The organism is Enterobacter cloacae complex sp. P13B (assembly GCF_014895915.1).
GTDB classification, from domain to species: domain Bacteria; phylum Pseudomonadota; class Gammaproteobacteria; order Enterobacterales; family Enterobacteriaceae; genus Enterobacter; species Enterobacter bugandensis.
This window is the reverse complement of the sequence record NZ_JADBQN010000039.1, coordinates 1-57671: the sequence shown is the minus strand read 5'-3', so window position 1 is coordinate 57671 and position 57671 is coordinate 1. Positions and strand designations below refer to the sequence as shown.

Sequence of the window (57671 nt, the reverse complement as noted above, 5' to 3'; positions counted from 1 at the left end):
TACCGGGATCATCATTAACGGCGCGTCGGTCGATGCCGCCAGCGCCGCGCGCACCGGCATAACCAGCAGTGCCAGCATAATCAAGCGCCAGTAGCCGTAGCGTTCTATTCGGCCTGCAACCCAGATGGCAACGGGGATCATCACCGCCTGCGAGATGATGACGGTGCCTGCCGCGTACAGGCCAGGGTTGATCGAGGCGGGTGCCGCGGCCACCCTCATGCTCAGCATCGGCAGCAGTGCGGCATTCGCCAGGTGGAACAGCAGCAGCGTCAGCCCGGTCACAAACAGCGCCCGGTTTTTAATCAGCACCGCGAAGCCGGGGACAGGAACGCTACCTGAGGATGAAAGCCCTCGCGCCGCATCGTTATCAATGTCCCCGTTGCGGATGGCAAGCAGCGCGCAGAGCGTCAGCAGCGTCGTGCAGGTCATCAGCAGGAAAATCCCCCCGACGCCCCAGTACCAGGCAATACCGCCTGCTATCACTGCGGTGACAAAATTGCCGCCGTGATTAAACGCCTCATTTTTGCCCATCTGCGCGCTGAACCCGCGCTGGCCGGTCAGGCCCAGCGTAATCCCGCCGATGAGCGGCCCGACAAACGCCGCGCAGATGCCGGTGACCATTTGTGAGACGGCAACAACGCTGGTCTGCTGGCTAAACCAGAGCAGCAGCGTGCTGAGAGTGATCAAAGTGCAGAGCAGCGCCAGTACGGCGCGTTTGTTCCGCGAAGTGTCAGTAATTACCCCCGCCGGGAGCGTAGCCAGCAATCCCGCCAGCCCACCGGCAGTCATCAGGATGCCAATATCATCGGGGCTCCAGTGGCGTTCTGTCAGAAAGATACCGAGAAAAGGACCAAGGCCATCACGGACATCCGCAATGAAAAAACTTGTCAGGCATAACGCCCGCAGCGAACGAAGAGACATACTTCCTGCCTGTAAATTATCCGGCTCGCGTTTCGCGATGACCCGCGTCCAGACGATCGTACAATAAAATTAAAAATGTAGCGTAGCGCTGCTTATTGAAAATCAGATGACGGCCCAAAAGACCGGATTAACCGGGGAGGCTACTCGTCACACCAGCCTCCAACGAGCTGTAGCAAAATGTGAATAGCCGCCGGGAACATCAACAGGAAGAGTAAAACTGTCACCACAGCAATCGCCATCAGAAACTCCTTTTAAATTTTCGTTTTACGAAATCGTAGTCAGTATTTTTAAATTGTCACTGACGCTCGGCTATTTTCTTCATTATTCACGGGGACGCCCCTTTTTATTAGCGTCCCCGTTGCTGGTTTGATTAAAATTCGCGTTTAAAACGCCGGAGCTTTACCTTTTGATTATGCTTTTGCTGCTCAAATAGCAAAGTTTTCCGTCATCTGCTTCAGTGCCCTGGACTGCTCGGTCAGCGCCTGCGATGCCGCTGCGGACTGCTCAACGAGCGCCGCATTACCCTGCGTCACGCCATCCATCTGGGTGACAGCAGCGCTGATTTGCATGATGCCCTGCATTTGCTCAACCGAGGCCATTGAAAGACTGTCCATAGTTTCAGCAAGCGTAGCCACGTTGCTCGCAGCCCGCAAAATCGTCTCTGCCGTTCTGGATGCCACCGACACACCGTTATCGACATCCTCAACGGCATGCTCAATCAGCGCCCCAATTTCTTTGGACGCCGTTGCGCTGCGCTGAGCGAGATTTCTGACTTCCGTCGCCACCACGGCGAAGCCACGACCATGCTCACCGGCACGTGCCGCCTCGACCGCCGCATTCAGCGCCAGAATATTAGTCTGGAAAGCAATCCCTTCTATAACGCTGGTGATTTCCTTTATCTTCAGGGCGTTAGCCGAGATATTCTGCATCGTTTCGCTCATTTCGCCCACGGCAGACTCACCTTCACGTGCCAGTGCTTCCGTCTTTCTTGCTGACGTTGCCGTATGCTCCGCGACCTCGGTATTGTTCCGAACGGTCATCGTCAGCTGTTCCATGCTGGCGGCAGTCTGCTGCAACGCCGCCGCCTGCTCCTCGGTACGAGACGATAACTCCATATTGCCCTGCTCGATCTCACCGGCAGCCAGATCCACCGACGTCGCGGCCTCTTTGATTTCGGTGACAAGGGTTTTCAACTGGGTCTGCATGTTGTCCAGAGCCGCAAGCAGCGTGCCGGTTTCATCCATCCGGGTAATACGTATGGTTGAGGTGAGATCGCCGGCGGCAATGGTGTTCGCCGTATTCACGGCCTGCTTTAGCGGTCGGAGAATACTGCGCGACAGCAAAATGCCCGTCAGCAGCGCGGTGACAACCGCCGCAATCATTCCCAGGATTATCATCATGCGCGTACGGAAGCGTTCTTCAGCCAGTCGGGTTTGACGTTCAGCCATAATGCGGTATTCGTCGTTCAGCGCTTGCTGAATAACGCCCCGCATGGCGTCCATTTGCTCTTTTCCGGTATTACGCTCCAGGCTACTGATGAACGCATCCATCTCTTCGCCCCCGCGGGATACACTCTCTCTTCGCTGGATTAACGGCAGCGCAAATGATCTTTTCCATTCTTCTTCAAGCCTGGAGAGGGTGGTTAATTTTTGCTGCTGCGACGGGTTATCACGCGTAAGCCCTGCAATTTCGTCAACTTTGCTTTTAAACCTCTCATCCCCCTGCGTGAAGGGTTGAAGAACGTCCTGATTGCCGGTGAGCGCAAAACCGCGAATGCCGGTTTCCATGTTGATCAGGTTTTCGGTTACGGAGCGAAGGTTATCGACCACTTTATAGCTATGAACGTTGAGCTTGCTGACGGCAGTCACTCTGTCAAAGCTCAAATAGAGCAGCCCGCAGACGACTGACATTAAAACCACAATTGCGCCAAATGCTATGGTAAGCCGGGTGCCGATGTTGAGATTTTTAAACATGACTCTTCCTTAATAATTAGCATAGGTTCATCTTCTGGAGATGAATTTTAATAACGGCTTATTTTTTGTGGTTAATGGAAATGGGTTTCCACCACGACCACACCCATGCTAATCGGCAGAGAAAATTAATACTTTAGGCTGAGGTAAAAATATAATAATCATCTTTTTGCGATGATTCTTATATGCAATAAACGGCCATGTACCAGTCAGCATAAATAATTAAATAAACTTGCGAGCATTATAAAATTGAGATTGGTAAAGGCGCCTAAATTTAAGCACATTTAATATAAATATATTTCAAAATATTAAAAAATGTAAATTTTAGTTCTTTTTTTGACCATTTCCGGGCTTTCAGACCTATAAAAAAACCGGGCGCGGGGCCCGGTTATCTTCTTAGCTAAAAGTGGCTTTATGCGCTCAACCCGCGATTCTCCAGCATCGGTTCAATCTTCGGATCGTGTCCGCGCCAGTTTCGATAAAGTTCGGCTAAGTCAGCGCTGTTGCCGCGAGACAAAATCGCCTCACGGAATTTCTGTCCGTTTTCACGCGTCAATCCACCCTGTTCCACGAACCACTGATAGCCATCGTCCGCCAGCATTTGCGTCCACAGGTAGGCGTAATATCCCGCAGCGTAGCCGCCGCCGAAGATATGGGCAAAGTAGCTGCTGCGATAGCGCGGCGGTACAGCGGGCAGATCCAGCCCCTCTTTTTTCAACGCCGCGGCTTCGAATTCTTCAACGCTCGACACGGCCTCGCTGATGCCGTGCCAGTTCATGTCCAGCAGCGCCGCACTCAGCAGCTCCGTCATGTCATAGCCCTTGTTGAAATGGGTCGCGTTGAGCATGCTTTCCCGCAGCGCGTCCGGCATGGGGTCACCGGTTTCGTAATGACGGGCATAGTGGCTAAACACCTGAGGATGGCTGGCCCAGTGCTCATTAATTTGCGACGGGAATTCAACGAAATCACGCGGCGTATTGGTACCGGACAGCGTGGCGAAGCGCTGGCTGGCAAACAGACCGTGCAGGGTATGGCCAAACTCGTGGAACAGGGTTATCACGTCATCCCAGGAGAGAAGCGCGACGCCGCCGTTACCCGGCTTTTGGTAGTTGCAGACGTTGTAGATCACCGGGCGGGCAGCAAGCTCGTAGGATTGCTCGATGAAATTGCCCATCCAGGCCCCGCCCTGCTTGGAATCGCGGGCAAAGAAGTCGCCGTAAAACAGCGCCATGCCCTCACCGGTATGGTCAAAAATTTCCCATACGCGGACGTCAGGGTGATAAACCGGAATGTCGAAACGCTCCACAAAACGAATGCCAAACAGCTGGCTGGCCGCCCAGAATACACCGTCCTGTAAAACGGTATTGAGCGCAAAATAGGGTCGAATTTGCGATTCATCGAGGGCATATTTCGCCTGACGCACGCGCTCGGCATAAAAGGCCCAGTCCCAGGCCTGCACGGTGAAGCCACCCTGCTCGTCATCAATGACCTTCTGAATATCGGCCTGCTCGCGTTCCGCGCGGGCACGCGCGGCGGGCACAATCCCGCGCATAAATTCCAGCGCGGCGGCCGGGGTTTTCGCCATCTGGTCGGCGATGCTCCAGCTGGCGTAATCCTCAAAGCCGAGCAGACGGGCCTGGCGCGCCCGCAGCGCCGTAAGGCGCAGGATCAGCGTGCGGGTGTCGTTTTCATCCCCTTTCTGGGTGCGCGTCCAGCCGGCGTTGAACAGGTTTTCGCGCGTCTGCCGATTGCGCAGCGCGGCTAGCGCAGGCTGCTGTGTCGTATTCAGGAGCGGGATCAGCCAGCGGTCGTTAAGCCCTTTTTCCGCGGCGGCCTGCGCCGCGGCGGCAATCTCTTCGGCGCTAAGGCCTTCAAGCTGGTGCGCGTAATCAACCACCAGCCCGCCCGCGTTGTTAGCGGCCAGCAGGCGCTGGTTAAACTGGCTGGTCAGGGACGCGGCCTCGGTATTCAGCGCCTTCAGCTCGGCTTTTTCCGCTTCATTCAGGCGCGCGCCGGCCAGAATAAAGCGCTGGTACGTCTCCTCGACCAGCCGACGGGATTCGGCATCCAGCGCGGCGCGGTCCTGCCAGACGCTCTCGACGCGGGCGAAAAGAGTGTCGTTCAGCCAGATGTCGTTCGCCAGCGCGGCAAGTTCGGTGGAGAGCTGCTCCTCCAGTTCCTGCAGGTACGCATTGGTGTGCGCGGAGGTCATGGCGAAGAAAATGCTGCTGACGCGCGCGAGCATGACGCCGCTTTTCTCCAGCGCCAGCACGGTGTTAGTGAAGTCTGGCGCAGCGGTGTGAGAGACTATCGCCTCTATGTCCGCCCGCTTCTGACGAAGCGCTTCATCGAAGGCCGGACGATAATGCTCGTCTTTGATGGTATCAAAATGGGGAGCCTGGTAAGGCAGCAGGCTAATGTCAAAAAAGGGGTTGGTGGCCGTCATCTTTCACTCCTCCGAACGAATATCTTCCCAGAGTAGGCCAGGCCGCCATCGCCTGCAACGCCGTCATACAAATGTTGCCTTAACGCACCCTCTGCGGGCGTGCTATGTTAGTACCACACAAAAAGCGTTGAGGAACAGTGAGATGATTATTTTAGTTACCGGGGCAACGGCAGGTTTTGGTGAAAGCATCACGCGTCGCTTCGTCGCCAACGGGCATAAGGTGATTGCAACGGGCCGTCGTCAGGAGCGCCTGCAGGAGCTGAAGGACGATTTAGGTGACAGCATCCTGACCGCGCAGCTGGACGTGCGTAACCGTGCGGCCATTGAAGAGATGATTGCCAGCCTGCCGGCAGAGTGGCGTGCCATCGACGTGCTGGTCAACAACGCCGGTCTGGCGCTGGGCATGGAGCCTGCCCACAAAGCCAGCGTTGAAGACTGGGAAAACATGATCGACACAAACAACAAAGGGCTGGTGTACATGACACGCGCGGTGCTGCCGGGCATGGTCGAGCGCAACCGCGGCCACATTATCAACATCGGTTCTACCGCCGGGAGCTGGCCTTACGCGGGCGGTAATGTCTATGGCGCGACCAAAGCGTTTGTGCGCCAGTTCAGCCTGAACCTGCGCACCGACCTGCACGGCACCGCCATTCGCGTCACCGATATCGAGCCGGGGCTGGTAGGCGGCACCGAATTCTCCAACGTGCGCTTCAAAGGTGATGACGCGAAAGCGGATAAAACCTACGAAAACGCCAACGCCCTGACGCCGGAAGACGTCACCGAAACGGTCTGGTGGGTCGCAACGCTGCCAAAACACGTCAACATCAATACCGTGGAAATGATGCCGGTCAGCCAGAGTTTTGCCGGACTTAGCGTCCATCGTGGCTAAATAAGCCCTTCCCGGCCCGCGGGCCGGGTCTGTTTCGGGTCATAAAAGAATGGTAGTATGTTCGGGCTAACTCTCTGAGAAATGACAACTCATGGCCGCTGAATCGCAACTCAATCCCACCCAGCCCGTAAACCAGCAAATCTATCGCATTCTGCGACGTGATATTGTCCATTGCCTGATCCCACCGGGAACGCCGCTTTCTGAAAAAGAGGTCTCCGTGCGTTTTGACGTGTCTCGTCAGCCGGTGCGTGAAGCATTTATTAAGCTTGCGGAGAACGGCCTGATTCAGATCCGCCCGCAGCGCGGCAGCTACGTGAACAAAATTTCACTCTCACAGGTGCGCAACGGCTGTTTCGTACGCCAGGCGATCGAATGTGCGGTGGTGCGCCGTGCCGCGACGCTCATTAATGACAACCAGTGTTACCTGCTGGAGCAAAACCTGCATCAGCAGCGCATTGCGATTGACCGTAAACAGCTCAACGATTTCTTCCAGCTTGATGATGAGTTTCACCAGAAGCTGGCGCAAATTGCAGACTGCCAGCTGGCCTGGGATACCATCGAGAACATCAAGGCCACCATTGACCGGGTGCGCTACATGAGCCTCGATCACGTCTCCCCGCCGGAAATGCTGCTCCGCCAGCATCACGATATTTTCAGCGCGCTGGAAAAACGCGACCCGGACGGCGTGGAAAAAGCGATGACCCTGCATCTGCAGGAGATTGGTGAATCCGTGCAGCTTATTCGTCAGGAAAATAGCGAGTGGTTTAGCGAAGAGTGATATTTGCCGCCCTTTTGTGGGCGGCGCCGTAATTAACGAACGACTAACACCGGAATTGTGGCGTAGCGCAGAATAGATTCCGCATTTGACCCCAACAGATGGGTGGTGATGCCCGGATTTTTTGACCCGATGACAATCACGTCATATTCCCCTTCTTTGCTCAGCTTGATAATTTCATCGCGGACGCTGCCAAAACGAACCAGAGTGTGAATATTCTCCGGGGAGATATCGAACAGTCGTTTTAACTCGTTCATTTTCTTCCCGGATTCTGCGCTCATATACTCTTCAAACTTTTTAATATCGGCGTTGAATCCGCGCAGCAGAGACCGGCTGCTGGCAGGCAGAATATTGACCAGGGTAATCGACGCGCCCTCGGCCTTCGCGAGGTTAGCCGCGTGGCGAACCGCTTTGTCGCTTAAATCCATTTCAAACACGTCAACAGGCATCAAAATCTTCTTATACATAAGCCTGACTCCTTATTCCAATGAAGGGTTATTTCCTGCAACCAGAATGGCATCGGGAATATAAACTAATCCTCAACGCTTCCCCGTAGAAACTATCAATAAGTGAAAATAACGGTCTGCTTTGTAAATTGCCGTCGTGAAGCGTCAACGCCCCATGTAATAAAGAAAAAAGTGTGAGTTTGATCAAAAACAAAAACATGACTGGCAGACAGGCGTATTTATAGTGCCCCGTGAACGGCAAAACCTGAAATAGCGCCGTAACGGATAGTTTAGAGAGGAGAAAATACCATGATGACATACGACCGTAACCGCAATGCAATCACCACCGGCAGCCGCGTCATGATTAGCGGCACCGGCAAAACCGGCGTGATTAAGGCGATCCACAGCGACGGGCTGGATGCCGCGCAGGTGCGCCGTGGCAAAACGGTGGAAGTGGAAGGATGCGAAGGTAAGTTCGAACCAATTGAACTGATTCGTCTGGGTATGCACTAAATTGTGCGCCGACATGCCGCCGCGAACGGCGGCATGTGTTGAATTACAGGTGCGACACGTACTCCGCCACCGTGGTCTTAGCCCCCTTCTGCAGCAGCGTCTGATACGCGCTCATCACGGCATCTGTGAAGGCTTTTTCTCGCGGCAACTCTTTCCCAAAAATGGCCTCAATGCCGAGCAGCGCGTTAACCCGGTTTTCCCCTTCGGCACTTCCCTTCACCGCCGCCTGAATCACCGCCAGCTGCGGATCGCTCACGTCAATAGCGTTACCCTGCTCGTCCACGCCGCCGACATAGCGCATCCACCCAGCCACGCCCAGCGCCAGCAGTGGGAAAGGCGTCTGGTGCACCAGGTGCCAGCGCGCGGGATCCAGCATCCGCTGCGGAAGCTTCTGGCTGCCGTCCATCGCAATTTGCCAGGTACGGTGGCGCAGGGCCGGGTTACTGTAACGGGCGATCAGCAGGTCAGCGTAGCGTTCTAAATCGACGCCCTTCACTTTCAGGGTCGGCGCCTGCTCGTTGAGCATCAGCGCGTGCGCGGCGACGCGATAGTGTTCGTCTTCCATACACTCATTGATGTGCTGATAACCGGCCAGATAGCCCAGGTACGCCAGGAAAGAGTGGCTGCCGTTGAGCATGCGTAGCTTCATCTCTTCAAACGGGATCACGTCTGAAACCAGTTCGGCTCCGGCTTTTTCCCATTCCGGACGCCCGGCCACAAAGTTATCCTCGATAACCCACTGGCGGAACGGCTCGCAGGCCACCGCCGCCGGATCGCGTACGCCGGTCAGCTGCGCGATTTTATCCAGCGTATCGGGTGTGACCGCCGGTACGATGCGGTCCACCATGGTTGACGGGAAGGTAACGTTAGCCTCGATCCAGTCCGCCAGCTCGCCGTCTAACGCCCGGGCGTACGCGCAGGTTACGTTGCGCATCACGTGACCGTTCTCCGGCATGTTGTCGCAGGACATCACGCTAAACGCGGGCAGCCCCGCCGCTTTACGACGCGCCAGCGCTTCCACCACCACGCCCGGCGCAGATTTCGGCTGATGCGGGTTTTGCAGGTCGGCAACGATGAAAGGATGATCGAGCATCAGTTGCCCGGTTGCCGGAGAGTGGCAGTAGCCTTTTTCGGTGATGGTCAGCGAGACAATCGCCACCTGCGGTTCACACATTGCCGCCAGCACGCTTTCCAGCCCGTCGACCTGCGCGTGCAGGGCCTTTTTGACTACGCCAACCACGCGGGACGTCCAGCCATCGGCAGACATTTCCGCTACGGTGTAGAGGTTATCCTGCGTCTTCAGGTCGGCAATCTGCTGCTCGCCGCCAATCAGGTTAACCTCACAGTACCCCCAGTCGCTGCCGTGTTCAGCCGCGAGGATGTCCGCATACACCGCCTGATGCGCGCGGTGAAATGCGCCGAAGCCTAAATGTACAATGCGTGCTTTAAGGCTGTCGCGATCGTACTGAGGCAGCGTCGCGTTGGCCTGTAATAAGGTGTTTTCCATGATTAAGACTCGCTAATTAGAAAGCTGTGGATCGCTGCCGCCCCCAGTCCAGAGCGGCAGCGCCTGCTGACTACACCAACTAGAATGGCAGTTGGGGTAAAACAATACTGCCATCAACCATACTGATACTGCCGTTTGAGTTTTTGATTTATATTAACTTTTGCTCAGGTGGTGTGACATAAACAAAAAGTTGTGTGATAAGTCACGAAAGATATAAACCACTAGCGTCGCGTGGAGACCGCGCCGTAACCCACGCGCTCTTTCGGCGCGGCCTCGGCGGCATCTTCAGCCGCGCTGAGGTCGCGGTCGCGGACTTCCGGCATCAGGAACGCCGAAACCAGCCCAATCACGGAATAGGCCACCAGCATGGCTACAATCGGCCACCAGGAACCCGTCATATTGCAGAAAATCCCCGCCAGTACCGGGCCAAAGCCCACCGCCACCAGACCGCCCGCCTCCTTGGAGATAGCCATTCGGGTAAAGCGATTTCGCGAGCCAAACATCTCCGCCATGGTGATATTTTCCAGCGCAAACAGCCCCAGCACGGCGAAGTTATGGATAACGATGATCGAGAGCATGATTGTCCCCGGCGCATAGCTCTTATCGACGATAATCGACAGCATCGGGTACGCCAGAATAATGGCGGAGATATTGAGGATAATGTACGGCAGCCTGCGCCCCACTTTGTCGGAAAGCCAGCCCAGCAGTGGGATGGAGATAAACCCGAGAATAGAACTTATCATCAGCGCGTCGGTGGGAATCGCTTTATCGAACAGCAGCGTCTGGACCAGATAACCCGCGAGGAAGGTCTGGATCAGCCCCGAGTTGCCCGCCTGACCGAAACGCAGGCCGGTCGCCAGCCAGAAGGATTTACTTTTCACCATTGAACCCAGCGAGGTGTCCGGCTGCACGGTTTCTGCATCGTTTACTTTCTCAAAGACCGGGCTCTCCTTGAGGTTCATTCGCAGCCAGATGGCAAAGATCATCACCACGACGCTGGCAAGGAACGGCACGCGCCAGCCCCAGGCGAGCAGCTGTTCACGATCGAGGGCGAAGAACATAATGGCCCAGATCGCCGTGGCGCTCAGCGTCCCGCAGTTAGTCCCCATCGCCACCAGCGAGGAGATGATGCCGCGTTTCCCTTTCGGGGCGTACTCCGCCAGCATGGTCCCCGCCCCGGAGATCTCCGCCCCGGCGCCCAGCCCCTGAATGATACGCAGCGTTACCAGCAGTACGGGCGCAAAAATGCCGATCTGCGCGTAGGTCGGCAGCACGCCAATCAGCGTGGTGCAGATCCCCATCATGGTGATGGTGATAAACAGCACCTTTTTACGGCCAATGCTGTCGCCCATTCTGCCGAAGATAAAGGCCCCGACGATACGCGCGATGTAGCCCGCGCCGTAGGTTCCCATCGCCAGAATCAGCGCCATCGCGGCCGATTGTTCCGGGAAGAAGATTTCATGAAATACCAGCGCCGCCCCCAGCGAGTAGAGCTGGAAATCCATAAACTCCAGCGCGGTGCCCAGCCAGCCGGAGACGGCGGCTTTCACCAGATCTGAGGTGGTTCTTTGAGGTTGTGCTTGCGTCATAATGGCTATCTCTAAAAGGTAAGATGCGTACCACTGAGAGCCCGTCTTCGCGGGCTCTTAACCGCGTGTAGGGTTATTGCCCGAACGTCAGTAAAACCTTGCAGCACTGCCGCTGGTCTTTTTCAAACAGTTCGATGGCGTCTGTTACATGGTGATAGTCAAAGGTATGGGTGATCAGTTTTTCCGGATCGATCAGCCCTTTTTCAAGCCAGTCGATGACGACCGGGAATTTGTTGGCATTGAGGCGCGAGGAGAAGATCGCCAGCTCTTTACCGGTAATCCCCTGCTGGACTATCTGGCTCGGCTCGCTGGAGAAGCCCATCAGCACGATGCGCGCCGCCGGGGAAGCCAGGGTGACCGCCTCCTGCAAAATCGACGGATGACAGGCGGCATCAATAATCAGCGTCGGCTTGATGCCTTTTTCGTCCAGCGCGGCCTGCAGCGACGTTTCGCCGTTATTAAAGACCCAGTCCGCGCCGCTGCGCTGGGCCATGGCCAGACGCTCATTGATTCTGTCGACGACGATAACCTGCTTCACGTTGTAGACGCCCTTCAGCGCCTGTACGGTGACCAGTCCCATCGGCCCTGCACCGTAGATCAGCGCAACGTCCTGTTCGGTAGGGCTAGCCTGCCCCGTCACGTTGGCGGCAATGGTGAAAGGTTCAACCATCACGGCGTGTTTATCCGGGATCGCATCCGGGATGCGCCAGGCATTTTTAGCGGGCACGGCGGCATATTCGCTGAATCCGCCGTCGCGGTGGACGCCCAGCACCACCAGCGAGGTGCAGACGTTATGCTTGCCGACGGAGCACGGGTAGCAGTGTCCGCAGCTGATCACCGGATCCACCGAAACGCGCTCCCCTAACCGGGACGGTTCTACGCCCTCGCCCACGGCGTCGATCGTGCCAAAAAACTCGTGGCCAATCACGCGCGGATATTTTGCAAACGGATTATGCCCGCGGTAGATGTGGCTGTCTGACCCGCAGATCCCGGCCAGCTTGATTTTGACGCGGACCTCGCCTGCGCCTGGCTCCGGGCGCGGACGCTCTTCAATCACCAGCTGGTTCGGCTGTTGAATCACTACGCTTTTCATCGTTCGCTCCTCGGTTACCAGTTCCACAGCGTGCCGTCTTCGAGACGGGCCACCGGCAGATAGGCCGGATCGTACGGGTATTTCGCCGCCAGCTTTTCATCAAACTCAATGCCCAGCCCCGGCTTCTCGCCCGGATGCATATAGCCGTTATCAAAGAGCCAGCTGTGCGGGAAGACTTCCAGCATCTGTTCGGAGTATCCCATATATTCCTGCACGCCGAAGTTCGGCACCCACAGGTCGAAATGCAGCGCGGCCGCGTGGCAGATCGGCGACAGATCGGACGGGCCGTGCGATCCGGTACGCACCTGATAGAGCGACGCGAAGTCCGCGATGCGGCGCATCCCGGTGATCCCCCCCGCATGGGTGATAGTGGTGCGGATATAGTCGATAAGCTGCTCTTCTATAAGCTGCTTGCAGTCCCAGATGCTGTTAAACACCTCGCCCACCGCAATTGGCGTGACGGTATGCTGGCGGATCAGGCGGAAGCACTCCTGGTTTTCCGCAGGCGTTGGGTCTTCCATCCAGAACATGCGGAACGCTTCGATACTCTTGCCGAAGCGCGCCGCTTCGATGGGCGTCAGGCGGTGGTGCATGTCGTGCAGGAGATGCTCATTGAAGCCAAATTTACTGCGCACCGCGTCAAACAGTTTTGGCGTGAAATCGAGGTATTTCTCAGTGGACCAGAGCTGCTCTTCCGGCCAGTCGCCTTTGGTGGCGGGCTCGTAGGCCAACCCCTTCCCTTTAGCCATGCCGTAGGTGGTTTTCATACCCGGCACGCCGCACTGGACGCGGATCGCCTTAAAGCCCATCTCCTTATGGCGGGCGTAATCTTCCAGCACGTCGTCAATGGTGTGCCCGGTGGTGTGGCAGTAGACCATTACGCCCTCACGGGATGCGCCGCCCAGCAGCTGGTAGAGCGGCATATTGGCCGCTTTGGCTTTGATGTCCCAGAGCGCCATATCCACGGCGGAAATTGCCGACATGGTGACCGGCCCGCGGCGCCAGTAGGCGCCCTTATAGAAGAATTGCCAGATATCTTCGATACGGTGCGCGTCGCGGCCAATCAGCTGCGGGCAGAGGTGATCTTTCAGGTAGGAAGCAACGGAGAGCTCACGCCCGTTCAGCGTGGCGTCACCGAGGCCAACGATCCCTTCATCGGTAGTGATTTTAAGGGTGACAAAGTTCCGCCCCGGGCAGGTAACAAACACGTCAGCCGCGACAATCTTCATAATTCCTTTCCTTACATCGTTCGTTGTGATGTTGGAAATTTACCCATCAACCCTACTACCATACAAGTATAATGATCATAAAATCAGCTAACGATCACAAAACTCGGGGGGCTCAAGCACGGCCCCATCCCGCCACAATAATCAGCATACCGCACAGGGCAATCAGCGCCCCGGCCCAGTCATATGCGCTGAGTTTGACGCCGTTCACCACGCGCAGCCACAGCAGCGCCGTGCAGACATAGACGCCGCCGTAAGCCGCGTAAACGCGCCCACTGGCCGCCGGATGCAGCGTTAACAGCCAGACAAACAGAGCCAGCGCGACGCCCGCCGGGATCAGCAGCAGTGCGCTTCCCCCCTTCTTCAGCCAGAGCCAGGGCAGGAAGCAACCGATGATTTCGCATAGCGCGGTGGCAAAAAAAAGCAGCGTCGTTTTGAGCATATTTCACGTCAGGTGAGGATTTATTTAACCATCATACCTGATGATGCCCTTTACTTTTCCATACTTGCTCCGCGGGTATGCCGTTATTGCTCTTTGGTGTAGAATCTGAACGGGGAAACTTGCTCATCTGCACCCATTTAAAAGGAAACGCTATGACTACATTAAGCAAACGCCTTTGTCTGACAGCCCTGCTGGCGCTGTCATCGTTCGCCTTTGCCGCCTCTGCGACAGCGGAAACCAGCAAGCTCATTATTGAGTCTGGTGACAGCGCGCAAAGCCGCCAGAACGCCGCGATGGACAAAGAACAATGGAATGACACCCGCAGCCTTCGTCAGAAGGTCAACAAACGTGCTGAAAAAGAGTGGGACAAAGAAGATGTCGCCTTTGACGCACGCGATAAGTGTCAGCAAAGTGCGAACGTCAATGCCTACTGGGAGCCGAACACCCTGCGCTGCCTGGATCGCCGCACTGGTCGTACGGTAGCCCCATAATGTCGGCGCCCTGTGACGTAAAACTCCGGCCGCTGGAGCGTGAAGACCTGCGCTTTGTCCACCAGCTCGACAATAACGCCAGCGTGATGCGCTACTGGTTCGAAGAGCCGTACGAAGCCTTTGTCGAGCTGTCGGATCTTTACGACAAGCACATTCACGATCAGAGCGAGCGTCGTTTTGTGGTGGAGTGTGAAGGCGACAAAGCCGGGCTGGTGGAGCTGGTTGAGATCAACCACGTTCACCGCCGGGCGGAGTTCCAGATCATTATTTCGCCGGAACACCAGGGAAAAGGCCTGGCCTCCCGGGCGGCGAAGCTGGCGATGGATTACGGATTCAACGTACTGAATCTCTACAAGCTTTATCTGATCGTGGATAAAGAGAACGAAAAAGCGATCCATATCTACCGCAAGCTGGGCTTTATGGTAGAAGGCGAGCTGATTCATGAGTTCTTTATCAACGGTGAATACCGCAATACCATCCGCATGTGCATTTTCCAGCATCAGCATCTGGCCGGTCACAAGCCGTCAGGCGCCAGCCTGCTGAAACCAACCGCGCAGTAGCCTGCGCGGTTTCATTCTCAGTAATACTCAATCGTGTTTTTGATGGTGTACTTGCGCTCAACGGCGGGTTTGACGCTGTCGTCCGTGATCGTCAGATCGCAGCTCACCGGGTTATTGTGGCGATCGTAGTCGCAGCTCTGCGTCACGTTGCCCAGCGGCTTATCGTTTAACAGGCTCACGGCCGAGTAATCCATTCTTTTGCGCAGATCCTTAGACGGCGTCGACTGTACCGATAAATGCTGATCCCCGGAGACGGTGGTTTTGCCCAGCGGGTAGCCATCCGCATCGTAGCGGTACTTCACCTCCATCTCTTTACCATGTGCGGCCACCACGAAGCCGTTGTCGTCGGTATCCCACGTCACCCCGGCTGACGGCAGTTCGGCCAGCTGGCATTTGCCCTGCAGCTTCACCTTACGCTGCTGGGTTTCTGCATCGATGTAGTAGTTTGCATCCAGCACCAGCGCTACGCCCGTGTTAGCCTCCAGGTCGTGCAGCTCCAGCGTATCGAAACACCCTTCCGCCGACACGGTGCCGGTGACCCGTTTGGACACTTCACCCTTCTCGTTGAACAGCGTCTGGGTAAAATCCTTGACCGGGCCGCGAAGAGGGTCGAAATCAAATTCGTTCGAAAAACTCGCCATCTCGGGCGTAAACGACAGCGGCGCGGAGTTGTTATCACACCCTGCGAGAGTAGCTGCCAGGAGCGTTATCGCTGCATATTTCTTCACATTCTTTACCAATACAGAGAGATTATTCCCAATCATATTAGCAAATACAGTTGTTTACACGAAGCCTGCTAAAATTAATCTCTACACAGAGAAAAGGAGCTACAGATGAAACGGTTACCCTGGATTACCGCCCTGCTGTTAATGAGTGCCTCAACGGCCGCGCTGGCGGCACCGGACTCCTGCGAGCGCGTGAAAAGCGACATTCAGCAGAAGATCATCAACAACGGCGTGCCGGAGTCAGGTTTTACGCTGAACATTGTGCCGAACGATCAGGCTGACCAGCCGGACGCTCAGGTGGTGGGCCACTGTGCCAACGACACCTTTAAAATTTTGTACACCCGTACGGGCAGCGGGGCGGCGTCCGGCAATCAGGATAATGCGCCGGCTGAACCTCAGTAAATCACCGTCAATCCCCTTTGATTTGACAAGGATTAATATTTAATACCTCCAAATAAGTAACACTCACCCCATCATTAGCCCGGTTATCATTTCGGGAAAAATAATACGTAATCACAATGGTGGGGTGAGCCATGTCCGATATCGAACATCACGGCGGGATTAGCCGTCGAACACTCGTGAAATCTACGGCGATAGGTTCTCTGGCGCTTGCCGCTGGCGGAATTTCGTTGCCTTTTGGACTGAAAAGCGCCGCAGCCGCGGTACAAAATGCAATGAAACCGGCAGAAGATAAAGTGGTCTGGGGCGCCTGTTCGGTCAACTGCGGCAGCCGCTGTGCGCTGCGTCTGCACGTCCGCGATGACGAAGTGTACTGGGTCGAAACGGATAACACCGGTGAGGATATCTACGGCAATCACCAGGTCCGGGCCTGCCTGCGCGGGCGCTCCATTCGCCGCCGCATCAACCACCCTGACCGTCTGAACTACCCGATGAAACGCGTGGGTAAGCGGGGTGAAGGCAAGTTCGAGCGCATCAGCTGGGACGAAGCGCTGAACGTCATCACCGCCAGCCTGAAAGACGTGGTCAGCAAGTACGGCAACGAAGCGGTGTATATTAATTACTCCTCCGGGATTGTCGGCGGCAATATCACCCGCTCCTCCCCTTACGCTTCGCTGGTGGCGCGCCTGATGAACTGCTACGGCGGTTTCCTGAGCCACTACGGCACCTACAGCACGGCGCAAATCGCCTGCGCGATGCCTTATACCTACGGCAGCAACGACGGCAACAGCACCTCGGATATCGAAAATACCAAACTGGTGGTGATGTTCGGCAATAACCCGGCGGAAACGCGCATGAGCGGCGGCGGGATTACTTACTATCTGGAGCAGGCCCGCGAGCGTTCTAACGCACGCATGATTGTCATTGATCCGCGCTACACCGATACGGCAGCCGGACGCGAAGACGAGTGGATCCCGATCCGTCCGGGTACCGATGCCGCCCTGGTGGCGGGGATTGCCTGGGTATTGATCGACGAAAACCTGGTTGACCAGCCGTTCCTGGACAAATACTGCGTTGGCTACGACGAGAAAACGCTGCCGGAAGGTGCCCCCGCGAATGGTCACTATAAAGCGTATATTCTCGGCCAGGGTGAGGACAACACGGCGAAAACGCCGGAGTGGGCCTCGCGCATCACCGGCATTCCTGCAGACCGCATCATTAAACTGGCCCGCGAGATTGGATCCGCGAAGCCGGCCTATATCTGCCAGGGCTGGGGACCACAGCGTCAGGCGAACGGTGAACTGACCTCCCGCGCCATCGCGATGCTGCCGATTCTGACCGGCAACGTGGGGATCAACGGCGGCAACAGCGGCGCCCGTGAGTCGACCTACACCATCACTATCGAACGTATGCCGCTGCCGGAAAACCCGGTCAAAACGCAAATTTCCTGCTTCAGCTGGACGGACGCCATCGCCCGTGGCCCGGAAATGACCGCTCTGCGCGACGGGGTACGCGGTAAAGATAAGCTGGACGTACCGATTAAGTTCATCTGGAACTACGCGGGCAACACCATTATTAACCAGCACTCCGATATCAATAAAACCCACGATATTCTGCAGGACGAAAGCAAGTGCGAAACCATCGTGGTGATCGACAACTTTATGACCTCATCGGCGAAATACGCCGATATCCTGCTGCCAGATTTAATGACCGTCGAGCAGGAAGACATTATCCCTAACGATTACGCCGGGAACATGGGTTACCTGATTTTTCTCCAGCCCGTGACCGCGCCGAAGTTTGAGCGCAAGCCTATCTACTGGATCATGAGCGAAGTGGCGAAACGCCTCGGACCGGATATCCATCAGAAATTTACCGAAGGGCGAACGCAGGAAGAGTGGCTGCAGTATCTTTATGCCAAAATGCTCGCTAAAGATCCCACGCTGCCGTCCTATGACGAGCTGAAAAAAATGGGCATCTATAAGCGCAAAGATCCGAACGGACATTTTGTGGCCTATAAAAAATTCCGCGAGAACCCGGAAGCCAACCCGCTGAAAACGCCCTCAGGCAAGATTGAAATTTATTCCAGCAAGCTGGCGGATATTGCGGCGACCTGGGAGCTGGCAAAAGATGAGACCATCAGCCCGCTGCCCGTCTACGCATCCACCTTTGACGGCTGGGATGCGCCCGAGCGCGCGCAGTTCCCGCTGCAGCTGTTTGGCTTCCATTTTAAAGCCCGCACTCACTCGAGCTACGGTAACGTCGACGTGCTGCAAGCGGCCTGCCGCCAGGAGGTCTGGCTGAATCCCGTTGATGCCGCGAAACGTGGCATTAAAAACGGCGATACGGTGCGCGTCTTTAACGATCGCGGTGAGGTGAGAATAGAAGCGAAAGTCACGCCGCGCATCATGCCAGGCGTAAGCGCCATGGGCCAGGGAGCCTGGCACGATGCCAATATGAATGGCGATCGTATCGACCACGGCTCGTGTATCAACACCCTGACCACGCACCGCCCGTCACCGCTGGCAAAAGGCAACCCGCAGCACACCAATCTGGTGCAGATTGAGAAGGTGTAAGGGGTGAATTCTATGACCCTGGTTTATGCTTTGGTCTGTATTAATGGTTAATTACGTCGCGCGGACATAACCGCGCGAGCAAGGAAGGTTTAATGAAAGACGTCTCACACCGTGACTCGTTCGCGTTAAGCGCCCGCGTACTGGGCGCGCTATTTTACTTCGCCCCAGACAGCGAGCAGACAGCCCCGCTGGTGCAGGCACTTACCGCTGGCGAATGGATAGAGGACTGGCCCCTGCCGCCGGAAACGCTGCTGCCCGTTGCCGAAACCTTTGCCTCATCTTCCGATGAGCCGCTGACGGATGCCTGGCAACGGCTGTTTATTGGTCCTTATGCCCTGCCCGCACCGCCGTGGGGTTCCGTCTGGCTGGACCGTGAATCCGTGCTGTTTGGCGATTCGACCCTCGCGCTGCGCCAGTGGATGCGGGAAAACAATATCGCGTTTCAGATGCAGCAAAATGAACCGGAAGATCATTTCGGCACCCTGCTGCTGCTGGCGGCATGGCTGGCCGAGAATGGCCGCAAATCGGAGTGCGATCGGCTTCTGGCGTGGCATCTGCTGCCGTGGAGCACTCGCTTTCTGTCGGTGTTTGTCGACAACGCCGGGCATCCGTTCTATATCGCGCTCGGCAGGCTTGCGCAGCTGACGCTGGCGGACTGGCGATCGGCGTTGGTTGTTCCGGTTGCGGAAAAGACGTTGTACCGCTAAGGGATATGGCTTGCTCGCGGGTGGCGAGCAAGCCTTTAACCAGGGTTTGGTTGTGCATCACCACCTGATTCACTCACACTCTCTTTGCTTTGAATGAACCGGAGTGCCAAATAGAGGTCTGGCGCCAGAATCATGTCATCATCATTCATCGTTGGCCGACTTTCTTTAAACCAACGTGTTAATTCCGTTTTTCTGCCCGCAAGGATTAACATAATCTGTCGGGCTTTCAGGTCACGCTTTAACTCATTAATGGTTGCCAGGACACTGATATCTGAATAGGTGAAGCAAGCCACGGCATCAATAACCACCCATTTAGGTTGTAATGCTGCACCATCAACCAGGTTCAATACCCGACGTTTAAAATAAGCCACATTAAAATAGGTCAACGGTGAGTTAAATCGATACATCAGCACGCCCGGGACCATTTTAATATCGGTTGTATTCCCTAATGAGTGGATCATTCCATTTTCGTCAGTCCCCAGTAAGTGCTCAGAGGGACGAAATACCGTACGCAGGAACTGTAACAGGCCAAGCAACACCGCAAGGCCGATCCCCTGAATTACACCGATGATTAAAACACAGCCAAACGTGAAAAAGGCCAGGCGAAATGCCTGTTTATTTCTTCGCCTCAGGTTCCATAACCCACGTAAATCAATTAATGACCACGATGCATACATTAGAACAATACCTAATGCAGATACCGGAATAAATTGTAATGGCTGCGTGAAAAATACCACCACTAAACCTATCAGTAAGGCTGCGACTATGGAAACCAGCTGACTTTTCCCCCCAACGGAATCATTAACCGCGGTCCGGGAATCGGCTCCACTGATGGCAAATCCCTGAGATAGCCCAGACATAATGTTCGCAATACCCAGTGCCCGGAACTCTGCATCAGCATTAATTTCATAGCCATTTTTTGCGGCGAAACTGCGAGCGGTCAGCATCAGACTGACAAAACTCACTAAAGCCAGGTTCAGCGCCGGGATCACTAATTCTCGCATCGGACCGGGCTGGAACGCACCCCAGTTAACGACGGGTAAACCAGGCTGGAAGCCATCCCCCCCAATCGTGGCAATACCATACTGTTGCGCAGATGTTCCCCATACCAGTATCGTTGTTATCACAATGGCAATCAGAGGTGCTGGCCAGTTGCTGCGATACGTTTTGATAACCATTAAAATAATTAACGTTAAAAGTGATATCCCTATTGTTAATACATGGCTGTCTAAAAGTCGGCCTGGCAAGGCCAGTATTTTCTCAATAACCTGCGCTTCATCGAGCTTGATCCCCAAAACCTTGCCTAATTGCCCGACAATAATCGTCACGGCTACGCCATTAAGCAACCCTGTAAGAATGGGATGAGAAAGGAGATCGGCAAGTGCACCCAGATGGAATTTACTGGCAAGCAGGCACCACCCGCCCATCATCAACGTCATGACGATCGTCAGTTGCCAGTGCAGTTCAGGATTGCCTGCAGAAAGAGGAAACACGACGGCTGCAATCACGGCGCAGGTCGTTGCATCAGGGCCAACAATAAGCTGACGTGAAGAACCAAACAGTGCATAAGCTATCATCGGTAAAACGCAGGAATAGAGCCCCACTATTGCCCCAACACCCGCCAATTCAGCATAAGCAATAGCAACGGGTAGCGCTACAGCCGCAACGGATAATCCAGCTTTAACATCATGTTTTAGCCAGCTTTTATCGTAGGCTAACAAATTTTGTAACCCTGGCATGTACTTTAACAATAATTTTCCGAGCACTTTATTCTCCGGACAGGGATTATAGCCACGTAATATTGGCACACTTCTCAGTGAGGTTCTGGTTTCCAAATGCTCCGGAGTCAGGTCGATGCCTCTCAGTTTTTGATAAAGCGTCAGTCAACTCATTATTCTGACTGCTGTTAAACATCATTTAAAAACTACCGCCCCATCATCTTTCCGGGGCGGTTCAAATTCGTCGCTATTGTGCGCTCATATTTATAAGCAACCTGCAATCAGAAACTGTACGTCACCTTCAGGCTTCCCGTTGGCGACGTTTTACGTTGCACGATCGGGCTATCACCCGCATCCCCCGTCAGCTGCGTTACGCCCGCGGAGGTGAGAACGCTCCAGCGCGAGGTGAGCCTGTAGGTCCAGTCAAGGTTCATCGACCAGGCGTAAATCCCCGCTCCGGCGTCATATCGGGCAAATCCCGAAGCGGCGGACTGGGCAGCATTAACCCCATAGTACGTTTGCATGTACTTGCCGGAACCCCAGCTGCCCGTCAGCCCCAGCGTCACCGCATTTTTCGACGATGTGTAGAGCGGGCTGGAAATGCCGAAATGCACTGCCTCACCGTTGTCTCTCTCAGAAACCGGGATCTCAGCCTGCAGCTGCAGATTGAGCCAGTCGGTCACCTTATACCCCAGCCCCGGCACCACGATAGCGGAACCTTTGATATCGCCCATCCCCCGCAGGTAGTCGCTGCCGGAGCTGATCGAATCACTGCTCACGTCTTTATCTTTACGGCCTGTTCGGTAGCTCACTGCGGCGTTGTAATCCAGGTTGCCAATGTTGTTTCCGTAACCGATACCCCGCGTGGTGCTGATAAAGAAACCATTTGCCATGGAATAATCTACTACCTGAGCTGCCGAGACCCGGCTTTTATCCGAACCCGAGTAGCGTGGCGCGACGTCCACGCCTCCCCCCAGGGTTAAGACATTGCCCTGTTTCTGCTCTGCCGCCAGTACCGGGGTAGCCAGTAACGCCAGAATAACGCCCGGCACGATGTTTTTCAGTCTGCGGCTCGGAAGTAAATAGGGGAAAGAATGACGCAGTTCGATGTTACTCATTGAAGAAGTCCTTTGGATTCAAATGATTGCAATGCAAGCGGTTTACACGCCAGAGCACTCATTCTGAATACTCACCCTGAGGTTCTTATGAGCCGAAAATGAAGAAACGCTGAAGCGCGTGCGGGCGCTGTCAACCGGACGGATTTCCTGCTACCGTTTTTTTCTTAAGTTGTTCTTCATTCACTGTTGATACAGTTACCAATGTGAAAATCTTACTAATCGAAGACGACCTGGATCTCGGCAATGGCGTACGTATCGCCCTTTCAGATCAAGGATTTGATGTCATATGGGTTCGCCGTAAAGAGGATGCGCTGCATCAGCTTGAGGTCGGCGTGCCGGAACTTATTCTGCTCGACCTGGGGCTGCCCGACGGCGACGGCATGAGCCTGATGACGCGTTTGCGCCAGCAGCTTAAGGGGATCCCCGTCATTATCCTGACGGCGCGAGGCACCCTGCAGGATCGCCTGTGCGGGCTGGATGCTGGCGCAGACGACTATCTTGTCAAACCCTTCGTTCTCGCCGAACTGCTGGCGCGAGTCAGAGCCCTTGCGCGACGCAGCTACGGTTTTGAAAATGAAGCGATAGAAATCAGGAGCTTATCGCTTCATATCCCGACGCGTCGCGTAACGGTGAACGCGCGTCACGTTGAGTTGACGGCCAGTGAATATGCGCTGCTTGAAACGTTGATGCTGCGCGCTGACCGGGTGATCACGCGGCGGTTCCTGGAAGAGAGGATATTTGGCGCGAAGGAAAATCTCAGCAATGCCCTCGACGTGCATATGGGGAATTTGCGGCGAAAAATTGGTGACGGCTATGTACGAACGGTGCGAGGCGTCGGGTATGTCATTGATACCGTCGCAATCCAGAAGGTGACAGATTAATGCGAAATGTCTGGCACCAACTGAGGCGCCCAACGCTGGTACGGCGAATTATCATCGCCCAGATGCTGCTGCTTACCCTGCTGTGGTGTCTTTTTTTAACCTTTATTTTATTGGAAGACCTGCGTAGCCCTCCGATACTCACGGGAAGTAAGACTTACGAAACCATTTTTACTCTGGTTGATCTCAGTGACGAGCGCCCGCAGGATCGTAATGATGTCCTGGAAGCATTCAGCAAAGCGTTGCGGGAAGGCTATGGCGGCGGTGAAGATCCGGAGCTGTCGATTAACCTGCTCGTTCGCGAAAACAACGAGGTTATTTTTTCTTCTGATGGTGCACCTACGGGGGTAAAAAACACCAGACTGGGCGAAATGCAGCGCGTTCAGAGTGAAGGTCACGCCTGGACGAGCCGCACGCTTAAATCCCCCCACTCCGACGTGGAGGTTACCCTTTTCACCCCTGCCGGAAGCTGGAACTTCTTTATCTACCTGAACTCGCGGGGCTACTACATTATGCCGCTGCTGGTATGCATTCCTTTTCTTCTGTTTCCTGCGTGGCTGTCAATCCGCATTGCGATGCGCCCCTGGAGCAAGGTGGTTAATGAGATCTCATTACGTTCGCCTGACGATCTCTCCCCTTTAAAGGCTGTTCCCGGGCATAAGGAACTCCGCCAGATGGTGGACGCGATAAATGATTTTCTTGCCAGAGTGCGGGAAAGCGCTGAACGCGAACGGGTTTTCATTGCGGACGCCGCGCACGAGCTGCGTACGCCGCTGGCCGCGATGCGCATCAACGTGGAGGCGCTGCAGTCCTGGGTGAGCAGCGAGAGCCAGCGGCAGCTGCTTGCAGGGATTGTGCGCAGCAATAGCCGGGCGGCCCGTCTTGTCAACCAGCTGCTGCTGATGATGCATAGTGAAGCGCGCATTGACACCGCGATGGAGCCCGTGCCGCTAACCTCGCTCATACAAGAGCGGATGGCTGCGCTGGAGCCGCTAGCGTCCGGGCGCAAGATTGATCTGGAATTCTTCGCTGAGGATGAGATTTGGATCGCTGGCGTCAGGGAGCGTCTGATGTCGCTTATAGACAATCTCATTGAAAACGCCGTGAAGTACAGTCCTGAGGGCGGGCGGATTCAGGTAGAGGTACGCTCAGCAGATAAATCAGCCCAGCTACGCGTCTCCGATCGGGGGCCGGGTATCCCGGTTGAATTGCGCGAGCGCGTATTCGACCGGTTTTTCCGCGACCCCAATCAGCTGCAAAGCGGGAGCGGACTGGGGCTTGCCATTGTCAAAGCCGTTGCACAGCAGCACGGCAGCAGCGTAAACCTGAGTACTTCCGCAGAAGGTGGCCTGCTGGTGACGGTTGACTTCCCGAACCGCACGTATAGCTAAACCGGAACAGGGTGTTTGATCGCAAATGCCGCAGATTGCTTCAAAAAAATTACCGTATTTGTTATATTGTTGTTTATTGCTTATTCACCTCTGCGGTGCCAAAAAGAACAAGATTCACCGCAACCCAGGAAAGAGAAATGTTAGATTACCGCTTCCCGACAGCTTTGCAGATGGTTCTCAGCGTAGCGATGGCGGAGCAACTAGGTGAACGTTCGACGAGTGCGATTCTGGCCTACGGCCTGGAAGCCAACCCGAGCTTTATCCGCAAATTGATGGTTCCACTCACGCGTGACGGCATTATCGTCTCAACGCTTGGCCGCAACGGCTCAATTCATCTTGGACGTCCGCCGGAAGAGATTACCCTGCGCGATATCTACCTTTCAGTCACCGAAGATAAAAAACTCTGGGCGTCGCGCCCGGACGTGCCGGCCCGCTGCGTGGTCAGCGCGAACGCCTGCTGGTACTTCAAATCTATTTCCGAAGAAGCAGAGCAGGCCTCGCTCGCGGTATTAGCGCGCCACACCGTGGCAAGCGCGCTGGACGAGGTCAAAAAAGCCGATACCAGCGGGTGCGATCCTTTACCTGAACTGATTGCCCAGTACAAAAAAGCCTAGTAATTTACGCAAAAAAAAACCGCCCTCATAGTGAGTGCGGTTTTTTGTTATCTGCGATATCCCTACGCAGGCAGAACCTCTCTTTCCTTTTTGCCGCGCGTCACGAACTTACGCAGCGTCACGTAAAAGACCGGCGTCAGGAACAGACCAAACAGCGTCACGCCCAGCATCCCGGAGAAGACCGTAATCCCGGTGACGCCGCGCACTTCTGCGCCCGCGCCGTGGCCGAGGATCAGCGGAATGGTCCCGGCGATAAAGGCGATGGATGTCATCACAATCGGACGTAAACGCAGGCGGCACGCTTCCAGCGCTGCTTCCATGATGCCTTTACCCTGAATTTCCAGCTCGCGGGCAAACTCCACGATAAGAATCGCGTTTTTACAGGCCAGCCCCATCAGCACCACCAGCCCCACCTGCACGAAGACGTTGTTATCGCCCCCGGTCAGCCAGACGCCAAACAGCGCGGAAAGCATGGTCATCGGAACGATGAGGATCACCGCCAGCGGCAGCGTCCAGCTTTCATACAGCGCCGCCAGCACCAGGAACGCCAGCAGTACCGCGACCGGGAAGACGATCAGCGCCGTATTGCCCTGCGTGGCCTGCTGGAAGCTCAGATCCGTCCATTCAATGTTCATTCCGTTCGGCAGGATCTGCTTAGACATCGCGTCCAGCTGCGTCATCGCCTGCGCGGACGAGAGTACGCGCGGGTCGGCATCGCCAATCAGATCCGCCGCCGGGTAGCCATTGTAGCGGATTACCGGATCCGGTCCGTAGGTGGTCGTGATTTTCACCATACTGCCAATCGGCACCATTTCGCCCTGGCTATTCCGTGTGCGTAAATTCGCAATATCTTCCACGCTGTCGCGGAACTGCCCGTCTGCCTGCGCCATCACGCGCCAGGTGCGCCCGAACTGGTTGAAGTCGTTCACGTACGACGAGCCCAGATAGGTTTGCAGCGTACCGAACAGATCGGTCAGCGACACGCCCTGCGCTTTCGCCTTATCGCGGTCAACCTGCACGTCGAGCTGCGGAACGTTAGCCTGATAGGTTGAGATCGGGAAGTGCATTCCCGGCGTCTGCATAATCGCACCGGACATGGTGTTCACCGCGTTTTGCAGCGCGCCATAGCTCAGACCCGCGCGATCCTGAATATACAGCGAGTAGCCAGACCCCTGACCCAGCCCCAGAATCGGCGGCGGCAGAATGGAGAAACCAAAGCCCTGCTGGATTTGCGCGATTTTCGCGTTAATTTCCGCGTTAATTTCCGCCGCGGAATGTTTACGCTGGTCGAACGGCTTCAGGCCAAAAAACACCGTCCCGGTATTCGGCGTGTTGGTAAACTGCAGCGCGTTCAGCCCCGGGAAAGCCACCGCGTAGTCCACGCCTTCGGTATTCATGCCGATTTCGCTCATTTTGCGGATCACCGCGTCGGTGCGCGCCAGCGACGAGCCTTCCGGCATCTTCACGCCGCCAATCAGGTAGAGCTTATCCTGTGTCGGAATAAACCCGCCGGGTACCGCTTTAAACATGACGCCCGCGGCACACAGCAGCAGCAGATACACCACAAACACCGCGCCGCGTCGGCCAAGCGTTTTGCCCACCAGCCCCTGATAGCCGTTAGAGCTACGATGGAAAAAGCGGTTAAACGGACGGAAAATCCAGCCGAACAGGCGATCGATAAGCCGGGTCGGGAAGTCTTTCGGCGCGCCGTGCGGTTTTAACAACAGCGCGGCCAACGCCGGAGAGAGCGTTAGCGAGTTGATGGCGGAGATCACCGTGGAAATCGCTATCGTCACCGCAAACTGCTTGTAGAACTGACCGGTTACGCCGGAGAGGAACGCCATCGGCACGAACACCGCGCACAGCACCAGCGCAATCGCGATAATGGGCCCGGAGACTTCACGCATCGCCTGATGCGCCGCCGCAAGCGGCGCAAGCCCCTCTTCAATGTTTCGCTCGACGTTTTCCACCACCACGATGGCATCGTCCACCACGATACCAATCGCCAGCACCAGCCCGAATAAACTCAGGGTGTTAAGCGAAAAGCCCAGCAGATAGAGAATGCTGAACGTCCCCACCACCGACACCGGCACCGCGATCAGCGGAATGATCGACGCGCGCCAGGTTTGCAGGAACAGGATCACCACCAGTACAACCAGCACCACCGCTTCCAGCAGGGTTTGCACCACCGCACGGATGGAGTCGCGCACGAAAACCGTCGGATCGTAAGGTGCCGCCCACTTCATATCTTCCGGGAAACGGGTGGACAGCTCGTCCATTTTGGCGCGCACCGCGTTAGACAAATCGATGGCGTTCGCCCCCGGTGACTGGAAGATACCAATCCCGACCGCGTCTTTATTGTTAAGCTGGGAACGCAGCGCATAGCTGCCGGAACCCATCTCGATACGCGCCACGTCGCGCAGTCGGACGACCGAACCGTCCTCCGACGTTTTCAGGACAATGTTGCCAAACTCTTCTTCGGTATGCAGACGACCCTGGGCGTTAATGGAGATCAGGAAATCGCTCTCTTTCGGCAGCGGCTCGGCGCCAAGCTGCCCGGCGGAGACCTGCACATTCTGCTCCTGCATTGCCGTGACCACGTCCGAGGCGGTCAGCCCGCGGGCCGCGACCTTGTTCGGATCCAGCCAGATGCGCATCGCGTATTCACCGGAGCCGAAAATCTGAATCTGGCCGACGCCGGGCAGACGCGCCAGCTCGTCCTTCACCTTCAGCGTGGCGTAGTTGCGCATATACAGTGAATCGTACTTACCGTTGGGCGAGAACAGATGCACCACCAGCGTCAGCGTTGGCGACTGCTTCTGCGTCGTGATGCCCAGGCGCCGCACGTCTTCCGGCAGACGCGCCTCGGCCTGTGCTACGCGGTTTTGCACCTGCACCTGCGCCTGATCCGGATCGGTACCCGGACGGAACGTGACGGTAGTAACCAGCACGCCGTCCGAGCCGGCAACGGATTTCATGTACATCATGTTCTCGACGCCGTTGATCGCCTCTTCCAGCGGCGTCGCCACGGTCTCGGCAATCACTTTCGGGTTGGCGCCCGGATACTCCGCGCGCACCTGCACGCTTGGCGGTACGACGTCAGGATATTCACTCACCGGCAGAAGCGGGATGGCGATTAATCCTGTGATAAAAATCAGAATCGACAGTACGGCAGCGAAAATCGGCCTGTCGATGAAAAAGCGGGAAAAGTCCATGGGAAGGATTCTCAGGTCAAGTGATCAGTTGAGGGCGGTGCTGGCGGTCATGGCGACGGTTTTCGCGTTCACCGGCATACCCGGCATGAACACTTTCTGTAGACCGTCAACGATGACCTTATCGCCAGGTTTCAGCCCCTGCTGCACGATGCGTAAACCGTCGGCCAGACGCCCCGGCGTAATATCGCGACGCTGCGCTTTACCCTCTTTATCCACGATATAGACATACTTGCGATCCTGGTCAGTCAGTACCGCTTTGTCGTCAATAAGCATGGCCTGGAATTCCGCGCTGCCCGGCAGGCGCACGCGGGCAAAGAGTCCCGGCGTGAACTGACGCTGCGCGTTATCCAGCAGCGCGCGCATGCGGATCGTACCGGTACTCGGCGTGAGCTGATTATCAAGGAAATCCACTTTACCCTGATGGGGGTAGCCCTCCTCGCCGGCAAGGCCGATCTCAACCGGTAGCGCCGTATGGTGGCTGGACGCCCCCTGCCCGTTGCGGGCGAGATTTTGATAGTGAAGATAGGTTGCCTCATCCACGTCAAAGTAGACGTAAACCGTCTTCTGCGAGACCAGGGTAGTGAGCACGCTGGCGCTGTCGCCCGCGGAGACCAGATTGCCGCTGGTGATTAACGCCCGGCTGGCGCGGCCATCAATAGGAGCCGTCACTTTGGTGAAGTCGAGATTCAGCTGCGCGGCGTCTACCGCAGCCTGGGCCGCGCGAATATCGGCCTGTGCCTGAATGGCGGCCGAACGGCGCTGCTCCCACTCTTCACGGGATACCAGGTTGGTATTGATGAGTTTATCGGTACGGTTAGCCTCGCTTCGCGCCAGGCTGGCCTGCGTTTTGGCTCTCTCCAGCGTCGCCTGCGCCTGCTCCAGCGCGGCGCGATAGGTTCGGTCATCAATCGTGAACAGCACCTCGCCCTTTTTCACCTCCTGGCCGTCGGTGAAATTCACTTTGTCGATGTAGCCAGAGACACGGGGACGAAGCTGCACGCTTTCCACGGCTTCAATCCGTCCGTTAAAGCTATCCCACTGGCTAATGGATTTCACAACCACGTCTGCAGCATTAACGGCGGGCGCGGGCGGCGCGGCGTTTTGCGCGACGCTGTCATCACATCCGACGAGCAGCACGGAGAGCAGCATCGCTCCCAGCGCATTCAGATGATAGTTTCCCCAGGTTTTTTGCAGGCTCATTATTTTTATTCCGGTAATTGTAGCCGCCGGGCAAGACGCAGCGGGAGGTGCCGCGCCACTTCCTTTGTCCGGGCTGGCTTAAGGCCATTTGTGTCGTTCATCGCCACAAAACTGTAACAGTTTCGAATACACTATCGCGGCGATTGTAGGAATGCGCCTAACTAAGTGCAAGAATAATTGTTGCACTTTATGTGCTATTTGAGGCGGCAATAAAAGGCCCGTTTCGGGCAAGGATTTAAATGCAACAATAAAACTTGCAATTATCGTGAAACCAGGCCACCTTAAAATGCAACAGACAAAGATACCTTTCTATCGCTGCGTGGGGGAAACCTGATGAACACTGGCGCATTTATGCATGATTTACTCGACTGGATTGATAACAACCTCGACAGTCGCCTGGACATTGAGACCGTCTCCAGGCGCTCCGGCTACTCGAAATGGCACCTCCAGCGCCTGTTTAAAGAGCATACGGGCTATCCCCTCGCCGGCTATATTCGCGCGCAAAAGCTGCAAAAATCGGTTGAGCGCTTAGCCCACAGCGATGAGCCCATCCTGAACGTGGCAATCGCGCTCGGGTTTGACTCTCAGCAATCGTTCAACCGCAGCTTTAAGCGCCAATTCGGTCAGGCACCTGGCGCATGGCGACGCAGTATCGGCGGCCGTGAAACGCAGCCGATGCACCAGTAGCTCACTTTTTACTGCAACATCATCCCGAAGCTGTTATACTGTATATAAATACAGTATGAGAGGTGCGTGATGGCTGTTGAAATAAAATATGTTGTCGTAAGAAAAGGTGAAGAGAAAATGACATTTGCCAGTAAGAAAGAGGCTGACGCTCACGACAAGCTGCTCGATATGGCAGACGCGTTCACCGACTGGCTGTTGCAAAGCGGAATGCAGATGGATGAAACGCAGGCTGAAAATCTTGGTCTGTATCTCGCCGAGCAGAAAGAGACCGTGCAGCATATTCTGCGCACCAGCAAGCTCCCTGCTCTCGATGCCCCTGCGGCTGACAGTAAAAAAATCAGAGCGGTAAAAGCTGCCTGATTGCCACATCGTCACCGAGCCTGACGCCGCAAGCAGCATGCTGCTTGCGGCTTTTTTATTAACGTCACGCGCCGGATTGCGGCAAGGCATCAATCATCTCTTGTAGTTCATTGTACAGTCTTGCCACATGGAAACCATCGCACACGGAATGATGAACCTGAACGGCAAGGGGCAATAATACTTTGCCATCTTGTTCATAGTATTTCCCAAGCGTAAACATAGGGGCAAAAAAGTTCTTCATGTGCGCAACGTTGACGTTAAAGCTGGTAAAGCTCACCCAGGGAATACCCGATATGAAAAAGATATTTTCCCGGGATTCGTCCTTAGGCCAATAAGAAAAATTATTACCGTAGCGCGCAATGTCTTCAGCATAGATCTTCTGGAAGTGCTGAATATTGCCATCATAATGGCTCCATAATGATGAAAAGGTCTCTGTTTCATTATGGAAAATGGTATAATTTGGATGAACTTCATTCCATATAATAAGCTCATTGTCTCTCATGGCCATACGGAACTCCGGATGACTGTTGACGATTTTCGAAATGAGAAAAATAATAGTCGGGTAAAATTTCCAGCCGACCGCTTTGATATGTTTTAACAGCGCAGTAATATCGATTAAAACCGTCTGGTTAAACGTCGACTGAGCGAACCCCTGAAAAATCTCAAAATGTTCCTTCCTTGCCCAACGAGATAAGTCAACGGACGTATATTCAGGGGTTATTTTTTCCATTTCTAAGCCTTTAATGAGCAAGCATATCTCTGAGGTTAGCCTAAAATTTTTCCAGGCATTAAGCAAGCAGGCGCCTCTGGAGAAAACGGCGCGGAATCACCGCCATTACGCACCCAGAAGACGTAACGTTTCCGCTTAAAACGCGCTGACCTGCCCGTACAGAGCACTCCTCACTCAATATTATCCCTCCCTCTTCGCGCAAAGGGTGTATTGTTTTTAAATGATTAATCCCCCTGAAGAGAAGCGGCGTCATGATTAACATCCTCGGTAAAACCACCTCCATCAACGTTCGTAAAGTGCTCTGGACCTGTGAAGAAGCGGGCATCCCTTACCTGCAGGAAGACTACGGCAGCGGTTTTGCCTCAACAGAAACGGATGACTTCCGCGCGCTGAACCCCAACGCCATGGTGCCGGTGCTGATGGATGACGATTTCGTGCTGTGGGAGTCCAACGCCATCTGCCGCTATCTGGTGCGCAAGGCCGGACGTCACGATCTGCTGCCTGCAGAGCCGCAGGCTTGCGCCAACGTTGAGCGCTGGATGGACTGGCAGGCAACTGAATTCAATAACGCCTGGCGCTATGTCTTCCCGGCACTGGGCCGAAAAAATCCGGACTTTAACGACCCTGCGCGCATTGCGGCGGGAATAAAAGAGTGGAACCACTGCATCACCATTCTGGAAAACCAGCTGCAGCGCACCGGGGCCTTTGCGGCGGGCGAGACGTTTACCCTTGCGGACGTGGTGCTTGGGCTGTCGGTGAATCGCTGGAAGATGACGCCGTTTGACAAGCCCGACGTGCCGGCGATTGAGGCCTGGTATGAGCGCCTCAACCAGCGCCCGGCGTTTTTGCGTCACGGCAATAACGGCATAATATAAATTATTTACCCCCACACCTTGAGTAAGGATATTTTATTTAATTACTAAACCCTGATTGGCGTCAGAGGGAATAATAATTAAGCCATATCCTGGACAGCCCGTTGCACCGCTTTGCTAGCCTGACTATTCAGGCAAAGCTCAACCCGGAGGTATTCTTGCTGATTAGACTCAAGAAAGAACGAACGCATAAGGAGGATCGTCGGCTTGCCCTCTGGCTGGCGACCTCGGCAGGTTTGCTTAACGCCATCGCCCTTGGGGCATTTGGCTTTTTCCCCTCTCACATGACCGGCAATACCTCACAATTATCCAGCGAAGTCTCCTCCACCGATCTGAGCGATATGATTTTCTTTGGCTCGATTATTCTCTCTTTTGTCACCGGCGCCATCCTTGCTCGTCTTATTGTACTCTGGGGCATTATCCACAATATCAGGCTGGTTTTTTGCCAAATCCTTTTCGTCGAGGGGGTACTATTGACCGGCATCTCTCTCTACGAGATGTATTTCCACGCCCTCACGAGCAACCGCGAGATTATTATTTTTCTGTGCGGCCTGATGGGCATTCATAATTCAACCTCCACGCAGCTCTCCGGAGGGCGGGTGAGATCGACGCACATTACTGGCACGCTAACGGATGCAGGCATATCTCTGGCCTCCGTGCTGGTGGCGATGCTTCGCAGGGATTACTCGAAGGATACCGCGGCACAAAAAAGTCAGCTGAAAACTCACTTAACCACCATTTTCTCGTTTATGAGCGGAGGGATTGCTGGTCTGCTGCTGTTCAGATGGATTGGGTTTAACGCCATGCTGGCGCTTGGGCTGCTGCTCGCGATTGTTGCCATTTTTTCTATCATTAGCATCTCGGTTCGCGTTCGCCGGGTTCGTGCCTCTATCTAAATAACGAACGACTCTCGGCGTAAGGGCGCCCTTTGATATGTGACACTGTCACTATCTAAAATTCGCTTTAGGACTATTCTGCCCGGCACGCAACCAGCCCTTACGCCATAAGGCTTTAATTAAGGTTGTCACTAATTTCATAGGGTTACTGATTTCCCCCCTTCGCTGGAACCCTTCCCAAACGCTTGCTATAGGTCAATTACCCCTGCCGAAACATGGCATAACAACAGGCAACCGGTGGTTGCTATAACGCATGCGCACAGGGAGACACACCGCAATGCACCCATTACTCAAACGCTCGCTGCTATTTGTCGGCGCCATTCTCGTGGTCCTCGCCCTCCTCGTCTGGGGAATCGGGCTTGAGACAATCAAGGCGCGTCAGGTTGACCTGGTCTACCTCGGGCAACAGCACATGATTCTGGTTTTCTCGTCGATGTTTTTTGCCCTGCTGGTGGGCATTCCGGCCGGTATTCTGCTGAGCCGTCCGGCCGCGCGGGGCGTCGCCGAATGCGTGATGCAAATCTTTAATGTCGGCAACACCCTGCCGCCGCTGGCCGTGCTGGCGCTGGCGATGGTGGTGATTGGTATCGGCGATACGCCCGCCATCATCGCCCTGTTCCTCGCCTCGCTGCTGCCGATTGTGCGCAATACCTACGCCGGGCTGTGCTCCGTCCCGTCGTCGCTGCTGGAAGCGGCAAACGGGATTGGGATGACCAAATGGCAGCGCCTGCGCCAGGTTGAGCTGCCCAACGCCTGGCCGGTTATGCTCTCGGGGATCCGCATCGCTACCGCCATTAACGTCGGTACCGCGCCGCTGGCGTTCCTGATTGGCGCCAGCAGCTACGGCGAGCTGATTTTCCCGGGCATTTACCTGAACGATTTCCCGACCCTGATCCTCGGCGCGGCGGCCACCGCCCTGTTCGCCCTGATCCTCGACACCCTGCTGGCGGCGCTGGGTCGCGTGATGAGTCCCCATCTCGCTCGATAACAATAACAAGGAGCTTTTATGAGACTGATATCCAGCCTGGCGGCGCTGTGTGCCGCGGCGCTGTTCACCGGCCAGGCGATGGCAGCCCCGCTGATTCTGGCGACCAAGAGCTTTACCGAGCAGCACATTCTCTCGGCGATGACCGTACAGTACCTGCAAAAGAAAGGTTTTCAGGTTCAGCCAAAAACCAATATCGCCACGGTGATCTCCCGCAACGCGATGATCAACAAGCAGATTGATATGACCTGGGAGTACACCGGCACGTCGCTGATCATCTTCAACCACATCAACAAGCGCATGTCGCCGCAGGAGTCCTGGGAGACGGTGAAGCGCCTGGATGCGAAGCACGGTCTGGTGTGGCTCAAACCCGCCGACATGAACAACACCTATGCCTTCGCCATGCAGCGCAAGCGCGCCGAGGCGGAGCATATCAACACCATGTCGGAGATGGTGGCGAAAATTGAACAGGTTCGCAAAACCAACCCGGACAAAAACTGGCTGCTGGGCTTAGACCTTGAATTTGCCGGGCGCAGCGACGGCATGAAGCCACTGCAGGAGGCCTATAAGATGGATCTGGACCGTCCGCAAATCCGCCAGATGGACCCGGGTCTGGTCTATAACGCTGTGCGCGACGGCTTCGTCGACGCCGGGCTGGTTTATACCACCGACGGGCGCGTGAAGGGCTTTGATCTCAAAGTGCTGGAAGATGATAAAGGCTTCTTCCCGAGCTACGCGGTCACCCCGGTGGTGCGCAAGGACACCCTCGAGGCCAATCCCGGTCTGGAAGAGGCGCTCAATACCCTCTCGGCCCAGCTCAACAACGACGTTATCACCGAGCTGAACAAGAAGGTGGATATTGACCATCAGTCACCGCAGCAGGTCGCCCGCGATTTCCTGCGTAGCAAACAGCTGCTGTAGGAGGCGCTATGGATACCGTTCACTACATTCTGGACAACTGGGACTATCTGTTAACCCTGACGCTTCAGCATCTGTGGCTGGTGGCGCTGGCCGTGGGCTTAGCGATTATCATCGGCGTCCCGCTGGGCATTTTGATTGTGCGCCACAAGTGGCTGGCGACGCCGGTGCTGGGGATTGCCACCATCGTGTTGACCATCCCGTCCATTGCCCTGTTTGGCCTGATGATCCCGCTGTTTTCGCTGATCGGTCAGGGGATTGGCGCCCTGCCCGCAATCACGGCGGTGTTTCTCTACTCGCTGCTGCCGATCGTGCGTAACACCCACACGGCGCTCGACAGCCTGCCCCCGGGCCTGCGCGAAGCCGGACGCGGCATCGGCATGACGTTCTGGCAGCGTCTGCGCTGGGTGGAAATTCCGATGGCGCTGCCGGTGATTTTCGGCGGGATCCGCACCGCCGTGGTGATGAACATCGGCGTGATGGCGATTGCCGCCGTGATTGGCGCGGGCGGACTTGGCCTGCTGCTGCTTAACGGCATCGGCGGAAGCGATATTCGTATGTTGATTGCGGGCGCGCTGATGATCTGTCTTTTAGCGATTGTGCTCGATTGGCTGCTGCACCGTCTGCAGGTGGTTCTGACTCCAAAGGGGATTCGATAATGATAAAACTGGAAAACCTCACCAAACAATTTTCACAGAAGCACGGCCAGACCTTTAAGGCCGTCGATAACGTCAACCTGAACGTGCCAGAAGGGGAAATGTGCGTCCTGCTCGGCCCGTCTGGCTGCGGAAAGACCACCACCCTGAAGATGATTAACCGCCTCATCACCCCAAGCAGCGGAAACATCCTGATTAACGGCGAGGACACCAACGGGATGGACACCGTCACCCTGCGCCGCAACATCGGCTACGTGATCCAGCAGATTGGCCTGTTCCCGAACATGACCATTGAAGAGAACATCACCGTCGTGCCGCGCATGCTGGGCTGGGATAAAGCGCGCTGCAAAGCCCGCGCCGAAGAGCTGATGGATATGGTGGCAATGGATCCGCACAAGTTCCTCCACCGTTATCCGCGCGAGATGTCCGGCGGCCAGCAGCAGCGTATTGGCGTTATTCGCGCCCTGGCGGCGGATCCTCCGGTACTGCTGATGGATGAACCCTTCGGTGCGGTGGACCCGATCAACCGTGAGGTGATCCAGAACCAGTTCCTCGAGATGCAGCGCAAGCTGAAAAAAACCGTCATGCTGGTGAGCCACGATATCGACGAAGCCCTGAAGCTCGGCGACCGCATTGCGGTCTTCCGTCAGGGGAAAATCGTCCAGTGCGCCAGCCCGGACGAGCTGCTGGCGAAACCGGCGAACGAATTTGTCGGCTCGTTTGTTGGTCAGGACCGCACGCTGAAGCGCCTGCTGCTGGTCTCCGCCGGCGACGTCACCGACCAGCAGCCTACTATTACGGTGCGAGGCTCTACCCCGCTTACTGACGCGTTTGCCACCATGGACGATAATGATATTCGCGCGATTACCGTGGTTGACGAGCACGGCAAGCCGCTGGGCTTTGTGAAGCGTCGCGAAGCGCGTAACGCCAGCGGGACCTGCGCCGACATCCTGCATCCGTTCCGCATGACCGGCAAAGCCGAAGACAACCTGCGCGTGGTGCTATCACGCCTGTATGAGAGCAACACCAGTTGGATGCCGATCGTGGATGAGGACGGGCGCTACAACGGCGAGATTTCGCAGGATTATATTGCCGAATACCTGAGCTCAGGGCGTACGCGCCGGGCGCTGAATATTCATAGTGAGAGCTGAGAATTATATTTACTTAGTTTTTGGATACAGCGTAGAAAAGCCCCTTCACGGGGCTTGTGTTTGGCTTATGTTGGGTTTACCAGCGAATTTCAGAAGTGAGAATAAATGCTACTGCTTTCACCATTTCGTCAAGATCGTAATTAATCTGCATTGTGATTGGCGTATGAAAATCTTCAACGGTGTATTTTTCAACCCACCCGAAAGAACGATTCATTATCATTCTTGGGGTAACCAAGCCTTCGGGCTCACCAAATGACTGATGAATCCATGCGCGAGACATGTTCTGCTGCAACGGTATAGGGAGTTCATTCGGGAAGACCCATTCCTTTACGTCATCACGCTGAATAGACAACGTAATTTCTTTCAGTATTCTCCCTTCTCGAATAAAGGCTAAAAAAACGCCTTCGTTCACCATTGGTAAAAGTAACACGGGGTCGCCTGCAGCCCCTTTAGGGTCAGTTTTGTACGTGATTACTTCATTATCAACTAACTCTTTATAGCTCCTGCCAAGATTACGGATCAGTACTTCTACATTTACAGTCATTCGTATAACCCCGCATTACGATTCAATTCGTGAATTTTAGCCCTTGCAGCTTCAATCTGACTTTCCGTTGCACCATGCTTTTTTAATGCTGGCTTTATTGCACGTGAGCACAAAAAAGCCCCTCCCGGGGCTTGATGCTCAAGATTCTTTAAAGCCAGGTTTACCATTGGCTTTACGCCACTGCTTGACCTCTTGCACAATTCCTTCCGGACTATCATCTCGGTCTTCTCGGGGGTAGAAGATAAGATCGGAGCCGTCAGGATGTTCTGTAAGCCTTTTAAATTCCAAGATATTTTTTATATCTTCAGATTCAGAAGTAGTAGATACATCAAATATCTTTCTGACGAAATCTAAAAACTCACTTTCCGTGTAGTCGCTAATAGTTTTCAAATCACATACCTCTATGAATATCTATATGACGTTTTGGAGTAACAATCCCCATATTGTCCACATTGTAAACTTCACCACCTTCATCGATCGGCTTAATGTGATGAATCTCATATTTTATTTTTCCGCCAACCTGTTCACTTTCTCGCGGTGAAGGGGCTTTTCCTGCTCTTATATTACCTGCGTTTCCCCGTTTAAATTGTCCTGATAATTCAGGATCCCGTGCCACCTCCTGCCAGAAAGCCCCTCTGAAGCGGTCAAAATTGGTAAATGACCTTCCACGCAGTCTGTCAGCTATCTGCTCTGGAATTGGAGAACCATCCCCCTTATCAGCATCTGACAGCCATACGCCACTTACTTTTTTCCCTTTGCCCGTGACTTGTCCGGGATTGTGCCTCAGATAAATATAAATCGGCGGCAGGTCAGGGAACGGCAGGATCAGAATGTAATCCGCGAAATGCTTTTCCTCCGATGCCGGGCTGGTGGTCGCCGTTATGCCGGTGTTATCCGGCAGCGGGTCAACTATCACCGGTTTCGGCAACACCGGACGCGCCTGGTTGCCGGTATTCCACGGCTTTTCCTCGACCGTTCGGTCAGGCGTCCAGATAATGGTGATGTGCGGATCTTCTTCCGTGGTGAAGGTGTACGCCTGCGCGCTGGTGTCGTACTCCATTTTTCTGACACGCACACTGTCCCGGCCAGGTGGTGTGTGCCAGCCATGCGGAACCGGGTTCCCTCTGCTGTCCTTCTCCCACGTATAGCGCACCCGGCTCGGGGCTTCATGCATCTGCTCCAGGCGCATACGGTCGATAAAATCCTGTTCGCCGTCGTTCAGCCTGCCGGGCATCATCCCCACCAGCAGTCCGGCCACGGGTGCACCGGGTCCGGCAACAGCACCACGCACCGCCCAGGTGCCGTAAGTCAGTGCCCTGCCGCTTATCAGCTCCAGCAGGCTTGCGCCTGCCGTGGCCGTCTGCGCCCGTGCAGCAGCAGACGCGGCAGCCACCGCAGCCTGATAATCCATCTCCTCATGGTTACCGTTCCACCAACGATACAAGGCGCTGCGCTTCTTCGGTTTGGGGATATCTTCTGGCTTTTTCTTTCTGGCGGTCTGTGCGTGCTGCGGGGTGTCTGAATCGGTCACGGGGTCGCTGGCGGGCATGGCCTGAAAAAATGCCATATCAGCAAAATTGGTGTGAGGTTCACGCTGGTCGCCTGCATCATTGCAGCCCTCGCCACGGAGGCAGGATTTTGCAAATACCCGGTTTCGCTCCCTTTCCTCCTCCCTGTGTTTCTCTTCCCTCTCCTGCTCTGCCCTGCGTTCGGCCAGCATCACAGCGTGCCTTTCCCTGACGATTTGTTCTGGTGATGGACCACTACCCAGCCAGTCGCCAATGGGAGCGATGATAAAATTTGTTCCCGGCGGGCATCCACACCTGACGTTAGAGCGATCGACAGCAGCGGCAACACCATGGAAGCTTACGCGGGGTTCACCATCAAGAATGGTACCGGGCTTTCCGCAGTTTTTACACGGCGTGGTTTTATCACCAACCCTGACTACCCCTCGCCCGTGTTCGGTGCAGTTCGGCAGGGATCCAATACAGGTTGCCCCGGTAGAGGTTTTATCTCCTGTCAGCGCCTGCCCCCGGCCATAATTATCGGTACGGTAACCCATGCATTACGCTCCGGTAATTAGTGAGTTCGTTACTCATAAAGAATTTCCTTTTCCTTCCTGTAAATAAAAAAGCAATTTTACTATGAATACGAGTTCACCAAATTTATTCAGCACTTTTGGTTAATATTTAATAATCAAATAAATGACAAAGAAAAATAAATAATATATATAGAACACCTTATAAAAGCTCATTTGCATACTGGTTGAGTTGCAACCACAATAGGACATCGTCCCCGTTTATTCGCGACCCATGCAACGTCTTCATACGTACCCCGACATCCGCGCGATGTTTCGCCGACTGCTGATTGCCACCGTCACCGGCGTGCTGGCCGCGCTGGCCGTTGCGGTGTTCCGCCACAGCATGTACCTGCTGGAGTGGCTGCTTCTGAGCAACGACAGCGGCAGCCTGGTGAATGCCGCCGCGTCGCTCTCCCCCTGGAGGCGCGCGCTGACGCCCGCGCTGGGCGGGCTGGCTGCCGGGCTGTTGCTCTGGGGATGGCAGCGCCTGACCGCCCAGCGGCCTCATGCCCCCACCGATTATATGGAAGCGCTGGAGACCGGCGACGGTCAGTTTGATTACGGCGCGAGCCTCGTTAAATCTCTTGCTTCGCTGCTGGTCGTTGCCAGCGGAAGCGCCATCGGCCGCGAAGGGGCCATGATCCTGCTTGCCGCCCTCGCCGCCTCCTTTTTTGCCCGGCGCTTTACGCCCAAATCGGAATGGAAGCTTTGGATCGCCTGTGGCGCCGCCGCCGGGATGGCCAGCGCCTACCATGCTCCGTTAGCGGGAAGCCTGTTTATTGCAGAGATTCTGTTTGGCACGCTGATGCTGGCCTCGCTCGGCCCCGTGGTGATTGCGGCGGTGGTGGCGCTTCTTACGACGCAACTCCTGGCACCGGGTGCCGGTACGCTCTACGAGGTCCATCTGAGCGGCATTCTCACCGCGGCAGATTATGCCCTGCTGGTCGCGATGGGGCTGGTGGCTGGTCTCTGCGGACCGCTGCTGATGTGGCTAATGGCGTTCAGCCACGGGCTGTTCCTGCGCCTCAAACTTTCGCCGCCGTGGCAGCTGGCGCTCGGCGGCTTGATTGTTGGGCTGCTTTCTCTTTTGACGCCGAAAGTTTGGGGAAACGGCTACAGCGTGGTTCAGGCTTTTCTGCTCGCCCCGCCGCTGCTGTCGGTGATTGCCGGCGTGTTCATCTGTAAATTGCTGGCGGTGCTGGCAAGCAGCGGTTCGGGTGCGCCGGGCGGGGTATTTACGCCTACGCTGTTTGTCGGTATGGCTACGGGGATGCTGTTCGCGCAGCTTTTCGCGCTGTGGCTGCCGGGTTCTGAGACGGCCATGTTGCTGGGGCTGGCCGGGATGGCAACGCTGCTCGCTGCGACCACGCATGCACCCATTATGTCGGCGCTGATGGTCTGTGAAATGACCGGGCAGTATTTTTTACTGCCCGGTTTACTGGTCGCCTGCGTGATAGCGTCCGTACTGTCGCGGACGTTACGCCACGACTCGATCTACGGTCAACACGCCACCGAGGGCAGAGAGATCGATGTACTGCGCTAGCTCGCGCTGCTCGGCGCGAGGCAGATAAGGCAGCTCGCCCACCAGCGGGCCAGGCAGTTTGGTGCTCAGTACGTCGATGATCTCCGCGTAGTGCGCGAGGCCTGGATTAATACGGTTTGCCACCCAGCCAGCCAGCGGCAGGCCGTCATTGGCAATCGCCTGCGCCGTCAGCAGCGCGTGGTTGATACACCCTTCCTGGATCCCCACTACCATCACTACCGGCAGCTGTTCCTGCACGACCCATTCAGACAGCGGGCGTAAATCATTCATCAGGCTGCGCCAGCCGCCCGTTCCTTCGACGACTACGTGATCGACCTGCTCACTCAGGTTCGCCAGCCCGTCGGATAACAGGGAATAATTGATCGGGCCGCTGTGCGCCACGCTGCTTTCATCTTCGCTTAACGCAATGGGATTGACCGCGTGGTAAGGCAGTTCCAGTGACGAGACGCTTTGCAGCACCAGGGCGTCTTTATTTCGCAATCCCTCTGGCGTCTCTTTACTCCCTTTTGCGACCGGTTTGTACCCAGCGACGCGTTTACCGCTTGCTGTCAGAGCCTGCAGCAATGCGCGGGATACAACGGTCTTGCCGACAGAGGTATCTGTACCAGTAACAAAGAAACGCTTAAGCATGACTCACTCCACCTCTTGGGTATGCTTCGAAAATATCAACCAGGTAAATAATTCAGTGGAGGAAGTCTACGGGATGCGTGCGCTACCCGGCTTGAGATAGCGCAATTTTTCTTACATCTGCGGAAAAGAGTTAACCCTGTAACAGGCGGATAAGCAGCGAGCCATTGTACATGGCATCTTTGACCAGCGCCGCGCCGGCCATCGTGCCCTGGTTGGAAAACTGGGTACTTTCTACCGCAATATTTCTGCTGTAGGCGGGAAGCGACTGCTGCTGAATACAGGCCGTAATCGCCGGAAAAAGGATCTCCGCCGCCTGGCTGAGCGGTGAGCCGATCAGGATTTTTTGCGGATTGAAGAGGTTCACCATAATCGCCAGAATGCGGCCTACGTTATTACCCACCCCGGTAATAATGTCCTTCGCCAGCAGATCCCCCTGACGCGCGGCGGAGCAAAGGGAATCCACCGTTAAGGGTTGGCCGTGAAGCGAGGAGCTCATGGACTGACTGAGCCTCACCTGCGCCAGTTCTAGCACGCTTTCCACGCTGGCGATCGTCTCCAGACAGCCATGGTTCCCGCAGTAGCAGCGTTTACCGTACGGGTCGACCTGGGTATGGCCAATTTCCACCAGGCTGCTGCTCCCGGCGTGGAGAAGCCGTCCGTCGGTGATCACCCCCGCCCCGACGTTATGGTCGATGACCACCTGAATGACATCCCGCGCACCGCGCGACGCGCCAAACAGCGCTTCCGCCATCGTCCAGGCGCTAATGTCGTGCTGAATATAGACCGGCACGCCGGTATGGTTTTCCAGCACTTCGCCCAGCGGCATCTCTTTAACATCGTCGTAAAACGGCATGCGGTGAACAATACCATTTTCGGTATCAATAATGCCGGGCATGGTGATGGCAATCGCCGTTAAGCGTTCAAGCCGCTGCTGATGGCGAATAAAGAAGCGATCGATATGGGAGACAATCGCATCGAGAAGCGGTTCCTCGGCGTTGAGCGGCAGCTCAAGCCGGTCTTCCACCACCAGCTTGCTGCTGAGATCGCGTAGTGCAAGGAAGATCTCTCCGCGGCTGATGCGCAGCGAGAGGTAGTGCCAGGCTTCCGTCTCGACCACCAGGCCGACCGCCGGACGACCACGGCTGCCCGGCTCCTGAATTTCCGTCTCCTGGACCAGGTGCGCTTCCAGCATTTCGCGGACAATTTTGGTGATACTGGCAGGTGCCAGCTGTGCCAGGCGCGACAGATCGATACGCGAAACCGGACCAAGCTGATCAATCAGGCGATACACCGCGCCAGCATTGGTCTGCTTAATCTGATCAATATGCCCTGGCTGACTATCAGCAACCACCTCGTACTCCCTTATTTTCGAGCTTCGAAATAAACTGTTGGCTATGGTGAAGCACTTCCATGGGTGTCGTCAAATATTTACTTAGCCTTGTGATTTACCGCACATTTTTACCCGTTTTCCAGGGAAATATCAGACCGCGGAAGCCTGGATTAACCGCTGTTTGAAGCGCTGGGCAGCATGACTCTGTTCGCGATGTTTTGACCACACCAGCCACATCTCCGAAACGGCATCCTCCTCGGCGATAGTAACCCAGCGCATCTCACGCAGCTGTACCCGCTTAAAGGAGGCCGGGAGTATCGACACACCCAGCCCGGCGGCGACCAGGCCGATAATGGTCATCGCCTCTCCCACTTCCTGGGTAATGACCGGTGCCAGATCGTAGCGGCGCATCAGCCCCAGAATATCGTCATACAGGCCCGTCCCGACCTGCGGGTCAAAAAAGACAAACGGCTCTTTTGCCAGCTCCGCCAGCGAAACCGCCGGACGCGACGCCAGCGGGTGATCGTTCGGGATCATGGCCATCAGCGGTTCGCGCAGGATAACCTCCCATGCCAGCGTGTCCGGCAGCTGGGTATTACGCATCAGCCCCAGATCGAGCGCACCTTCGTTAAGCGGCGCAATCTGCTCGCGGGTATTAATTTCGCGCGTCTGAATATGCACGTCCGGAAAATGACGGCGGAATGACGAAAGCGTCTGCGAGACGGCGCTGATAAACGGCGCGGACGAGGTAAACCCGATCCGCAGCTCCCCGGCTTCCCCAAGATAGAGCCGTTCCGCCCGGGCAGCGGCGTCGTCGACCATGCTCAGAATTTGTCGGCTGTCGATCAGAAACTGCTTCCCCGCTGCCGTCAGGCTCACGCTGCGGTTGGTGCGGGCCAGAAGACGCGCCCCGACCTGCTGTTCGAGGATTTGAATCTGCTGGCTTAAGGGCGGCTGAGAAATGTTCAGCCGTGCCGCCGCGCGGCCAAAATGCAGCTCTTCGGCGACGGCGACAAAGTAGCGAAGATGACGCAGCTCGATATTCATATTTTTAAAGTATCATTTGAGATTATTAATATATTAGACAGAATATTTACATTTTCCTACCCTGAACGTGTGGTCATACCCGTCACCAGAAATCACGGGGATGTTTAAGCAAGGAAACTGTGTGAGTCGTACATCTACCATTGATATCGAGCCGGCCAGAGATATTAATGATTTGCCTGTAGCATCGCAGCCGGTTCAGTTCATCAAACGTGGTACCCCCCAGTTTATGCGCGTCACGCTGGCGCTCTTTTCCGCCGGTCTGGCAACGTTTGCCCTGCTCTACTGCGTTCAGCCGATCCTGCCCGTTCTCTCCCACGAGTTTGGCGTATCTCCTGCCAGCAGCAGCGTTTCGCTTTCCATTTCAACCGGGATGCTGGCAATTGGCCTGCTTTTTACCGGCCCGCTCTCCGACGCCGTTGGCCGTAAACAGGTGATGGTAACCGCCCTGATGCTGGCCTCGGTCTGTACGTTACTCTCGACGATGATGACCAGCTGGCACGGCATTTTGATGATGCGCGCGCTAATCGGGCTATCGCTCAGCGGCGTGGCGGCAGTCGGGATGACCTATCTCAGCGAGGAGATCCACCCGAGCTTCGTTGCCTTTTCGATGGGGCTGTACATCAGCGGGAACTCGATTGGCGGCATGAGCGGGCGTCTGCTGAGCGGGGTATTCACGGACTTCTTTAGCTGGCGCATTGCGCTGGCGGTGATCGGGTGTTTTGCGCTGGCATCGGCCCTGATGTTCTGGAAAATCCTGCCAGAATCGCGCCATTTTCGCCCGACGTCTCTGCGCCCGAAAACGCTGTTTATCAACTTCCGCCTGCACTGGCGTGACAAAGGTTTACCGCGACTGTTTCTGATGGGATTCCTGCTGATGGGTTCCTTCGTGACGTTGTTTAACTATATTGGCTACCGGCTGATGCTCTCGCCGTGGCATCTGAATCAGGCCGTTGTGGGTTTGCTTTCCGTGGCCTATCTCACCGGTACGTGGAGTTCGCCGAAAGCCGGGGCGATGACGGCACGCTTTGGCCGCGGGCCGGTGATGCTGGTGTTTACCGCAGTGATGCTGCTCGGCCTGCTGCTGACGCTCTTCTCTTCCCTGTGGCTTATCTTTGCCGGGATGCTGCTCTTCTCCGCAGGGTTCTTCGCCGCTCACTCCGTCGCCAGCAGCTGGATTGGCCCGCGCGCGCGTCGCGCCAAAGGCCAGGCATCGTCGCTGTATCTGTTTAGCTATTATCTGGGCTCAAGCATCGCCGGGACGCTGGGCGGCGTGTTCTGGCATCACTACGGCTGGAACGGCGTGGGCGGGTTTATCGCGCTGATGCTCTGTGCCGCACTGCTGGTGGGCGCAAGCCTTCATAAACGCCTGAGATAATCATCCTGCGGGCTGATGCCCGATCCAGATAAACGGCACCAGCTTACTGGTGCCGTTTCACGTTCAGGAATCCCAGGCCTGCTCTATCTTACCGGCTTCAAACTGTGGAGGCGGTTTTCGGAAGCGGCGCGTGAGCCAGGTCAGGTAAAGGACACCCAGTACCGCCCAGATGAGGCCAAGCGTCAGGGACGTCGCTTCGAGGTTGATCCAGAGCACGCCGACCGTTGCGGCACCAATGAGTGGCAGCAGGAAATAGTGGAGCCGATCTTTCCACGTTTTGTTCAGCCCCTTACGCCGCCAGAAATGGTTGTACACCGAGAGATTAACAAACGTAAACGCCACCAGCGCGCCAAAGTTGATCAGCGCCGTCGCGGTCACCAGATCAAAGTACAGGGCCGACAGCGCCACTATCCCTACCATAATCACGTTCAGGGCCGGAGTGCGCCACTTCGGATGCACGTAGCCAAACACCCGCTCAGGAAAGACGTTGTCACGCCCCATCACGTACAATAAGCGTGAGACGCTGGCGTGCGAGGCCAGGCCTGAAGCGAGCGTATTCACAAACGTGGTGCACAGAAACACCGACTGGAAGAGCTTGCCGCCCACGTACAGCGCAATTTCCGGCAGCGCGGCGTCCGGGTTCTTGAAGCGCGCGATCGTCGGGAAAAAGAGCTGCATGAAAAACGAGGCAACAATAAATATCAGCCCGCCATACAGTGCGGTCAGGAAAATCGCTTTGGGGATCACCCGCGCCGCGTTTGGCGTCTCTTCCGACAGCGTGGTGACCGCGTCAAAGCCGAGGAAAGAGAAGCAGACGATAGTCGCGCCGGTAATAATCGGAATCAGGTGCGCGTTCTCGCTGATAAACGGCTGGAGCGACCAGACGGTGCCGATCCCCTCACCCTTGTGCAGTCCATGCACTACGAGTATGACAAAGACCACCATGATGGCGACCTGCACCAGCACAAACAGGGTGTTAAAGTTGGCGACCAGGTTAACGCTTTTCAGGTTCGCCAGCGTCAGGATCGTCACAAACCCCACCACCCAGACCCAGGGCGGGACTTCAGGGAACAACGCGGAAAGGTAGATCTTCGCCAGCAGCACGTTGATCATCGGCAGGAAGAGATAGTCCAGCAGCGATGACCAGCCGACCATAAAGCCTAAGTGGGGGCCGATCGATTTCTGCGTGTAGGTATACGCGGAGCCCGCTTCCGGGAACTGTCGTACCAGTTTGCCGTAGCTGATGGCGGTAAACATGACGCCCGCCAGCGCCAGGAGATACGAGGCGGGCACGTGGCCATTGCTGATACCGGACACAATGCCGAAGGTATCAAACACGGTCATGGGAGTGAGGTAAGCCAGCCCCATCATGACCACCTGCCAGAGCTTGAGGGAACTGCGCAGCCGGGTTCTTCCGGCCATGCGCGGCGAGTCAAGAGAGGTGTTAGTCGCCATAAACCATCCCCCCCATGCTTACCGTGGTTTGCAATCGCGTTGACCGTAACGCAAACCTGCTTAGCAAAGGGGGAAGTTGTAAAGAACATACGCGATCGTACCAGCGCAGCGTCTCTCGCTCGCACTCACAGCAGGCGCCTGACTGGCCCCCTTCGCCCTGCGGATAGTTGAACATCTGCATCATTTCCTACCTCGTCACACAGTGTCGTTAAGAAAGTCCCTGTGCCGCCTGCGCTCCATAACGCGACTCCCGGGAGATAGCTGGCGTGCCAGCGAACGTTTCGGCCAGGCTCCGCGCAGGCCGTTTGGTGATACGTATGCGATGAAACAAAGCGGCCCCTTACCGGGGCACGTCATCAGGCGTTTTTCAGCATCCACTCAATTTCTGTTTCGGTAATCAGGCGTTCAAACTGCAGTAATTCATCATTTTTGCAGGCGTGATAGACGTGGCAGAAACGTTCGCCCAGCCGCTCGCGGAGGTGATCGTTTTGCATGAATTCCCACAGCGCATCGCTCTGACGAATCGGGAACGGCAGTCCGTCCTGCTCCAGACCATTGCCTTCCACTTCTTCCTGCAGGGGTAAATCGTTATCCAGCCCGTGCAGAATGCCGGCAAAAATCGCCGCCATCACCAGATACGGGTTCGCGTCTGCTCCCGCCACCCGGTACTCGACCCGATGGTTATGGCGATCGCCGCAGGGGATACGCAGGGCAACGGTGCGATTATTGTGTCCCCATGACGCCTGCGTCGGTACGTACATTCCCGGCTGGAAGCGGCGGTAGGAGTTGACGTTCGGCGCCAGCAGCGCCATGGACGCAGGCATCAGATCGATCATTCCGGCCAGCGCGCGTTTCAGCAGCGCGGAATCCTCGCCGCTGGCGTCTGCGAGCACGTTTTCGCCTCGGTTGTTTTGCATGCTGATGTGAATATGCATCCCGCTGCCCGCATGCTCTTCATACGGCTTTGCCATAAACGTGGCGTGCATCTTATGTTTTTCCGCCATCTGTCTGACGAGACGTTTAAGCGCCAGCGCATCATCGCAGGCATCAAGCACGTTTTCCGTATGGTGAAGGTTTATCTCAAACTGGCCCGGGGAGGCCTCAGCCACGGCCCCGTCGGCGGGGATCAGCTGCAGCTGCGCCAGTTCGTCAATGTCGTTCAGCACGTCAGCAAAGTGGTTCAGGTTATCAACCGAGTAGACCTGGCTCTGCGTGTTGCGTACGTCGGTGCCCGGCGCGCAGGGTGGCTGCAGATAGCCGTCGGCATCGCGCTTACGGTCAAGTAAATAGAACTCCAGCTCTACCGCTACCACGGGGAACAGACCGCGCTGGCGCAGCTGCTGCCAGAGTCGGTTGAGTACATTCCGCGGCTCAACGTCAAAGGGAGCGCCATCTTCATCAACCATGGTGAGCTGCACCTGACCAATGTATTCCGGGTCAGCGGCGGACGGTGTCAGGGTGCCCGGTACCGGCACGCAGATACAGTCCGGCTCGCCGAGCTCCTGCCCCAGGCCCGCCTCTTCCACGACGTTACCCAGAATGTCCATGGCGAAAACCGATGCCGGGAAATAGCAGCCTTTTTCAAGCTTGCTCAGTCCGGCAACCGGGATGCGCTTGCCGCGAAAACAGCCGTTCAGGTCGGTCAGAAGGACATCAATAAACTGGGTGTCAGGATACTTTTCTAAATAGCGCTTCACTTCCTGCGTAAAGGCGCTGCCCCGCCTCTCATCCGTGTGCTGCACAAAGTTCTCAACTTCTACGATATTGGTTTCCATGATTTACCACCGTTTTTGGGATTTGCGTTCGCTGCTCTGGACTGTCAAATATAATGTCCACCCTATCGAATCTGTATGCAAACAAATTGTTTGTCAAATGTTAAATTAAGTTTGCAAAAGGCAGATCCCGTTGCTAGATTGAGAAAATATTGAACGAAAAGGCCGTTTCACAGGCGAGAATGGCCTAAATTTAGTCCACTTTGTGAGGGCGATCATGGAAAATATAATGAACAAGCCAGTTATTGGCGTAGTGATGTGCAGAAACAGGCTTAAGGGTCATGAGACCCAGACCCTGCAAGAAAAGTACCTGAATGCCATTATTAACGCGGGGGGCTTACCGATTGCCTTACCCCATGCGCTGGCAGAGCCAGAGCTACTTACCGCTCTGCTGCCAACCCTGGACGGGATTTACCTGCCGGGCAGCCCAAGTAACGTGCAGCCGCACCTTTATGGTGAAAACGGCGATGAGCCTGACGCCGATCCCGGGCGAGATCTTCTGAGTATGGCGCTGATTGCCGCCGCGCTCGAAAGGCGCATCCCCATTTTCGCCATCTGCCGGGGGCTGCAGGAACTGGTTGTTGCGACGGGAGGAACGCTGTATCGCCGCCTGTTCGAGCAGAACGACCTGCTTGAACACCGGGAAGATCCTGAACTGCCGGTTGAGCTACAATACGCCCCTTCTCATGAGGTTCAGGTTCAGGAGGGAGGACTGCTGTCTCAATTAATACCAGGCTGTAACACATTTTGGGTAAACTCGTTACACGGGCAAGGTGCACGAACGTTAGGACCACGGCTTCGCGTGGAGGCCCGTTCGACGGACGGGCTGGTGGAAGCTGTCAGCGTTCATGACCACCCTTTTGCCCTCGGCGTGCAATGGCACCCCGAATGGAACAGCAGCGAGTACGCCCTGTCACGTATGTTGTTTGATGGTTTTATCACCGCCTGTCAAAGCCACATTGCCGAGAAGCAAAGGCTTTGACCACTACCGTAAAGGAAATGCAACTATGAGCGATGACGGACTGGCGCCAGGGAAACGTCTGTCTGAGATCCGCCAGCAATTGGGTCTCTCGCAGCGGCGTGCCGCCGAACTGTCTGGGTTAACACACAGTGCCATCAGCACCATTGAGCAGGACAAAGTCAGTCCTGCCATCAGTACGCTGCAAAAGCTGCTGAAAGTCTATGGGCTGTCGCTCTCGGAATTCTTTTCGGAACCGGAAAAACCTGATGAACCGCAGGTGGTTATTAATCAGGAAGACCTTATCGAAATAGGCAGTCAGGGGGTTTCGATGAAGCTGGTTCATAACGGAAATCCGAACCGTACGCTGGCGATGATTTTTGAAACTTACCAGCCTGGAACCACGACCGGAGAGAGGATCAAACATCAGGGTGAGGAGATCGGTACGATACTGGAAGGTGAAATAGTGCTGACCATTAATGGCCAGCCTTATCACCTGGTTGCGGGGCAGAGCTATGCCATCAATACCGGCATACCGCACAGCTTCAGCAATACCTCGGCAGGCATCTGCCGCATTATCAGTGCCCACACCCCCACCACGTTCTAATTACCACTCAGTCCCGGCGTAAGCGCGCTTACGCCGGGACAAATAAAAACCATCAATGTCGGCATTCAACGGGTTAATTCCCGGGATGCCCCACGGCTTCGTATTGCCTGAAACGGCCATGCCTTTATTTATCTGATTGCGAAAGAAAGGAGTGAATATGCATTTTCAGCACCTGACTTACTGGCAGGATAAAGCTAAAAACAGCGCCATTGAGACCCGGTTATTTATTAACGGTGCCTATTGTGACGCCGCCGATAATGCCACGTTTGAAACCGTTAATCCCGCTACCCTACAGACGCTGGCGAACGTGGCCCGGGGCAAGCAGGCGGACGTGGACCGCGCGGTTCAGACCGCGCGTGAGGTATTTGAGCGCGGCGACTGGTCACAGGCGTCTCCGGCGCAGCGCAAGGCCGTGCTGAATAAGCTCGCCGATTTAATGGAACGCCACGGCGAAGAGCTGGCCTTACTGGAAACGCTGGACACCGGTAAACCCATCCGCCACAGCCTGCGCGACGATATTCCCGGCGCGGCTCGCGCCATTCGCTGGTACGCCGAAGCGGCGGATAAAGTCTACGGCGAAGTGGCGCCTACGGGTCCGGGCGAGCTGGCGATGATCGTGCGCGAGCCGATCGGGGTTGTTGCGGCCATCGTCCCCTGGAACTTCCCGCTGCTGCTGGCCTGCTGGAAGCTGGGCCCGGCGCTGATCGCAGGCAATAGCGTGGTATTAAAACCGTCGGAGAAATCACCGCTTACCGCCCTGCGCCTGGCCGGGCTGGCGAAAGAGGCGGGCCTGCCGGACGGCGTGCTGAATGTGATAAGCGGTTACGGCCACGAAGCGGGCCAGGCGCTGGCACTGCATCCGGAGGTCGAAGTGCTGACGTTTACCGGCTCTACCCGTACCGGCAAGCAGCTGTTGAAGGACGCGGGAGAAAGCAACATGAAGCGCGTCTGGCTGGAGGCAGGCGGCAAGAGCGCCAACATTATCTTTGCCGACTGTCCGGACATGGACAAGGCCGTGAGCGCGACCGCCGCCGGGATTTTTTACAACCAGGGGCAAGTCTGTATCGCCGGTACCCGCCTGCTGCTCGAAGACAGCATCGCCGATGATTTTCTGGCAAGGCTGAAAGCGCAGGCCCACCGCTGGCAGCCTGGCGATCCGCTCGACCCGGACAGCACGATGGGTATGCTCATCGACGCTGCGCACGCCGATACCGTCCACACGTTTATTCGCGAGGGAACCCGGAAAGGTACGCTGCTGCTGGACGGGCGGGAACAATCATGGCCTTCCGCAGTCGGTCCCACCATTTTTGTCGACATCGACCCTGCCTCCCCGCTGTGCCGGGAAGAGATTTTCGGGCCGGTGCTGGTCGTCACCCGTTTTAAAACCGAAGAGGAAGCCTTAACGCTGGCCAACGACAGTGAATATGGGCTTGGCGCGGCGGTATGGACCCGCGATCTCTCCCGGGTGCACCGCATGAGCCGCCGCCTGAAAGCCGGCTCGGTCTTCGTCAATAACTACAACGACGGTGATATGACCGTCCCCTTTGGCGGCTATAAGCAGAGCGGCAACGGTCGCGATAAGTCCCTGCACGCGCTGGAAAAATTTACCGAACTGAAAACCATCTGGATTGCCCTGGAGCCTCAATCATGACCGAACATACCACCAGCTACTACGCGGCCAGCGCGAATGCTTATGAACCTTTCCCGACGCTTAACGAGTCGATCAGCTGTGACGTGTGCGTGGTGGGCGGCGGCTATACCGGCCTCTCCTCCGCGCTGCATCTCGCCGAAATGGGCTACGACGTGGTGCTCCTTGAAGGTGCGCGCATCGGCTTCGGCGCCAGCGGACGCAACGGCGGCCAGCTGGTTAACTCCTACAGCCGCGATATCGACGTGATCGAGAAAAACTACGGGACCGATGCCGCCAAAGTGCTCGGGAGCATGATGTTTGAAGGCGGGGAAATTATTCGGGAGCGTATCCAGCGCTATCAGATCCAGTGCGACTATCGTCCCGGCGGGCTGTTTGTGGCGCTAAACCATAAGCAGCTGGAGACGCTGGAGGAGCAAAAGGCCAACTGGGAACGCTACGGCAACACCCAGCTGGAGTTGCTGGACGCCAGCGCCATCCGCCGGGAAGTCGACAGCGACCGCTATACCGGTGCGCTGTTGGACCGCAGCGGGGGGCACATTCATCCGCTGAACCTGGCGATCGGCGAAGCGGACGCCATTCGCCTGAACGGTGGGCGTGTATATGAACAGTCTCCGGTGACCGCCATTCAGCACACCAGCCCGGCAGTAGTAAGCACGCAGCATGGCCAGGTCACGGCCCGCTACGTGATCGTCGCCGGGAATGCCTATCTGGGCGATAAGATAGAACCGGAGCTGGCAAAACGCAGCATGCCCTGCGGCACCCAGGTGGTGACCACCGCCCCGCTGTCGGAAGAGGTCGCCCGCACGCTGATCCCCAATAACTACTGCGTGGAAGATTGCAATTATCTGCTGGATTACTACCGCCTCACCGCCGACAACCGCCTGCTGTACGGCGGTGGCGTCGTCTATGGCGCGCGCGATCCGGACGATGTCGAGCGCCTGGTGATGCCAAAGCTGCTCAAAACCTTCCCTCAGCTGGCAGGCGTCAAAATCGACTACCGCTGGACGGGCAACTTCCTGCTGACCCTGTCCCGTATGCCGCAGTTTGGCCGTCTGGACAAGAACATCTATTACATGCAGGGCTATAGCGGCCACGGCGTGACCTGCACCCACCTGGCCGGGCGGCTGATCTCGGAACTGTTGCGCGGTGACGCTGAGCGCTTTGATGCGTTTGCCAACCTCCCGCACTACCCCTTCCCGGGCGGCCGCAGCCTGCGGATTCCATTCACGGCGATGGGCGCGGCGTATTACAGCCTGCGCGATCGTCTTGGCGTATGATCGTTTCGACAAAAGGGTATCTGACATGAGTAACCAGGAATTTCATCAGCGCAGACTTTCTGCCACCCCGCGCGGCGTAGGCGTAATGTGTAATTTCTTTGCCCGCACGGCGGAGAATGCCACCCTCACCGACGTGGAAGGCAACGACTATATTGATTTCGCCGCCGGGATCGCGGTGCTGAATACCGGCCATCGTCATCCTGAACTGGTGGCCGCAGTGGAAAAACAGCTTCACCAGTTCACCCACACGGCCTACCAGATTGTGCCGTATGAAAGCTATGTTTCATTAGCCGAGAAACTTAACGAGCTGGCCCCGGTCCAGAGCCCGGCCAAAACGGCGTTCTTCACCACGGGCGCGGAAGCGGTGGAAAACGCCATTAAAATCGCCCGGGCCCACACCGGCAGACCGGGCGTGATTGCCTTCGGCGGAGGCTTCCACGGCCGAACCTATATGACCATGGCCTTAACCGGCAAGGTCGCGCCTTATAAGCTGGGATTTGGCCCCTTCCCGGGGTCGGTTTATCACGTGCCGTATCCCTCCGAGCTGCACGGCATCACGACGCAGGATGCCATCACGGCGATAGAACGCCTGTTCAAAGCGGATATTGAGGCGAAACAGGTGGCGGCGATTATTTTTGAACCCATTCAGGGTGAAGGCGGATTCAACGTCGCCCCGCCAGAGCTGGTGGCCGCCATCCGCCGAATCTGTGATGAGCACGGGATCGTGATGATTGCCGACGAAGTGCAGAGCGGCTTCGCCCGTACGGGTAAACTGTTTGCCATGGAACACTACGTGGACAAGCCCGACCTGATGACGATGGCGAAAAGCCTGGCAGGCGGAATGCCGCTGTCTGGCGTGGTGGGTCGCGCCGAAATCATGGACGCGCCGGCGCCCGGCGGTCTGGGGGGGACCTATGCAGGCAACCCGCTTGCGGTGGCCGCCGCGCACGCGGTGCTGAATATTATCGACAACGAGTCACTGTGCGCCCGCGCCTGCCATCTGGGAGATCGACTGAAAGCCACGCTGGAGGAGATTCAGGGCACCTTCCCTGCGCTCGTGGCGATAAGGGGGAGAGGATCGATGATTGCGGCGGAGTTTTTTGATCCCGAGAGCCGTGAGCCTTCGGCCGCCATCGCGCAGGCGATACAGCAAAAGGCACTCGCCCAGGGCCTGCTGTTATTGATCTGCGGCCAGTACGGCAACGTGATCCGCTTCATTTATCCGCTGACCATTCCGGATGCCCAGTTCAACCAGGCACTGGCTATCCTGCAGCAGGTCATGCGTGATAAGTCCTGAGTGCCCACCGAAAACCGTCACCCGGAATGCCGGGGACGGTTTCAACGGAGGAGATCGGCACAGATTTCCTCCGTGTGGGAAATGTTGGGGAATTTGGTCTGTTTCATTGTATGCTCCCTGAAACACATCGCCGGCATGAGGAAATAAGAATTGCAAAAAACATCAGCCTATCAGTCACTTGTGAAAACCTTCCAGCGCCTCTCCCGCTTCTCGCACCTTACCTCGATCGCCAGCTGGGACATGTTCACCATGATGCCGCCAGGCGGCAGCGCCGCGCGCGGTGAAGCGCTGGCAGAGATGAGCGTCCTGCAACATCAGATCCTGACCGATAAAAAAGTCGGCGACCTGTTAGCGGCCGCAGCAGGGGAAGATCTGAATGACGTCGAACAGGCCAACCTGCGGGAAATGACGCGACAGTATCAGCAGGCTACCCTGCTGCCGGAATCGCTGGTGGAAGCCAAATCTCTCGCGGGCAGCAGGTGCGAGCACGCCTGGCGTACGCAGCGTCCCGCGAACGACTGGCAGGGCTTTTCCGCCAACCTGAAAGAAGTGGTGAAACTCAGCCGTGAAGAAGCCCGCCTGCGCGCAGAAGCCAAAGGCTGTACGCCATACGACGCGCTGCTGGATATTTTTGAACCGGACATGACCAGCGCGCGCCTGGACGTGCTGTTTGGTGATATGAAAACCTGGCTGCCGGACCTGCTGGCAAGCGCGGTGGAGAAACAGGCTCAGCGGTCGTTCGTTCCGCCGCAGGGCCCCTTCCCGACGGCAACCCAGCGCGAACTGGGTCTGGAAGCCATGAAGATGCTCGGCTTCGATTTTAACGGCGGTCGCCTCGACGTAAGTGCGCACCCGTTCTGCGGCGGCGTACCGGAAGACGTGCGCATTACCACGCGCTATGATGAGGACGAGCTGCTCAGCGCGCTGTTTGGCGTGATCCACGAAACCGGACACGCGCGCTACGAACAAAACCTGCCGCGCGCGTGGGCAGGCCAGCCTATTGCCCTGGCACGCTCAACCGCGATCCATGAATCCCAGAGCCTGTTCTTTGAGATGCAGTTGGGACGCAGCGAAGCCTTCCTCAAGCACCTCCTCCCTGCCGTTCACGCCCGCTTTGGCAGCCAGGCGGCGTTCAGCGAAGAGAACTTTATCGCCTGGAACCAGCGCGTGAAGCCGGGCTATATCCGCGTCGATGCCGACGAAGTGAGCTACCCGGCACACGTGGTGCTGCGCTATGAGATTGAGCGGGCGCTGATCAACGGCGAGATTGAGGTGGACGATATCCCCGCCCTGTGGGATGAGAAAATGCAGGCCTGGCTCGGATTATCCACCAAAGATAACTACCGCAACGGCTGCATGCAGGATATCCACTGGACCGACGGCGGGTTTGGTTACTTCCCGTCGTACACGCTGGGCGCGATGTATGCCGCGCAGCTGTTCCATGCTGCAAAGACCGCGCTTCCGGGACTGGCGTCCTCCATCGCTGAAGGGGATTTTTCCGCCCTCTTTGAGTGGCTGCGTCAGAACATCTGGCAGCACGGTAGCCGCTTTAGCACGTCGCAGTTAATCACCCAGGCGACGGGGGAAGATCTGAATATCCGCTACTTCCGCGAACACCTGACCTCACGCTACCTGTAATGATAAGGCCGGGGTTCTTCCCCGGCCTTGTACATATGGTTACACGCCGATACCAATCACTCACGGAAACCCCGAATTTACAGGGATATAGTTATTTCAACGGCCCCGCAGTGGGGTTAAATGAAAAACCAAATTCGAGGGTATGAACATGAAAAAAGTATTAGCTCTGGTTGTTGCCGCTGCTATGGGTCTGTCTTCTGCTGCGTTTGCTGCTGAAACCACTGCTGCACCAGCTGCTGCGGCGCCTGCTGCAACGACCACCGCGGCGCCAGCAAAAACCGTACATCACAAGAAACACCACAAAGCCGCTAAACCGGCTGCAGAGCAAAAAGCGCAGGCAGCTAAAAAGCACCACAAAAAAGCCGCTAAACCAGCCGTAGAGCAGAAAGCCCAGGCTGCGAAAAAGCACCACAAGAAAGCCGCTAAACCAGCCGTAGAGCAGAAAGCCCAGGCTGCGAAAAAGCATCACAAAAAAGCAGTAAAACACGAAGCTGCTAAACCAGCTGCACAGCCAGCTGCGTAAGCGTACAAGCTTAACCGTGCCCTGCGGGGCACGTTGGTAAACCGGCGCTGAACCGGAAAAGGTTCTGCGCCGTTTTTTTTATCCGGAGGGCGTATGCTGCGACGCTATCGGTTTGAGCTGATTCTTATCCTGCTTATTTTATGCGCGCTCATCGCCAGCCGCTTTTATCTTTCCTGACTGTAGCACGCTGATTTTACTCCCACTTTAGCGCCGTCCCGTCTATAGTATTTTCATAGGGTTCACTTTTAATAATCATAATTACCCCCACCAGAGTGTGATATGCGTAAATCTGTTGTGTTGTTGCTGGGAACGTTTGGCCTTTTTTCTGGATTTTCACAGGCGGATGATGGCGGTGATAACGCCATTAGCGCGAAAGAGCTAAAGACGCTTTTTTTCGGTCATGACGATCGTACTCGCGTCACCGATCCTACCCAGGCTCCCTGGGACGCTATAGGCCAACTGGAAACCGCCAGCGGCAACCTGTGTACCGCGACGTTAATCACCCCGCAATTAGCGCTGACGGCGGGCCACTGCCTGTTGACGCCACCCAACGGTAAGCCAGACAAAGCGGTTGTCTTACGATTTGTGTCGCAAAAAGGGATCTGGCGCTATGAAATCCACGGCATTGAAGGCCGGGTTGATGCTTCTCTTGGGAAACGTCTTAAACCGGATGGAGACGGCTGGATTGTGCCGCCCGCGGCAGCCTCGTGGGATTTTGGCCTGATTATTTTGCGCTACCCGCCTTCAGGCATTACGCCGCTGCCGTTATTTGACGGCGATAAAGCGGCGCTCACCGCCGCGCTGAAAGCTGCCGACCGCAAGGTAACGCAGTCAGGCTACCCGGTCGATCATCTGGATGCGCTTTACACCCACACGGACTGTATCGTGACGGGCTGGGCGCAGACCAGCGTGCTTTCCCATCAGTGCGATACGTTGCCGGGCGACAGCGGTTCACCGCTGATGCTGAAAACCGATAACGGCTGGCAGTTGATTGGGGTTCAAAGCTCCGCCCCGGCGGCGAAAGACCGCTGGCGAGCCGATAACCGGGCCTTATCCGTCACCGGTTTTCGCGATAAGCTGGAAGCGCTGGCTAAAGAGTAAGCCAGCGCGGCTGTCTGTGAATCAGGGTTACCGATTGATCAGGCGAGTTTTATCATGATCATGCCCGCCAGCAGCAAGATCAGTCCTATCCAGCCTTTATTATTTAAACGCTGCCCGAAAAGCACCCACCCTGCGGCCAGGGTGGCGGCGATACCAAAACCGCCCCACAGCGCATAGGCCAC

At 56.0% G+C, this 57671-nt stretch carries 54 protein-coding genes (1 of these 54 running past the window's edge); 30 read left to right on the top strand and 24 right to left on the bottom strand.

Going from position 1 to position 57671, the window contains the following annotated elements:
- From IM273_RS16645 to dcp, 3 genes are all read right to left on the bottom strand, one after another.
- Positions 1-921 carry the 5' portion of an MFS transporter gene (locus IM273_RS16645; RefSeq protein ID WP_193050082.1) on the bottom strand. Its footprint begins 285 nt before the window's first position, so the window shows 921 of its 1206 coding nt (coding positions 1-921); it begins with the start codon at positions 919-921; its stop codon lies off the left edge, out of view.
- Between the two features lie 425 nt (positions 922-1346).
- The gene (locus IM273_RS16640) at positions 1347-2894 is read right to left on the bottom strand and encodes a methyl-accepting chemotaxis protein (protein WP_063942539.1); all 1548 of its coding nucleotides are present in this window, start codon (positions 2892-2894) and stop codon (positions 1347-1349) included.
- A 409-nt stretch (positions 2895-3303) separates the two neighbouring features.
- The gene (gene dcp / locus IM273_RS16635; RefSeq protein WP_193050084.1) at positions 3304-5337 is read right to left on the bottom strand and encodes a peptidyl-dipeptidase Dcp; all 2034 of its coding nucleotides are present in this window, start codon (positions 5335-5337) and stop codon (positions 3304-3306) included.
- Between the two features lie 142 nt (positions 5338-5479).
- Here dcp and ydfG point away from each other — a divergent pair, with 142 nt between their 5' ends.
- Together ydfG and IM273_RS16625 are read left to right on the top strand one after the other, a co-directional pair.
- Positions 5480-6226 carry a bifunctional NADP-dependent 3-hydroxy acid dehydrogenase/3-hydroxypropionate dehydrogenase YdfG gene (gene ydfG, locus IM273_RS16630; protein WP_028013011.1) on the top strand — a complete coding sequence of 249 codons (747 nt, stop codon included), beginning with the start codon at positions 5480-5482 and terminating at the stop codon, positions 6224-6226.
- Between the two features lie 91 nt (positions 6227-6317).
- Entirely contained in the window at positions 6318-7004 is a 687-nt protein-coding gene (locus tag IM273_RS16625; RefSeq protein ID WP_028013010.1) for a GntR family transcriptional regulator, read from the top strand.
- Between the two features lie 32 nt (positions 7005-7036).
- On the opposite strand, the gene IM273_RS16620 is transcribed toward IM273_RS16625, so the two are convergent.
- The gene (locus tag IM273_RS16620) at positions 7037-7468 is read right to left on the bottom strand and encodes a universal stress protein (protein WP_041910207.1); all 432 of its coding nucleotides are present in this window, start codon (positions 7466-7468) and stop codon (positions 7037-7039) included.
- 288 nt (positions 7469-7756) lie between these two features.
- Between IM273_RS16620 and ydfZ the strand changes: the two genes are divergently transcribed.
- Positions 7757-7960 carry a putative selenium delivery protein YdfZ gene (gene ydfZ, locus IM273_RS16615; protein ID WP_028013008.1) on the top strand — a complete coding sequence of 68 codons (204 nt, stop codon included), beginning with the start codon at positions 7757-7759 and terminating at the stop codon, positions 7958-7960.
- 43 nt (positions 7961-8003) lie between these two features.
- Here ydfZ and IM273_RS16610 read toward each other — a convergent pair whose 3' ends face one another.
- The 5 genes from IM273_RS16610 to IM273_RS16590 all read right to left on the bottom strand — a co-directional run bounded on the left by IM273_RS16610 (position 8004) and on the right by IM273_RS16590 (position 13817).
- Positions 8004-9467: a mannitol dehydrogenase family protein gene (locus tag IM273_RS16610; protein ID WP_193050085.1), complete on the bottom strand. Its 1464-nt coding sequence runs from the start codon at positions 9465-9467 to the stop codon at positions 8004-8006.
- A 221-nt stretch (positions 9468-9688) separates the two neighbouring features.
- The gene (locus tag IM273_RS16605; RefSeq protein WP_028013006.1) at positions 9689-11056 is read right to left on the bottom strand and encodes an MFS transporter; all 1368 of its coding nucleotides are present in this window, start codon (positions 11054-11056) and stop codon (positions 9689-9691) included.
- A gap of 73 nt (positions 11057-11129) precedes the next feature.
- A complete protein-coding gene (locus IM273_RS16600) occupies positions 11130-12149 on the bottom strand; it encodes a Zn-dependent oxidoreductase (protein ID WP_193050087.1) in 1020 nt (339 codons plus the stop codon).
- 14 nt (positions 12150-12163) lie between these two features.
- A complete protein-coding gene (manD, locus tag IM273_RS16595; protein WP_193050089.1) occupies positions 12164-13378 on the bottom strand; it encodes a D-mannonate dehydratase ManD in 1215 nt (404 codons plus the stop codon).
- Between the two features lie 112 nt (positions 13379-13490).
- On the bottom strand, positions 13491-13817 hold the full coding sequence (locus IM273_RS16590; RefSeq protein ID WP_193050091.1) for a YnfA family protein: 327 nt from the start codon (positions 13815-13817) through the stop codon (positions 13491-13493).
- 152 nt (positions 13818-13969) lie between these two features.
- Here IM273_RS16590 and IM273_RS16585 point away from each other — a divergent pair, with 152 nt between their 5' ends.
- Together IM273_RS16585 and speG are read left to right on the top strand one after the other, a co-directional pair.
- Entirely contained in the window at positions 13970-14308 is a 339-nt protein-coding gene (locus tag IM273_RS16585) for a DUF1283 family protein (RefSeq protein ID WP_008502414.1), read from the top strand.
- Entirely contained in the window at positions 14308-14868 is a 561-nt protein-coding gene (speG, locus tag IM273_RS16580) for a spermidine N1-acetyltransferase (protein WP_041910220.1), read from the top strand. Before IM273_RS16585 ends, speG begins: the two co-directional genes overlap by 1 nt.
- Positions 14869-14885: 17 nt before the next feature.
- On the opposite strand, the gene IM273_RS16575 is transcribed toward speG, so the two are convergent.
- A complete protein-coding gene (locus tag IM273_RS16575) occupies positions 14886-15632 on the bottom strand; it encodes a YnfC family lipoprotein (RefSeq protein ID WP_032644870.1) in 747 nt (248 codons plus the stop codon).
- A gap of 69 nt (positions 15633-15701) precedes the next feature.
- Between IM273_RS16575 and IM273_RS16570 the strand changes: the two genes are divergently transcribed.
- The 3 genes from IM273_RS16570 (at position 15702) to dmsD (ending at position 19272) form a co-directional block, all read left to right on the top strand.
- A complete protein-coding gene (locus IM273_RS16570) occupies positions 15702-15995 on the top strand; it encodes a DUF1161 domain-containing protein (protein ID WP_028013000.1) in 294 nt (97 codons plus the stop codon).
- A 131-nt stretch (positions 15996-16126) separates the two neighbouring features.
- The gene (gene ynfE, locus IM273_RS16565; protein WP_193050093.1) at positions 16127-18565 is read left to right on the top strand and encodes a selenate/tellurate reductase subunit YnfE; all 2439 of its coding nucleotides are present in this window, start codon (positions 16127-16129) and stop codon (positions 18563-18565) included.
- A gap of 92 nt (positions 18566-18657) precedes the next feature.
- Complete coding sequence (dmsD, locus tag IM273_RS16560) at positions 18658-19272, top strand: Tat proofreading chaperone DmsD (protein ID WP_193050095.1); 615 nt, start codon at positions 18658-18660, stop codon at positions 19270-19272.
- 35 nt (positions 19273-19307) lie between these two features.
- On the opposite strand, the gene IM273_RS16555 is transcribed toward dmsD, so the two are convergent.
- Both IM273_RS16555 and IM273_RS16550 read right to left on the bottom strand, forming a co-directional pair.
- On the bottom strand, positions 19308-21038 hold the full coding sequence (locus IM273_RS16555) for a SulP family inorganic anion transporter (RefSeq protein WP_048956352.1): 1731 nt from the start codon (positions 21036-21038) through the stop codon (positions 19308-19310).
- A 233-nt stretch (positions 21039-21271) separates the two neighbouring features.
- Positions 21272-22108 carry a MipA/OmpV family protein gene (locus tag IM273_RS16550; protein ID WP_193050097.1) on the bottom strand — a complete coding sequence of 279 codons (837 nt, stop codon included), beginning with the start codon at positions 22106-22108 and terminating at the stop codon, positions 21272-21274.
- A gap of 203 nt (positions 22109-22311) precedes the next feature.
- On the opposite strand from IM273_RS16550, the gene IM273_RS16545 reads away from it, so the two are divergent.
- From IM273_RS16545 to IM273_RS16535, 3 genes are all read left to right on the top strand, one after another.
- Complete coding sequence (locus IM273_RS16545; protein WP_028012995.1) at positions 22312-22989, top strand: response regulator; 678 nt, start codon at positions 22312-22314, stop codon at positions 22987-22989.
- Positions 22989-24377 (top strand): HAMP domain-containing sensor histidine kinase, encoded by a 1389-nt coding sequence (locus tag IM273_RS16540; RefSeq protein ID WP_045261446.1) that lies wholly within the window; start codon positions 22989-22991, stop codon positions 24375-24377. Before IM273_RS16545 ends, IM273_RS16540 begins: the two co-directional genes overlap by 1 nt.
- A 137-nt stretch (positions 24378-24514) precedes the next feature.
- A complete protein-coding gene (locus tag IM273_RS16535) occupies positions 24515-24991 on the top strand; it encodes an Rrf2 family transcriptional regulator (RefSeq protein WP_045261447.1) in 477 nt (158 codons plus the stop codon).
- A 62-nt stretch (positions 24992-25053) separates the two neighbouring features.
- On the opposite strand, the gene oqxB is transcribed toward IM273_RS16535, so the two are convergent.
- Positions 25054-28206 (bottom strand): multidrug efflux RND transporter permease subunit OqxB, encoded by a 3153-nt coding sequence (gene oqxB / locus IM273_RS16530; protein ID WP_193050099.1) that lies wholly within the window; start codon positions 28204-28206, stop codon positions 25054-25056.
- 24 nt (positions 28207-28230) lie between these two features.
- The gene (locus tag IM273_RS16525; protein ID WP_155026219.1) at positions 28231-29406 is read right to left on the bottom strand and encodes an efflux RND transporter periplasmic adaptor subunit; all 1176 of its coding nucleotides are present in this window, start codon (positions 29404-29406) and stop codon (positions 28231-28233) included.
- Between the two features lie 333 nt (positions 29407-29739).
- Between IM273_RS16525 and IM273_RS16520 the strand changes: the two genes are divergently transcribed.
- Both IM273_RS16520 and IM273_RS16515 read left to right on the top strand, forming a co-directional pair.
- Positions 29740-30093 carry a helix-turn-helix domain-containing protein gene (locus IM273_RS16520; protein ID WP_028012990.1) on the top strand — a complete coding sequence of 118 codons (354 nt, stop codon included), beginning with the start codon at positions 29740-29742 and terminating at the stop codon, positions 30091-30093.
- A 69-nt stretch (positions 30094-30162) separates the two neighbouring features.
- Entirely contained in the window at positions 30163-30453 is a 291-nt protein-coding gene (locus IM273_RS16515) for a YebG family protein (RefSeq protein WP_028012989.1), read from the top strand.
- 64 nt (positions 30454-30517) lie between these two features.
- Here IM273_RS16515 and catA read toward each other — a convergent pair whose 3' ends face one another.
- A complete protein-coding gene (catA, locus tag IM273_RS16510) occupies positions 30518-31183 on the bottom strand; it encodes a type A chloramphenicol O-acetyltransferase (RefSeq protein ID WP_193050101.1) in 666 nt (221 codons plus the stop codon).
- Positions 31184-31434: 251 nt separating this feature from the next.
- Between catA and IM273_RS16505 the strand changes: the two genes are divergently transcribed.
- From IM273_RS16505 to osmV, 6 genes are all read left to right on the top strand, one after another.
- Positions 31435-32058, top strand: a complete 624-nt coding sequence (locus IM273_RS16505) for a glutathione S-transferase family protein (RefSeq protein WP_059356985.1) — start codon at positions 31435-31437, stop codon at positions 32056-32058.
- A gap of 155 nt (positions 32059-32213) precedes the next feature.
- Positions 32214-32951, top strand: coding sequence for a YoaK family protein (locus IM273_RS16500; RefSeq protein WP_041912015.1), 738 nt, complete (start codon positions 32214-32216; stop codon positions 32949-32951).
- Positions 32952-33228: 277 nt separating this feature from the next.
- Entirely contained in the window at positions 33229-33939 is a 711-nt protein-coding gene (osmY, locus tag IM273_RS16495) for an osmoprotectant ABC transporter permease OsmY (protein ID WP_193050103.1), read from the top strand.
- Between the two features lie 18 nt (positions 33940-33957).
- On the top strand, positions 33958-34857 hold the full coding sequence (gene osmX, locus IM273_RS16490) for an osmoprotectant ABC transporter substrate-binding protein OsmX (protein ID WP_041910236.1): 900 nt from the start codon (positions 33958-33960) through the stop codon (positions 34855-34857).
- Positions 34858-34865: 8 nt separating this feature from the next.
- Positions 34866-35513: an osmoprotectant ABC transporter permease OsmW gene (gene osmW, locus IM273_RS16485; RefSeq protein ID WP_028012983.1), complete on the top strand. Its 648-nt coding sequence runs from the start codon at positions 34866-34868 to the stop codon at positions 35511-35513.
- On the top strand, positions 35513-36661 hold the full coding sequence (gene osmV / locus IM273_RS16480) for an osmoprotectant ABC transporter ATP-binding protein OsmV (protein WP_192986097.1): 1149 nt from the start codon (positions 35513-35515) through the stop codon (positions 36659-36661). Before osmW ends, osmV begins: the two co-directional genes overlap by 1 nt.
- A gap of 76 nt (positions 36662-36737) precedes the next feature.
- On the opposite strand, the gene IM273_RS16475 is transcribed toward osmV, so the two are convergent.
- From IM273_RS16475 to IM273_RS16465, 3 genes are all read right to left on the bottom strand, one after another.
- On the bottom strand, positions 36738-37205 hold the full coding sequence (locus IM273_RS16475) for a DUF6392 family protein (protein WP_193050105.1): 468 nt from the start codon (positions 37203-37205) through the stop codon (positions 36738-36740).
- A 138-nt stretch (positions 37206-37343) separates the two neighbouring features.
- Positions 37344-37595 carry a bacteriocin immunity protein gene (locus tag IM273_RS16470; protein WP_069732352.1) on the bottom strand — a complete coding sequence of 84 codons (252 nt, stop codon included), beginning with the start codon at positions 37593-37595 and terminating at the stop codon, positions 37344-37346.
- A gap of 1 nt (position 37596) precedes the next feature.
- The gene (locus IM273_RS16465) at positions 37597-39267 is read right to left on the bottom strand and encodes an S-type pyocin domain-containing protein (protein WP_193050107.1); all 1671 of its coding nucleotides are present in this window, start codon (positions 39265-39267) and stop codon (positions 37597-37599) included.
- A gap of 250 nt (positions 39268-39517) precedes the next feature.
- On the opposite strand from IM273_RS16465, the gene clcB reads away from it, so the two are divergent.
- A complete protein-coding gene (gene clcB, locus IM273_RS16460) occupies positions 39518-40828 on the top strand; it encodes a voltage-gated ClC-type chloride channel ClcB (protein WP_193050109.1) in 1311 nt (436 codons plus the stop codon).
- On the opposite strand, the gene bioD is transcribed toward clcB, so the two are convergent.
- The 3 genes from bioD to IM273_RS16445 form a co-directional block, all read right to left on the bottom strand.
- Entirely contained in the window at positions 40763-41458 is a 696-nt protein-coding gene (bioD, locus tag IM273_RS16455) for a dethiobiotin synthase (protein ID WP_028012980.1), read from the bottom strand. The two genes, clcB and bioD, sit on opposite strands and share 66 nt — an antisense overlap.
- Before the next feature lie 130 nt (positions 41459-41588).
- Positions 41589-42809, bottom strand: a complete 1221-nt coding sequence (gene mlc, locus IM273_RS16450; protein WP_193050111.1) for a sugar metabolism global transcriptional regulator Mlc — start codon at positions 42807-42809, stop codon at positions 41589-41591.
- A 129-nt stretch (positions 42810-42938) separates the two neighbouring features.
- Positions 42939-43835: a LysR family transcriptional regulator gene (locus tag IM273_RS16445; RefSeq protein WP_048961364.1), complete on the bottom strand. Its 897-nt coding sequence runs from the start codon at positions 43833-43835 to the stop codon at positions 42939-42941.
- Between the two features lie 121 nt (positions 43836-43956).
- On the opposite strand from IM273_RS16445, the gene IM273_RS16440 reads away from it, so the two are divergent.
- On the top strand, positions 43957-45210 hold the full coding sequence (locus tag IM273_RS16440; RefSeq protein ID WP_045261454.1) for an MFS transporter: 1254 nt from the start codon (positions 43957-43959) through the stop codon (positions 45208-45210).
- A gap of 63 nt (positions 45211-45273) precedes the next feature.
- On the opposite strand, the gene IM273_RS16435 is transcribed toward IM273_RS16440, so the two are convergent.
- Positions 45274-46665 carry an APC family permease gene (locus IM273_RS16435; RefSeq protein WP_193050114.1) on the bottom strand — a complete coding sequence of 464 codons (1392 nt, stop codon included), beginning with the start codon at positions 46663-46665 and terminating at the stop codon, positions 45274-45276.
- 356 nt (positions 46666-47021) lie between these two features.
- Positions 47022-48440: a glutamine synthetase family protein gene (locus tag IM273_RS16430; protein WP_024909135.1), complete on the bottom strand. Its 1419-nt coding sequence runs from the start codon at positions 48438-48440 to the stop codon at positions 47022-47024.
- Positions 48441-48654: 214 nt separating this feature from the next.
- Between IM273_RS16430 and puuD the strand changes: the two genes are divergently transcribed.
- The 9 genes from puuD (at position 48655) to IM273_RS16390 (ending at position 57489) form a co-directional block, all read left to right on the top strand.
- A complete protein-coding gene (puuD, locus tag IM273_RS16425) occupies positions 48655-49419 on the top strand; it encodes a gamma-glutamyl-gamma-aminobutyrate hydrolase (RefSeq protein WP_028012974.1) in 765 nt (254 codons plus the stop codon).
- A 25-nt stretch (positions 49420-49444) separates the two neighbouring features.
- Positions 49445-50002, top strand: a complete 558-nt coding sequence (gene puuR, locus IM273_RS16420; protein WP_013096835.1) for an HTH-type transcriptional regulator PuuR — start codon at positions 49445-49447, stop codon at positions 50000-50002.
- A gap of 157 nt (positions 50003-50159) precedes the next feature.
- The gene (puuC, locus tag IM273_RS16415; protein WP_193050116.1) at positions 50160-51653 is read left to right on the top strand and encodes an aldehyde dehydrogenase PuuC; all 1494 of its coding nucleotides are present in this window, start codon (positions 50160-50162) and stop codon (positions 51651-51653) included.
- Positions 51650-52930, top strand: coding sequence for an FAD-binding oxidoreductase (locus IM273_RS16410; protein ID WP_193050118.1), 1281 nt, complete (start codon positions 51650-51652; stop codon positions 52928-52930). The genes puuC and IM273_RS16410 overlap by 4 nt, the downstream gene beginning before the upstream one ends.
- Before the next feature lie 25 nt (positions 52931-52955).
- Complete coding sequence (puuE, locus tag IM273_RS16405; RefSeq protein WP_193050120.1) at positions 52956-54227, top strand: 4-aminobutyrate transaminase; 1272 nt, start codon at positions 52956-52958, stop codon at positions 54225-54227.
- Positions 54228-54377: 150 nt separating this feature from the next.
- On the top strand, positions 54378-55865 hold the full coding sequence (locus IM273_RS16400) for a carboxypeptidase M32 (RefSeq protein WP_069732359.1): 1488 nt from the start codon (positions 54378-54380) through the stop codon (positions 55863-55865).
- Between the two features lie 148 nt (positions 55866-56013).
- Complete coding sequence (gene asr / locus IM273_RS16395) at positions 56014-56388, top strand: acid resistance repetitive basic protein Asr (RefSeq protein ID WP_032642591.1); 375 nt, start codon at positions 56014-56016, stop codon at positions 56386-56388.
- 93 nt (positions 56389-56481) lie between these two features.
- Complete coding sequence (locus IM273_RS22750; protein ID WP_023617729.1) at positions 56482-56565, top strand: hypothetical protein; 84 nt, start codon at positions 56482-56484, stop codon at positions 56563-56565.
- 102 nt (positions 56566-56667) lie between these two features.
- Entirely contained in the window at positions 56668-57489 is an 822-nt protein-coding gene (locus IM273_RS16390) for a serine protease (RefSeq protein WP_028012967.1), read from the top strand.
- Positions 57490-57527: 38 nt separating this feature from the next.
- Here the strand turns inward: IM273_RS16390 and IM273_RS16385 are convergent.
- The coding region (locus IM273_RS16385) for an SMR family transporter (RefSeq protein ID WP_239006651.1) at positions 57528-57671 on the bottom strand (144 nt) is incomplete at its 5' end.

Bases quoted from the DNA above. Each gene is read 5' to 3' on its own strand.
- clcB (WP_193050109.1), top strand. From the start codon at position 39,518: ATGCAACGTCTTCATACGTACCCCGACATCCGCGCGATGTTTCGCCGA.
- IM273_RS16505 (WP_059356985.1), top strand. From the start codon at position 31,435: ATGATTAACATCCTCGGTAAAACCACCTCCATCAACGTTCGTAAAGTG.
- asr (WP_032642591.1), top strand. From the start codon at position 56,014: ATGAAAAAAGTATTAGCTCTGGTTGTTGCCGCTGCTATGGGTCTGTCT.
- IM273_RS16600 (WP_193050087.1), bottom strand. From the start codon at position 12,149: ATGAAAAGCGTAGTGATTCAACAGCCGAACCAGCTGGTGATTGAAGAG.
- ynfE (WP_193050093.1), top strand. From the start codon at position 16,127: ATGTCCGATATCGAACATCACGGCGGGATTAGCCGTCGAACACTCGTG.
- IM273_RS16520 (WP_028012990.1), top strand. From the start codon at position 29,740: ATGAACACTGGCGCATTTATGCATGATTTACTCGACTGGATTGATAAC.
- IM273_RS16620 (WP_041910207.1), bottom strand. From the start codon at position 7,468: ATGTATAAGAAGATTTTGATGCCTGTTGACGTGTTTGAAATGGATTTA.
- IM273_RS16535 (WP_045261447.1), top strand. From the start codon at position 24,515: ATGTTAGATTACCGCTTCCCGACAGCTTTGCAGATGGTTCTCAGCGTA.
- dcp (WP_193050084.1), bottom strand. From the start codon at position 5,337: ATGACGGCCACCAACCCCTTTTTTGACATTAGCCTGCTGCCTTACCAG.
- bioD (WP_028012980.1), bottom strand. From the start codon at position 41,458: ATGCTTAAGCGTTTCTTTGTTACTGGTACAGATACCTCTGTCGGCAAG.
- puuR (WP_013096835.1), top strand. From the start codon at position 49,445: ATGAGCGATGACGGACTGGCGCCAGGGAAACGTCTGTCTGAGATCCGC.
- IM273_RS16540 (WP_045261446.1), top strand. From the start codon at position 22,989: ATGCGAAATGTCTGGCACCAACTGAGGCGCCCAACGCTGGTACGGCGA.
- speG (WP_041910220.1), top strand. From the start codon at position 14,308: ATGTCGGCGCCCTGTGACGTAAAACTCCGGCCGCTGGAGCGTGAAGAC.
- IM273_RS16390 (WP_028012967.1), top strand. From the start codon at position 56,668: ATGCGTAAATCTGTTGTGTTGTTGCTGGGAACGTTTGGCCTTTTTTCT.
- IM273_RS16610 (WP_193050085.1), bottom strand. From the start codon at position 9,467: ATGGAAAACACCTTATTACAGGCCAACGCGACGCTGCCTCAGTACGAT.
- IM273_RS16590 (WP_193050091.1), bottom strand. From the start codon at position 13,817: ATGCTCAAAACGACGCTGCTTTTTTTTGCCACCGCGCTATGCGAAATC.
- IM273_RS16445 (WP_048961364.1), bottom strand. From the start codon at position 43,835: ATGAATATCGAGCTGCGTCATCTTCGCTACTTTGTCGCCGTCGCCGAA.
- manD (WP_193050089.1), bottom strand. From the start codon at position 13,378: ATGAAGATTGTCGCGGCTGACGTGTTTGTTACCTGCCCGGGGCGGAAC.
- ydfZ (WP_028013008.1), top strand. From the start codon at position 7,757: ATGATGACATACGACCGTAACCGCAATGCAATCACCACCGGCAGCCGC.
- osmW (WP_028012983.1), top strand. From the start codon at position 34,866: ATGGATACCGTTCACTACATTCTGGACAACTGGGACTATCTGTTAACC.
- IM273_RS16475 (WP_193050105.1), bottom strand. From the start codon at position 37,205: ATGACTGTAAATGTAGAAGTACTGATCCGTAATCTTGGCAGGAGCTAT.
- IM273_RS16435 (WP_193050114.1), bottom strand. From the start codon at position 46,665: ATGGCGACTAACACCTCTCTTGACTCGCCGCGCATGGCCGGAAGAACC.
- IM273_RS16410 (WP_193050118.1), top strand. From the start codon at position 51,650: ATGACCGAACATACCACCAGCTACTACGCGGCCAGCGCGAATGCTTAT.
- puuC (WP_193050116.1), top strand. From the start codon at position 50,160: ATGCATTTTCAGCACCTGACTTACTGGCAGGATAAAGCTAAAAACAGC.
- oqxB (WP_193050099.1), bottom strand. From the start codon at position 28,206: ATGGACTTTTCCCGCTTTTTCATCGACAGGCCGATTTTCGCTGCCGTA.
- osmY (WP_193050103.1), top strand. From the start codon at position 33,229: ATGCACCCATTACTCAAACGCTCGCTGCTATTTGTCGGCGCCATTCTC.
- IM273_RS16625 (WP_028013010.1), top strand. From the start codon at position 6,318: ATGGCCGCTGAATCGCAACTCAATCCCACCCAGCCCGTAAACCAGCAA.
- IM273_RS16465 (WP_193050107.1), bottom strand. From the start codon at position 39,267: ATGGGTTACCGTACCGATAATTATGGCCGGGGGCAGGCGCTGACAGGA.
- dmsD (WP_193050095.1), top strand. From the start codon at position 18,658: ATGAAAGACGTCTCACACCGTGACTCGTTCGCGTTAAGCGCCCGCGTA.
- IM273_RS16570 (WP_028013000.1), top strand. From the start codon at position 15,702: ATGAAACGGTTACCCTGGATTACCGCCCTGCTGTTAATGAGTGCCTCA.
- IM273_RS16525 (WP_155026219.1), bottom strand. From the start codon at position 29,406: ATGAGCCTGCAAAAAACCTGGGGAAACTATCATCTGAATGCGCTGGGA.
- puuE (WP_193050120.1), top strand. From the start codon at position 52,956: ATGAGTAACCAGGAATTTCATCAGCGCAGACTTTCTGCCACCCCGCGC.
- IM273_RS22750 (WP_023617729.1), top strand. From the start codon at position 56,482: ATGCTGCGACGCTATCGGTTTGAGCTGATTCTTATCCTGCTTATTTTA.
- catA (WP_193050101.1), bottom strand. From the start codon at position 31,183: ATGGAAAAAATAACCCCTGAATATACGTCCGTTGACTTATCTCGTTGG.
- IM273_RS16575 (WP_032644870.1), bottom strand. From the start codon at position 15,632: ATGATTGGGAATAATCTCTCTGTATTGGTAAAGAATGTGAAGAAATAT.
- osmX (WP_041910236.1), top strand. From the start codon at position 33,958: ATGAGACTGATATCCAGCCTGGCGGCGCTGTGTGCCGCGGCGCTGTTC.
- IM273_RS16430 (WP_024909135.1), bottom strand. From the start codon at position 48,440: ATGGAAACCAATATCGTAGAAGTTGAGAACTTTGTGCAGCACACGGAT.
- IM273_RS16605 (WP_028013006.1), bottom strand. From the start codon at position 11,056: ATGACGCAAGCACAACCTCAAAGAACCACCTCAGATCTGGTGAAAGCC.
- IM273_RS16515 (WP_028012989.1), top strand. From the start codon at position 30,163: ATGGCTGTTGAAATAAAATATGTTGTCGTAAGAAAAGGTGAAGAGAAA.
- osmV (WP_192986097.1), top strand. From the start codon at position 35,513: ATGATAAAACTGGAAAACCTCACCAAACAATTTTCACAGAAGCACGGC.
- IM273_RS16585 (WP_008502414.1), top strand. From the start codon at position 13,970: ATGACTACATTAAGCAAACGCCTTTGTCTGACAGCCCTGCTGGCGCTG.
- puuD (WP_028012974.1), top strand. From the start codon at position 48,655: ATGGAAAATATAATGAACAAGCCAGTTATTGGCGTAGTGATGTGCAGA.
- IM273_RS16640 (WP_063942539.1), bottom strand. From the start codon at position 2,894: ATGTTTAAAAATCTCAACATCGGCACCCGGCTTACCATAGCATTTGGC.
- ydfG (WP_028013011.1), top strand. From the start codon at position 5,480: ATGATTATTTTAGTTACCGGGGCAACGGCAGGTTTTGGTGAAAGCATC.
- IM273_RS16550 (WP_193050097.1), bottom strand. From the start codon at position 22,108: ATGAGTAACATCGAACTGCGTCATTCTTTCCCCTATTTACTTCCGAGC.